The sequence below is a fragment of the Streptomyces sp. NPDC059010 genome (assembly GCF_042740355.1).
GTDB lineage: Bacteria > Actinomycetota > Actinomycetes > Streptomycetales > Streptomycetaceae > Streptomyces.
Map to the genome: position 1 here is coordinate 77,149 of NZ_JBHYJA010000018.1, position 55,704 is coordinate 132,852.

The window sequence follows — 55,704 nt, forward strand, 5'->3', positions numbered from 1 at the left end:
CCCGCCGGGAGCTCGTCCGTGTCCAGGAAGCGCAGCGCCTCCACCGCCGCGTCGCGGGGGGGGGCCCCCCGCGGCCCCGCGCCCGCGGCCCGCCCCGCCGGCCGCGCGCCTGCGCACCGACGCGAACAGGACCGCCGAACCGAGCGCCAGGGTGGCCGCGCCGCCCATCGCGAGATACGGCGTGTTGCCGTCCCCGCCGGTCTCCGCGAGGTTCTCGCTCGCACCGGCCGCCTTCGGCCGGTTGGCCGGTGCGGCGGGCTGAGCCTCAGCGGCCGCCGCGGCCGGCTCCGCCGACGTACTGGCGTCCTGGTCGCCATGGCCGTGGTGCTCGATCGTCGACTGGTCGGCACCGGCCTCGATCTGCTCCTCGGAGGGCGCGGAGGCGCTCGGGGCGGGCGCGGCCCCGCCGCCGGAGTGACCGGAGTCGCCGGCGCTGCCGGAGTCGCCTGTGTCGGAGCCGCCGCCGTTTCCGCCGCTGCCGCCGCCGAAGGTGACGTCCGAGCAGGAGTAGAAGGCCTCCGGGCTGTCCGAGCGCTGCCAGACCGCGTACAGCAGCTGCTTGCCCGAACGCTGGGGCAGGGTGCCGGAGAACGTGTAGAAGCCGCCCGAGGCCGCCGGGTCCGTGGCCGTCGCCACCGGGTTCGCCAGATCCAGGTCGTTCCAGGCCAGCGGCTTGGCGGGGTCGTAGCCCGGCTTGGTGACGTAGACCTTGAAGGTGCCCTTGTGCGGGGCGGTCACGCGGTACTTGAAGGTGTACGACCCGCTGCTCACACGCGTCGCCGGCCAGTCGGCGCGGGCCTGGTCGAGGCCCTTGAACTCCTCGCTGTTCGCGCTGCACAGCTTGCCGTCCGGGATGAGCTCCTGGTGCCGGCCGGCCGCGTCGCCGATGCGTATGCCGTTCCAGTCGTACAGGGCCTGCGCCCCGCCCGCCGAGACCGCCGCCTTGCACGCGTCGGACTTCGGGCTCTCCGGACCCTCCGCGTAGCACTGCGAGACCCGGCTCACCGGGTCGCCCATCGAACCGTGCGCCGCGGCGGGGGTGGTGGCGAGGGCGGTCAGGGCGAGCGGGGTCAGGCCGAGCGTGGCGACGGCGGCGGCCTTGCGGCGTGCGGGCATGGAAGATCTCCTCAGGGGGGTTCTGCGTTCTGATACGTGGGGTGAATCCCGTGGGGGCGATCAGAAGCTAGCCCGAGGAAACCGTGAAATCGCCTGCTGAAGGCGGGTGATGGCGATCTTTAGGGTCGCCTTAAGGGAGTGTTCGGACTGGGATCAGGTAGCTAGCGTTCATGTCATGACTAGCGAGGAGATCCGGCCCGCGACGGACGCCGACGTACCCGCGGTGAAGGACGTGACCGACGCGGCCTACACGCCCTACATCGAGCGCATCGGCCTGGTGCCCGTGCCCATGGAGGCGGACCACGCGGCGGACGTGGCCGCGGGGAAGGTGTTCGTGACGGGTGATCCGGTGATCGGCCTCGTGGTGATCGAGGCGTACGCGGACCACCTGTACCTCGACAGCATCGCCGTCCACCCCGACGCGCACGGCACGGGCGTGGGGCGACGGCTGCTGCACTTCGTGGACGCACGCGCGCGTGCGCTCGGCCTGCCCGAGGTCAGGCTTCTGACGAACGCGAAGATGTGGGAGAACCAGAAGATCTACCCGAAGTACGGCTATGAGGTCGTCGAACGTCGGGTGGACGGCCGGTACGACCGCATCCACTACCGCAAGCGGCTGACCTGACGCGTTTTCGTTGTCTGCGTTTTCGTTGTCCGGGGCCGGCAGGGCGTCTCAGCCGTCCGGCCACCAGGTGCGTGCGATGTCCTTGCGGACCTCCGCTCGTCCCGAGGGGCGCTCGTCGGCCTCCTCCCGGACCCGGCGGGCGTCCGTCTTCCTCTTCAGGGGCTTCTGCACGGTCACACGGCGCATGGCTGCCTCCTTCGGGGTCCACCGAGTTCCTCGTTCATATGGAGGTAGACCCTTTCGGGGAGAGTTGCTCATCGCCGCTGGTCCTGTCAGTGGCGGCTGTCACCATTCGACTGTCAGTGGCGGGTGTCACTCTTGGCCCATGACCGACATGACGAACGGTGAGCCCGCCCTCACAGGCGCGGACCTGGACTGGGACGCCGCCGCCCCCTCCTTCGACGACGAGCCGGACCACGGCCTGCGCGACCCCGACGTGCGCCAGGCCTGGGCCTCCCGGCTGCGCTCGTGGCTGCCCGGGCGCGCGTGTGACGTGCTGGACCTCGGCTGCGGCACCGGAAGCCTGTCGCTGCTCGCGGCCGAACAGGGACACCGGGTCACGGGCGTGGACCGGTCCCCGGCGATGGTGGACCTCGCCCGCGCCAAGCTCGCCGGGCGTGACGCGGCGTTCCTGGTCGGTGACGCGGCGGCGCCGCCGGTCGGAGAGGAGCGGTACGACGTCGTCCTCGTACGGCATGTCCTGTGGACGCTGCCCGACCCCGCGCGCGTGCTGCGGCACTGGGCGGGGCTGCTGCGACCCGGGGGACGGCTGGTGCTGGTCGAGGGCGTGTGGGGGACGGTCAGCCCCGTCGGCATACCGGCGGATCGGCTCACCGGCCTGCTCGCCCCGCTCGCCGCACACGTGCGCGTGGAGCGGCTGTCGGACGACGAGCTGCTCTGGGGGAAGGCCGTGGACGACGAGCGGTATGCCGTGGTGGCGGGAGTCTGACGACAGGGCCTGGGCCGGGGCGCTACGCGAGCAGGGACTCCAGGCCGCCCTCCGCGCCGGCGAACGCCTCCAGCTCGTCCAGGGCCGCCAACGCCGCGGCGGCGGCCTCGGGGTCCGACTCCGCCAGGCCGCTCTCGGCGAACTCGTCCTCGTCGAGACGGCGTACGTCCGTGCCGTCGGCGGACCGCCACAGGTCCAGGTCGAGGTCCTCGACGACCAGCTCGGCGCCGGACAGCGTGGCCGGGCGGGTGATGTCGCAGTACCAGCCCTTGAGGGCGCCCGCGCTGTCGCGGACCTCCTTCACGGCGTACCAGCGGTCGCGCCAGTAGTACTCGGTGAAGACATCGCCCGGCTCGAACCGCACGAAGCCGAAGTCACGGACCCCGGCGCCGGACCAGGGGGCCCGGACGGCGATACGGGTGCCGTCGTCGGCGACCAGCTCGGCCGCGTAACGGATCTTCGTACGGCCGCCCTTGACGAGGACCACGTCCAGCGGGCGCGGCCGCTCAGCCGAGTTCGCGGACATGGCGGACCTCCGTCGCGCAGATCTCGTAGCCGAACCACTTGTTGATCGCGAGCATGGGGGCGTTGCCGGTGTCGTTGCCCGTGAACGCCTCCGTGAGACCGGCGGCGCGTGCGCGGTGCAGGGAGTCGTTCTTGGCGAGTTTGGCCAGGCCGCGGCCGCGGAAGGCGCGGGCGGTGCCGGTCATGGCGTTGGTGTACCGGGTGCCGCCGTCCGTGCGGGCCAGGCTGAAGGCCGCGGGACGGCCGTCGACCACCGCGACGGAGGTCAGCTCATGGCTGAGGAGCGGATGGTTCCAGGTCTCCTCCAGCCAGGCCTCGTAGTCCGTGAACTCGTAGGTGACGTCGCTCGGTTCGTCCGACGCCGTCTCCGCGTCCAGTTCGAACAGCGGGCGCGGATCGTCCGCGAAGTCGGCTGCCGTGCGCAACTCGACGCCCGGGGGCGGGGTCTGGAGCGGGGGCAGCGTGCCGCCCGCCAGATCCAGCCGGAGGAAGTGCGCCGAGCGGCCCGCGCGGTAGCCGTGCCGCTCGGCGAAGGCGCGGTTGCCCGGTGCGTCGAGGATCCACGCGAACAGCCTGGTCGCTCCTTGCCCGGCGAGGTACTCCTCGGCGGTGCGGACCAGCAGCGTGCCGGCGCCGCGCCGGGTGCGCTCCGGGTGGACGTACACGTTGATGAAGCCCTGGCCGGGCTCCGGGCTGTCGTGGACGAGCCCGACCTGGGCGGTGCCGATCACCTCGCCGTCCTCCTCCGCGACGAGGGGCCGGTACCGGGCGTCGGGGTGGATGTGTGTGACGTCGTAGGCGAGGGCGTCCGGGGTCCCCACCATGAAGGGCAGCGCGAGGTGGCGGACATGGGAGAAGCCCTCGACGTCGGCGCGGACGTCGGGACGCAGGGGGCGCACGGTAATAGTCATCGCGGCGCACGCTACGGGGGAGATGCGCCACGGTGCCTCTCATTTTCCGCGGGGTACGGGACAATCGCCGCGTGACTTTGAAGATCCGCATCGACGACAGTGCCGCACCGTACGAGCAGGTACGGGCGCAGATCTCCGAGCAGGCGCGATCGGGGGTGCTGCCGGTGGGCTACCGGCTGCCGACCGTGCGGGGGCTGGCCGAGTCGCTGGGGCTGGCGGCCAACACGGTCGCCAAGGCGTACCGGGCGCTGGAGAGCGACGGGGTGATCGAGACGCGGGGCCGCAACGGCACGTTCGTCGCCGCGGCGGGCTCCGCGGCGGAACGGGAGCTGGCGTCGGCCGCGCAGGTGTACGCGGAGCGGGCCCGGCGGCTGGGTCAGGACGAGAAGGCGGCACTCGCCGCCGTCCGGGATGCCCTGCGGGCGGCTTACGGGGAGCGCTGAGTGAGGAGGGCGGAGCGGGAGGGCTGAGGTGAGGAGGGCTGAGCGGGAGCGCGGCGTTGCGGAACGACCGGCCCTAGGCGTGCGCCAGGCGCTTCGGGGTGCGAGTCGGTTGCAGGCCCACCGCCCTCGCCGCCCTGGCGAACGTCATCGCGTCCTCCACGGCCGCCCCCGTCGGATCGTTGTTGAAGTACGCGTACACGTCCTCGCCGGCGGACCACGTGTCGGCGATGCGGTGTGCCCAGGTGTCCAGGGCCTGGCGGCCGTAGTGCGGCCAGCGCTGGGCGCGGCCCTCGTGGAAGCGGACGTAGCCCCAGTCGGCGGTGCGCCACAGCGGGGTCACGGGGCGGGACCCGGCGTCGGCCCAGCACAGGGCGGCGCCCCGGGACTCCAGGACCCCGCGGATCTCCGACGTCCACCAGCTGTCGTGCCGGGGTTCGACCGCGACCCGTGTCGACGCCGGGAAACAGGCGAGGCAGGCGTCCAGCAGACCGGCATCCGCCCGCAGCGTCGGCGGAAGTTGCAGCAGGACCGGGCCCAGCCGGGCGCCCAGCCCCTCCGCGTGGGTCATCAGACGTGTCACCGGCTCCTCGGGATCCCGTAGCCGCTTGATATGGGTCAGGTAGCGGCTCGCCTTCACCGCGACCACGAAGTCACCCGGCACCCGGTCCCGCCACGCCTCGAAGTTCTCCCGCGTCGGCAGGCGGTAGAAGGCGTTGTTGATCTCGACCGTGGCGAAGTGCGCCGTGTACTCCTCAAGCCACAGCCGCAGGGGGACGTCCGGCGGGTACAACACCTCCCGCCAGTCCCGGTACTGCCACCCCGACGTGCCGACGAACAGGGTCATACGTCCATCAAAGCACTACAGATACAGCCCCGCGTCCGCCCCTTCCCGAGGCTCCGGCAGCGACGTCGGAGACGTCCCCCGCTTCAGCGCGTACAGCTCCGCCAGGGTCGCCCCCTCCCGGCCGACGCCCTCCTCGGTGCCCAGCCAGCCCACGGCCTCCCGGCGCGTCAGCGGCCCCACCTCGATACGGGCCAGACAGCGGCCGGGGCGGACGACGGCGGGGTGGAGGCGCTCCAGGTCCTCGTTGGTCGTCACCCCGACCAGGACGTTGCGGCCCTGGCCGAGCAGTCCGTCCGTCAGGTTGAGCAGCCGGGACAGCGCCTGTCCGGCCGTGTGCTTCGCCTCGCCGCGGATCAGTTCGTCGCAGTCCTCCAGGAGCAGCAGCCGCCAGCGGCCCTTGCCGGTCGAGTCCTCCTCGCCGATCGCGATGTCCATGAGATAGCCGACGTCGCTGAACAGGCGCTCCGGGTCCAGGACACAGTCCACCTGGCACCAGTCCCGCCAGGAGCGGGCCAGGGTGCGCAGCGCCGACGTCTTGCCGGTGCCGGGCGGGCCGTGCAGCAGGAGCAGACGGCCCGCGATGTCCTCCGGGGTCGTCTTCATCAGCCGGTCCATCGCGTCCGCGACCGGCGCGGTGTAGTTGTCCCGCACCTCGTCCCAGGTGCCCGCCGAGATCTGCCGGGTCGTACGGTGCGGGCCGCGCCTGGGGGAGACGTACCAGAAGCCCATGGTCACGTTCTCCGGCTGCGGCTCGGGCTCGTCCACCGCGCCGTCCGTCGCCTCGCCCAGCACTTGCGCCGCAAGCTCCTCGCTGGTCGCGGTCACCGTGACGTCGGCGCCGCGGTTCCAGCGGGAGATCAGCAGGGTCCAGCCGTCGCCCTCCGCCAGCGTCGCACTGCGGTCGTCGTCGCGGGCGGCGCGCAGCACCCGGGCGCCCGGCGGCAGCAGCGTCGCCCCGGACCGTACGCGGTCGATGTTCGCCGCGTGCGAGTACGGTTGCTCGCCCGTCGCGAAGCGGCCGAGGAACAGCGCGTCGACGACGTCGGACGGCGAGTCGCTGTCGTCGACGTTGAGCCGGATCGGCAGAGCGTCGTGTGGGTTCGCAGACATGCGGCCATGATCCGGCACGAAAGCGCCGTGTGCACCCGGTTTCCAGGTGACGACGCCCGGTGGTGGCAGTGCCGTGTGCTTCCGCCGCGCCCCTCCGTTCTGTTACCGGACCGTGTAGGACGAAAGCCGCCCGAGCCGCCGACGCCCCCGTTACCGTTGTCCTTGATGGGACGTCATGGGTGGAATTCGGGGCCACGGCGGTGGCGGCTCACCGCACTGCTCGGCGTGGGTGCGGCGGCTCTGGCGCTGGTCGTGACCCTCCTCAACACGCTTCCGGGGAACGGCGTGAACACCGACGGCACCTCACGGGACGGGGACCGGCCGCACGGCACCCCGAGCTCGACGCCGGACGCGAGGAATCCGGATGTGGGCTGGGGGTTCACACACACGCAGAACAGCGCGGACGAGGGCGCCCCGGCCGCGGTCGAGCGCGTCGAGGGACGCCTCGCGGACGCCGGCGGGATGCCGCAGATCCAGCACATCATGGGGTGGGGCGCCGACAACCCCGAGCCGGTCAGGGGGCGTTACGACTTCGAGGACTTGGACCGCCGTATCGACTTCATCCGCGCCTCCGGCAGCACCCCGGTCGTCACCCTGTGCTGCGCCCCCGACTGGATGAAGGGCGGCGAGGCCGGTGTCGACAACACCGACTGGAGCCAGGCCGCCCTGGAGACGGCACCCGACCCCGAGCACTTCGAGGACTTCGCCGCGCTCGCGGTGACCGTCGCCAAGCGCTACCCGGACGTACGGCACTTCATCGTCTGGAACGAGGCCAAGGGCTTCTGGAACGACGCCGAGGGCCGCTGGGACTACGAGGGCTACACCAAGCTGTACAACCTCGTCTACAAGGCGTTGAAGAAGGTCAACCCGGAGATCATGGTCGGCGGGCCGTACATCGTGATGGACAGCGTCGACCCGCGCGCGGAGGAGGCCTCGGCGGCGCTGAAGGGCCCCTGGGGCGCCCTGGACCGGCGCACCGTCGACGCCTTCGAGTACTGGAACGAGCACAAGGCCGGCGCCGACTTCGTCGTCGTGGACGGCTCCAGCTACACCCGTGACGACGAGCTCCTGCCCGACGAGTTCACGGCCACCGACAAGTTCACGGCCGTCAGCCGGTGGGTGCGCGAGCAGACCGGCGATCTGCCGCTGTGGTGGGCGGAGTACTACGTCGAGCCCGCCGACGGCAACGACGACCGCAAGGGCTGGTCCGAGACCCGCCGCGTCGCCGTCCAGGCCGCCGGGATGATGGCGCTGGCCAAGGGCGGCGCCTCCTCCGCCTTCTACTGGAACCCGGAGGAGGAGAAGGGCACCGAGTGCGCCGGCTGTCTGTGGACGCCGACCGACAGCGCGAGCGGCGGGAAGAAGCTGCCGATGTACGACCTGGTCTCCCGGTTCGGCAGGGAGTTCGGGCCTGGCACCCAGTACAAGGAGGTGCCCGTGGACAGTCCCGACGTCCGGGTCCTGGCCACGGACAAGGTGATCCTCGCGGTGAACACCCTGGACCGGCAGACCAGCACGAAGATCGACGGCGAGAAGGTCGTGCTGCAGGCGTACGAGGTGAAGTGGCTCAAGCGCTGAGCCACTTCACCTCCGCCGTCCCCACCTCCGCCGTCCCTTGCTTGACCGTCACTTGATCGTCAGGAACCGCTGCACCAGCGAGGCCAGCAGCACCGCCAGCAGCGGCAGCGAGAACCAGAAGCTGCTCTGCAGCCACCGCAGTTGCCGCACGCTGGGCGCTGTCGCCACCCGGACGATCTCGCGGGCCATCAGCAGCACGATCAGCGCGACGGCCGCGAACCCGCCGACCACCGACCACGGCGTCCAGGTCACCTGCGGCCCGATCGGACCGGGGTCGGCCTCGGGGATCCCACCGGCCGGCTGCTTCTTCAGCGCGTACATCGTCACGTCGGCGTTGACGAAGACCTTCTTCAGCTCCCGCCGCTCGTCGAGGTTCTCGATCAGCCGCGACTCCCAGGTCGCGGAGTAGCCCAGGTCCAGGCGGAGATAGGTGACCTGACCCCGGTTGATCATCAGATACGAGTTCGGGCCCGCGTCCTTCAGCGCCTTCACCAGGCCCGACACCAGCACCGGGTCGACCGGCGCCTGCGTCGGCACATACGCGACCTTCTCCATGTCCCGCGAGCCCCACGGCATCGCCGGTGTCACGTCGTTCACCGGATCGCTGCTCAGCCACAGCAGCCTGAGGCTCGGATCGTCGTGGGCGTACACGTACTCCATGGCGGCGACCTCGCCGGGCCGCACCCGCTCGAACGGCTCGTTGCCCCAACGGGCCACCAGGAACCCGCCCATCAGCACCAGGCCCGCCATGAGCGCGGCCAGCGGCGCCAGGCTCACCCGGTCCTTGTCGCGCTCCTTGGTGGTGACGCCGGTGCGCGGGAAGAAGGCGAGACCGGTGAGCAGGGCGGCGCCGGGCAGGGCGAACATGAAGACGCGCAGCGCCATCTCACCGCCGTACGACTGCATGCCGAAGCCCAGGAACGGTACGAAGGTGAGGACGAGCAGCGAGCGCTCCCGATAGTGGTGGAAGCGGCGGCGCCACCAGCCCCAGCAGGCGAAGGCCATCACCGAGCCGGCCAGCAGCACGCGCGCGTAGAGCACGAGTTTGTGGGTGGAGCTGCCGCCCTCGATACGGCCGGAGACCGACGACGACACATTGCCGCCCACGCCGCCGACCCCGCCGAAGAGTTCGTCGAAGTGCCCGGACCAGTACGGCTCGGCCATGAAGCCGATCCAGACCGTCACCATGACACCGAACAGGATGGGCAGGCCCCGCAGTTCGGACTTGCCGATCAGGACGAGCGCCGTCAGCACGCCCAGCATCACGAACGGCGTGAGCTGGTGGGCCGGGACGCTCGCCGCGAACAGCCCGGTCACGACCAGCAGCAGCACGCCCCGCTGCCGCCGGTCCGTCGGCTCGACCTCGACCTCGCCGGGCCGCCGCTTCGTCCAGATCACGTGCGGGGCGCGGAACCAGACCAGCAGGATCGCCGCGAAGACGAGGTACAGCAGATACGTGAAGCCCTGCGGGGAGAAGTAGTCCTGGCCGACCCAGCCGCTGAGCACGAACACCCAGATGCCGGTCCACTTGGCCCGCCAGCTCGCCCGCATATGGCGCACCAGCAGGAACATCGGCACCAGGTACAGCAGTTGCATGGTGAGCGGCCACCAGCGGATGACCTCGGTGAGGTCACCGAGCCCGCACGCCTTCGCGACGAACGCCGCCGCCGCGAAGAAGCCCGGCCAGCTCCAGCGCGCGTCCAGGTCGGGCACGGCCGACCCGGTGCGGTCGATGTAGTCCAGGAAGCCGAGGTGCTGCCAGGCCGTCGCGAACCGCGGCTCGGTCTCGATCAGCGCCGGCAGGGCGTGCAGCGAAACGACCGTCGCCAGCAGGGTGACCAGCAGCAACGCCCGGTGCTCGCGGCCCAGCCACAGCAGCGAGGCGAACGTCACCGCCAGCAGCGCGGCCCCGACCAGTGTCGGCAGCGGCAGCACCGAGATCAGTCCGAGCCCGCCCATCCCGTCCAGGTCGGCCTCGCCGAGCCGCAGCGCGGGCACCCAGTACAGCAGCAGCGCGGCGACCAGCAGACAGCCGAGGACCACCCCGAGACGGGTCGGCAGCAGCCGCTCGCGCCAGGTGGGCTCGGGTGCGGCGGGCTGTCGTACGGGCTCCTCGGGCAGGGGAGGCTCTCCCCGTACGGCGTTCTCCGGCTGTACGGCGGCCTCCTCCGGTACGGCGGCCTCCGCGCGCTCCTCCGCCGTGGCCTCCTCGCCCTTGCCCGCGTCGAACTCCGACTCGAACGGGGCGTCCACCTCGGCGGGCCCCATCGAGGCCTCCGCCCCCGGCGCGCGCTCTTCGACCGGCAGCCCGAGTTCGGGCCCCCGCGCCCAGGTCGGCCGGTGTTCCGGGCGGACCGACGGAGTGCCCGTGGGCGGCGTGCCCGGGCCCGGGCGGACATCGGGCCGGCGTTCCAGGTGGTCGAAGTCGACATGGACGCCCAGGGCGAGGGTGTCGGTGTCCAGCGCCCAGGCGGGCATGCGCTTGCGGGCCCCCTCGGGCACCTCGCGCGCCCCCAGGTCGGCGAGGTCACCGTCGGGGGCCGCGTCCTCGGGGACCTCGGCCGAGGTCGCCCGCACGGTCCGGTACAGCTTGGGCGCGGCGACCGCCACGATCACCGAGAGGGACGCGATCTCGGCGACACCGGCGCCGGTCAGGCCCATCCGGGGGAGCAGCAGCAGCGTCAGGCCCAGCACCAGGACGCACAGCACTCCCTGCAGCCACGCCAGTCCCGCCGTACGGCTCTGGGCGCGCAGCACCGCGAAGTACGTCTCCATGACGACCCGCAGCAGCGCGCCCACCGCGAACCAGCGCAGCAGCGGCGTCGCCGCGTCCGCGTAGCCCGAGCCGAAGACGCCCAGGATCCAGGGCGCCCCGAAGAACAGGATCGCGGCGACCGGCACCATGATCCGCGCCATGCGCCTCAGCGCCGCCCGGGTGTTGGCGGCCAGCCGCCCCGGGTCGTGCGAGCCCTCGACCGTGAGGGAGGCGCCCATGTTGATGGCGAGCAGATTGACGGTGCCGCCGATCGTGGCCGTGATGTAGAAGTACGCGTTGTCCTCGGAGGAGACCTGAGCGGCCACGATCACCGGGATGAGATAGACCACGGCGAGCGAGAACAGCGAGCCGGTGTAGTCGCCCGCCAGGAATCTCCCGACCTCCCGCAGGGACGGCGGGGCGGCGTGGTCCTCGGTCGCCGCCACATGGCGCGGCACCAGGCGCCGGAACACCAGCCAGCCCAGCGGCAGCACCGACACCGCGATCGCCGCGACCCACGACACGAACACACCGGCGGTGGGGATCGCCACCGCGAACGCCACCAGCAGCCCCAGCTTCACCGCGGAGAACACGGTATTGCCGACCGGCACCCACACCGCGCTGCGCAGCCCGGTCAGGACGCCGTCCTGGAGCGTGAGCAGGTTCCAGGCGATGACGGCCACGACGAAGAAGAGCCCGCCCGCCGCCCCGTTCAGGAACCGGTACGACGGCCCCCACAGGTCCAGCGTCAGCAGGAAGACGCCCGCGGCCAGCGCCACGATCACACAACTGCCCGCGTACGTCCGGAAGATGAGCCGGGCGCTGCTGCGTCCCGCCACCGGGATGAACCGGGCCAGCGCGCCCGTCAGCGTCACCGCGGTGAGCCCCGCGAGGAACTTCATCGCGGCGATCGCGGCGGAGCCCTGGCCGACCGCGGAATCGGAGTAGTAGCGGGCGGCGGCCAGCCAGAAGCCCAGCCCCAGCACGGCGGAGATGCCGGTGTTGATCATCAGGGCGTAGGCGTTGCGGAACAGCTGACTGCCCCCGGAGGGCCCGCCCATGCCGGGCAGGCGAAGCCGGCGCCCCGACCGCTCGGGCGCCGTCGCGTTCGTCGAGGCGGGCTCGGTCGTGGTCGTCGTGTCAGACACGGGAACGGCTGGCCTTCCGGCGGATCTGTCGGGCTCTGCGAACCACGGCGTACCCCTTGGTGAGGGCACGGTCGCGGGCGAAGGCGCGGGCAACGGCACGGCCCTCGACCAGCCGCCCGAACTCCTCGATACCGGTGGTGCGGCGCACGGTGAGCCGGGTGAGGGCGTACGGCCCCTGCCGGCGCCGCGCCAGGCCGTTGTTGACCGCCAGCGCCTGCGCGTACCCGGTCTCCCGCACCGCCTCGCGCACCCGGCGGCTGGAGTAGCCGTACGGATAGGCGAACGAGGCCGGGACGGTGCCCAGCAGGTCCGAGACGATCTCCTTGCACAGGATCAGCTCGGAGCGCAGCCGGGCGTCCGGGAGCTGGTCGAGCTGGGGGTGCGTGTGGCTGTGGCCGCCGATCTCGATGTCCGCCTCGGCGAGTTCGCGGACCTGGTCCCAGTCGAGCATGGTGTCCAGGCCGCCGCCCATGTCGTGCGGGCCCTTCAGCCAGCCCGTGGAGACGAACACCGTGGCCGCGAAGCCGTGCTTGGCGAGCACGGGCAGGGCGTGCCGGTGCACGCCCTCGTAGCCGTCGTCGAAGGTGATCAGCACCGGCCGCTCGGGCAGCGGCTTGCCGGAACGCCAGCGCGCCGCGAGATCGGCCGTCCTGACGGGCGTGAGGCCCAGATCGCCGATCAGCGCCATCTGTTCCGCGAACGCCTCCGGCGCCACCGAAAGCTCACGGGTGGCGTCGTTCGGCGAGGTGGAGACGGCGTGGTACATCAGGATCGGCACAGGCGCGTCGGTCATCTCGTTCCCCCCTCGATGCCCGGTTCCTCCTCGCTGCCCGTTTCCCCGGCGAGCCCCGCCACCGAGTACGTGGCGCCTCCCCGGCGCGCCCGGACACTCCCCACCACGTACCCACCGGCCGCCGTCAGCACCCCCGCGACGATCGCACCCGCCCGCCCCGCACCGCCCGGCCGGGCCAGTACGGCATCCCGGACGCCGCGCGCCACCCCGGCCGGCAGCACCCGGGTGGCGTACCTGCGCTCGGACTCAAGTCCCTTGTCGGCGCCCACACTTCGGGCCACCAGCGCCTTCGACAGGCCCTCGGCGTAGGTGCGGGTGCGGAAGTACCGGAAGTGCTCGCGCGCTCCCGGAACCCGGTGGTGGATCACCGCGCGGTCGTCGATCAGCAGGACCGCGTCGGGCCGGGCCCGGGTGAGCCGGATGCACAGCTCCGTCTCCTCGCAGCCCAGCGGCAGCCGGTCGCCGTCGCGGCCGATGCCGGTGGCGAAACCGCCCGCGAAGTCGAACGCGGTGCGCCGGAAGGAGGCGTTGCCGCCGAGGACGTTGCGCACCTCGACCAGCCCCTGCGGCAGGCCCCGGTAGGTGCAGCCGACGACCCAGTCGAACTCCTCCGGGAACCAGTCCGGCCGCCGCCCCGACGCCCAGATCGGCTCGGTACGCCCGCCGACGGCCATCACGCTCGGGTCGGCGTACCCGGCGGCGAAGTGCCTGAGCCAGTCCCGCTCGGCCACGGCGTCGTCGTCGAGGAACGCGATGACCTCGCCGTACGAGGCGGCGATGCCGGTGTTGCGGCCGGCGGACAGGCCGCGGGGGCCCGCGTTGGCCAGCACCCGCACATCGGTCGCGCCTTCCGCGGACTCCTTGTACTCCTTGGTCAGCCGGTCCAGGAGCGCCTCGTTGTGGTCGACGACCAGCAGCGTCTCCAGCGCCGGATACGCCTGCGCCCGCACCGAGGCGACCGCCGCGAGGATGTCCTCCCAGCGGTCCTCGGTGTACACGCAGATCACGACGGAGATGTCGGGACCGCTCAAGACGCCTCTCCCCGCACCGAGCTGAGCACCTGGGCGTGGTTCCGGCGGCGGCGCAGATCACGCCGGTTGGAGCGCTCCGTGAGGATCACCTTGAGCACCCGCAGTCCGTCCCGCACGGCGCGCAGATTGCTCGTGCCGTGGATGCGGAGGTACTCGTGGCTGGGTATCTCCTGCACCTTCAGGCCCGCCTTGACGACCCGGATGTTCATCAGGGTCTCCACCTCGAAGCCGGTGCAGTCGAGTTCGATCTTGTCCAGGCAGTGCCGCCAGAACGCGTTGTATCCGTAGCAGAGATCGGTGTAGCGGGCGCCGAACTTGCGGTTGACGGCCGTGCACAGCGCCCAGTTGCCCAGTTTGCGGATCGGCGTCATGTCGTCGGTGCCGCCGCCGTTGGCGAAACGGGACCCCTTGGCGAAGTCCGCGCCCGAGAGCAGCGCGGAGACGTACGACAGGATCTCGTTGCCGTCGGCCGAGCCGTCCGCGTCGACCATCACGATGATGTCGCCGGTGGCCGCCTCGAACCCGGTGGTCAGGGCATCCCCCTTGCCCTTGCCGCGCTGCCGCACGACCTTCACCTCGGGCCACAGCTCCCGGGCCACCGCCACGGTGTCGTCGGTGGAGTTGCCGTCCACCAGAACCACTTCGTGTATCCAGTCCGGCAGGGTCTTGAAGACGTACGGCAGGTTCTCCGCCTCGTTCATGGCCGGGATCACCACGCTCACCGGCGGCGCGATGGCCAGGTGCGTGGAGACAGGCCGGTACTTGCCGGCGGTGCTCGGACCTTGGTCCGCGACCGCCGGGCGCAGAACTGAGCTCATGAGTCTGGTCCCTCTCGTCCGGTGGACCGCCCGCCCCTGGGCGGCCCGGTTTTGTGTCCGGTTCGAAAGGGGGGTTCCTCACTCACGGCACGGCGGAGTGGATCTCCGCACGCGTGTGGTGAGCTGGCATTTCTGGCCGACCACCCGAAAAGCGGCAGCCGGTCGCGCGGCATGACCCGGTCGCAAGTGCGGACACCTTCACCGAGCACCCCCCTACCACGCCCCGCGTCGGGACCGTCGCGGTCCTTGAGCCCTCCCCTAGAGCCGCGGCCGACCGTCCGATGCGAGTGAGATATACGACGGTATTGACGATTGCGCCTGTATGGCAAGAGCTGGAACGAGCCCTCACGTTTTTGTTGGTTTGACCGGAGTTAGCTACGTCCGGAACGGATCTTCCCCATACGTTTGAGGAGCCGGTCCGCCGGTTCGAACAGCTCCGGCCGTGCCTGCACGGTGTTGCGCAGCGCCCGGACCGGGGCACGGCGTGCCCGATGCCCGAACGCGACCGGGTGACGCCTGGTCACCCACCCCTCCGACACCGTCAGCTCACGTGTCTTCAGGGAGTCCTTGTACTCCTTCTGGCCCCGGCCCAGGTCGAGATGGCCGATGCCGTCGGCGGCGGCCGCCTCGGCCATCCGCAGATGCAGCACCAGACCCGGCGAGTACTTCGAGAACGCCGGGTCGTACGCCGGGAACCAGCAGGCCAGCACCCGCTCGGTACGCAGCCCGAAGTGCCCGGCGATCGGCCTGCCGTCCGCGTACAGCACCGACAGGATCCCCGCGAACGGCTCGGAACGGGTGTGGAACAGCTGCTGCACCAGCCGGGTGATCCACTCGTGCGCGAACCGGTCGCTGCGCCCCGTCCTGCGGTACTGCGCGGACTTCCACGCCATGAGCGTGCGCAGGGCCGCCGGATCGCGCTCGTCGTGCACATAGCGCACCCCGTCGTGGTCCCGGCCCAGCTTGCGCTCCTTGGCCAGCGTGGTCCGGGTGAACTTCGGTGACTGCGCCCGGAGTTGGGCCAGATAGGCGTCGTAGCCCTGGTCGACGTCCATGACCGGGGACGGGTAGCTGCCGGAGGCCCCCGCCGCGAACGCCGTCTGTCCCTCCACCAGGTGGTCGAACTCCCACACGGCGAGCCCGCACGCCTTCAGCAGCTCCTGGGCGTCCCAGCCGAACCCGGGCCGGTGCACGACGCCCTGCGCGTCCGAGACGCCGAGGCCGATGGCCCGGCCGACACCGGCCGCCGTCCGCTGGAACGGGAAGAAGGCGGCCGGCTCGCCGCCCTCCCGGACGACCGCGATCCGCACCCCGCGCCGGCAGCGGCCGACGGCGAGCGCGAACTCGGGCGACAGGAAGGGGTTGGCGAGCTCGGGTGAGCCCTGCAGATGGGCCTTGGACTGCATCGATGTCCACGCCGCCCGGTCGGCGGAGCTGAGCTCCCCGGGGCGGTACACGCTGATGTCCACGTCAGGGAGTCCGCCTTCGCGTCGTACGGCCGCGCAGCCGCCGCACCAGAACCAGCAGGAGAATGAGAGCGCTGATCGCGGTCACCGCCACGATCCCGCCGCGTACCGACCACTGGTGCACGGCCAGCATGCCCTGGGTCACCAGCATGTTGACGACGACCGCGCCCGCAACCGCGGCGATGGCCCGACCGAAGGGTTCCAGCCCGCGCAGCGCCGCGGCGATCGCCGCCGCCGGTGCCGCGAGCAGGAAGAACAGAGTGAAGGGACCGCGCAGCGGCGAGTCCGAGTCGACGAGCGCGAGCACCGCGCCGATCGCCCCCACAGCCGTCGCGGCACCCGCGAGCAGCGGCGTCAGGTCCCTCCCCGGTCCTGGTCGCGCGCCCTCGGTGTCCTGAGACGAAGCTGTCTTGATGCGTATGGTCTGCATTGGCGACTTTGCCCCCCGAAGCGCCGGATGCCGGGTTTCAATGTGGCTCAGCGCCGCATCGGCCGTCAAGATGCGAAAGGCCCCTTGACATCTGTTCGTTTCACGCCCGCGCACAGCCGGTCCCCGCGGGCGCGTGGCCTGCGGGGACCGGTGGTTCAGATGGTGCGCGGGTGCGTCACGGCACGAGCTTCAGCAGCCGGTTCGGGGAACCGCTGCCGGGGCTGGTGACCACGTTTGCGGTGGCACCGGAGGTCAGCGCCGAGGCCACCGCGGCCGGGGTGGCCGAGGTGTGGCCCGCCAGATAGACGGCGGCGGCGCCCGCGACGTGCGGCGTCGCCATCGACGTACCGGAGATGGTGTTCGTCGCGGTGTCGCTGGTGTTCCAGCCGGCCGTGATCGAGGAGCCGGGCGCGAAGACGTCCAGGACCGAGCCGTAGTTCGAGTAGCTGGCCCGGGCGTCCGAGCTGGTGGTGGCGCCGACGGTGATCGCCTCACCGACCCGGGCCGGAGAGGACGAGGAGGCGTTGGTGTTGCTGTTGCCGGCCGCGATCGCGTAGGTCACGCCGCTGGCGATGGAGTTGCGGACGGCCGTGTCCAGCGAGGACGAGGCGCCGCCGCCGAGCGACATGTTGGCGACCGAGGGACCCGAGTGGTTGTCGGTCACCCAGTCGATGCCCGCGATCACGCCCGCGGTGGTGCCGGAGCCCGCGTTGTCGAGCACCCGCACCGCCACGATCTTCGCCTTCTTGGCGACGCCGTAGGTCGAGCCCGCGATGGTGGTGGCCACATGGGTGCCGTGGCCGTTTCCGTCGGAGGCGGTGGTGTCGCCGTCGACGGCGTCGTAGCCGTAGGTGGCCCGACCGCTGATCTGCTGGTGCGTGATGCGTACGCCGGTGTCGATGACGTACGCCGTCACACCGCTGCCCGCGCTGTCCGGGTAGGTGTAGGTGCCGGACAGCGGAAGGGCGGCCTGGTCGATGCGGTCCAGGCCCCAGGGGGCGTTGGACTGCGTGGTGTCGGCCAGGTGGACCTTCTGGTTCTGCTCGACGGAGGCCACCGCCGGGTCGGCCGCGAGTCTCTCGGCCTCGGCCGCGGAAAGGGTGGCGGAGTATCCGTTCAGCGCCTTGGTGAAGGTCTTCTTCACCGTGCCGCCGTACTCCTCGACGACGTCCCTGCCCGCGGCCGAGGCGGACTTGAGGCCCGCGCTCTTCTTGAGCGTGACGATGTAGCTGTCCTTGATCGCCGTGGGGGAGCCGGCGGCCAGGACCTTGCCCTCGGCCGGAGCGGCCTGGGCGGGGAGGGAGGTGAGCCCGCCCACGAGGGCGGCGGTCGCCAGGCCGGTCATCGCGGCGAACCGTATTTTCCTGCTACGCAGTTGTGCCATTACGAGGGAGTCCTCCTCTTGGCGGCGCGCGCCTGGGTGGGGCGCACGTCTGTGGGGGGTGCGCGCGTGATCGCGGGCACGGCCTCGGAACGTCGCGTTCCCGTTTCCAAAGCCGAGGTAAAGGATCTGTGGTCCTGCGGTGACCGACAAGGGAGTTGACGACCTGTCAACGGACCTGTCATGAACACGCAACAAATCACACAGCAAACCGACAGGAACCGACCCCGCAATGCCCGGAAAGGTCTTGGCATGGACACTTCCGGTCAACACGCGTAGTTGGTACGACGGTTATTGCAGTGATCCTGCTATAGGGAGGTTCCATGAGACGTTCCCGACTTTCCGTATACGTCGCCTCGCTCCTCCTCGCCGTCGGCACCGCCCTCACGGGGGCCGCGTCCGCACAGGCCGCCGACACCGCCGCCGCCGGCGGCTACGTGGCCCTCGGCGACTCGTACTCCTCCGGCCTCGGCGCCGGCAGCTACATCGCCTCAAGCGGCGACTGCTCGCGCAGCACCAGGGCCTACCCCTACCTGTGGGCCGCCGCGAACTCACCCTCGTCGTTCGACTTCACAGCGTGCTCGGGCGCTCGAACGGGTGATGTGACCGCCAGTCAGCTCGGCCCGCTCAGCGCCTCCACCGCCCTCGTGTCCATCACGATCGGCGGCAACGACGCGGGGTTCGCCGACATCATGCAGACCTGCGTCCTGCAGTCCGACAGCGCCTGCGTCTCCCGCATCAACACCGCCAAGGCGTTCGTCGACTCGACGCTCCCCGGCCGGCTCGACACCGTCTACTCGGCCATCCGCACCAAGGCCCCCTCCGCCCATGTGGTCGTGCTCGGCTACCCGCGCTTCTACAAGCTGGGTGCCTCCGGCTGCCTGGGCCTGTCCGAGACCAAGCGCAGGGCGCTCAACGAGGCCGCCGACCACATCGACGCGGCGACCGAGAAGCGCGCCCTGGACCACGGGTTCACCTTCGGCGACGTGCGACCCACCTTCACCGGGCACGAGATCTGCTCCGGCAGCTCGTGGATGCACGCCGTGAGCTGGCTCAACATCCCGGAGTCGTACCACCCGACGGCCGCGGGCCAGTCGGGTGGTTATCTGCCGGTGCTGAACAGCGCGGCCTGACCGCCCGCCGCTCTCCTACGAGCTGGGCGACCCGGTAGGCGTTGGTGAGACCCCGCCCGTCGGGGTCTCCGTCTCACAGGTCACCGAGAACGGCACCGAGTTCGACTTCGTCTCCACCGGGTCGCGCACCTCGACACTGATCTCGCTCTCGAAGGTCCCGCTCTCGTCGTACGTCGTCAGGAACACCCGGTCCTGCTTGGTGCGATCCCCGCCCTCCGGGAACGACAGGGTCTTCCAGCCCTGGTCCATGACGTCGCCGTCCCGGGACACCCAGCGATAGCTGACCTGCGCCGGCAGCCGCCCCACCGTGAACGTCGCCGTGAAGGCGGGCGCCTGGCCGCTCGACGGCGGACAGGCGCCGGAGTACTCGGTGTTGGCCCCCGCCAGCGACACCCGCACGGACTGCGGCGCCGGAGCGGTCGTAGGGCTGCCGCTCTTGCTCGGCGCCGGGCTCCCGGCTCCGCCCGCGGCGTTCTCGTCCTCGTCCTTGGTCCTGGTCGGCGAAGTCCCGCCACCCACCTGGCTGTTGGTGCTCTCACCGCCCGAGCCACGGTTCCCGTCGCCCCCACGGTTGAGAAGCGCATACGTCAGCCCCGCCACGGCCAGCGCCAGGACGGCGATGCCGGCGATCAGAGTGACGGCGGCGCGCCGGTCGCGGTCGGGGCGGACCGGAGCCGTGGTGGCGGCGGGGGTGACGGGCCGGGTCGGCGTGGGCGCCGGGACCGGGGCCGTCGGGGCGGTCCGCTCCGGCGCCGGGAACGCCGCCACCGTCGGGGTGTACGGGCTCGCCTGCACGGTGTCCGCGCGCGGCGTGCCTCCCGCGGCGACGATCCGCAGGTCCTGCTCGGCCCGCTCGGCCGACAGCCGCTCGGCCGGGTCCTTGCGCAGCAGCCCCTCGATGACCGGGGTGAGCGGACCGGCCCGGTGCGGCGGCGGCAACTCGTCGTCGACGATCGCGCGCAGAGTGCTCAGCGGGGTGTTCTGGCGGAACGGGGAGTTGCCCTCCACCGCCGCGTAGAGGAGCACCCCGAGGGACCACAGGTCGGACTCCGGGCCCGGCGTACGGCCCAGCGCCCGTTCCGGGGCCAGGAACTCCGGGGAGCCGATGACCTCACCGGTCATCGTCAGCGCCGAACTGCCCTCGACCATCGCGATCCCGAAGTCGGTGAGCACCACCCGGCCGTCGTTCGACATCAGCACATTGGCCGGCTTCACATCCCGGTGCAGCACCCCGGCGTCATGCGCGGCCCGCAGCGCCGCCAGCACCTCGGCACCGATGTGCCCGGCGCGCTGCGGGCTCAACGGGCCCTCGGCGTCCAGCAGTTCGGCCAGCGAGATACCGCGGACCAGCTCCATCACGATCCAGGGCCGACCGTCCTGTGCGGCCACGTCGTACACCGTGACGACATTGCGGTTGGCGACCCGCGCCGCCGCCCACGCCTCCCGCTCCAGCCGGGCGTACATCCGCTCGACCTCCGCCGCCGGCAACCCGTGCGGCGCGCGCACCTCCTTGACGGCCACCTCGCGGTACAGCACCTCGTCACGGGCCCGCCACACGGTGCCCATGCCGCCCTCGCCGAGCGGGGACAGGAGGCGGTAGCGGCCCGCGATCACACGTTCACTGCCGTGGTCTTCGGACACGGACGTCCCCCATTCGCATGCGTGCGAAATCTCCACTCCGTGCTATTTCTTCCCAAAAGTAGCTCAGCCGAGTACGGATGCCGCCCCCTGGAACACCAATCCGGCCCCGAGCAGGACGACGAGACACGCGGACGCCAGCGGGGCGGTCCTGCGCAGGAAGGTCGTGGCCGGGTGGGTGGTCCAGCGCGGACGCCTGTCCAGCACCCGGGTCACCCCCGAACCCAGCTTGACGACCGCGAAGCCCGCCGCCGTGAGGGTCAGGGCGAGCCCGACGCCGTACGCCACGACGAGCAGCAGCCCGAACCACGCCTTGCCGAGCGCCGCCGCGCCGACCAGCACGACGACCGCGGAGGGACTGGGCACGAGACCACCGGCGAAGCCGAGGAGGATCGTGCCGCGGAGGGTGGGGGCGGTGGGGTGGGTGTGCGTCAAGCCGCCGTGGGTGTGGGTGAGCAGGCCGTGCTTGTGGGTGTGGCCGTGCGTATGGCGATCGTGGTCATGGTCGTGGTCGTGCTGGTGGCTGTGGTCGTGGTGTGCGGGTGAGTGGGTGGTGGCCGTTGCGGGTGCGGTGGGTTCCGTCGCGGTGTGGGTGTGGGCGGCGACCAGGACCGGTTGGCGTTCGTGGGTGTGGTCGGCCTCGTGGGTGTGATCGTGGGGATGGGGGTGCGGGTGGTCGTCGTGAGCGTGTGAGTGCCCGTGCGGGGCGTCGTGATCGTGATCGTGATCGTGGTCGTGCGAGTGGTCGTGTCCGTGTCCGTGTCCGTGCCCGAGGCCGTGCTTGCGCATGTGCCAGGCCCGGCGTACGAGGTTGGCGCCCGCGGCGATCACCAGGGCACCGCTGGCGATGCCCAGCCAGGTGATCACCGAGGGCGCCGCCGCCGAGCCGGCCGTGACCAGGAGGCCCAGGGCGACCACGCCGAGCGTGTGGGTGACCGTCACCGAGGCGGCCAGCGGCATGACGTCCTTCATGCGTGCCCGGCCGCCGCGAGCCGTCGCGACCGCGGCCATGATGGTCTTGCCGTGGCCGGGGGCGAGCGCGTGCATCGCGCCCAGGAAGACCGAGATGACCAGGGCGAGCGCGGCGAAGCCGAGGGTGAGGTCCTGGCGCGAGACCAGGCTGTCGAGCGCGCGCGTCCAGCGGTCGGCGCCGCGCGGCAGGACGGAGGAGGCCGGGGTGTCCTGCTCGGACTCCGCGAGGGCGGGTCCGCCGGGGCGCACCCGCAGCGACGCGGACTTGGTGTCGGCGGGGGAGGAGAGCAACTCCTCCGGGTACTTGGTCAGTTCCCCGGAGACCGACTCCTTCGGTACGTCCGAGGCGGTGAGCGTCATACGGTCGCCCCGCGCCGTGACCTCCCGCCAGCCGGGGCCGGACTGGGCGCCCGCGCCGCGGAAGCCGACGGCGATGGCGTCGGTGGCGCCCTCGGGGAGCTGCGCCGCCATCCGGCACTCCACGCGCAGGGTGTCCAGACCCGCCTGACCGGGTCGCACGCGCGCGTGGCTGCCGTTCAGCTTCAGATCGACGGTACGGCCGTCCACCGTTACCTCGCTGCCCCGCGCCGCCTTCTCGCAGCGCTGCCGGGCCCACTCCGTCATGCCCGCCTTCTCGATGTCGGGCTCGGCCTGGGTGGCCGGGATCTCGGCGAGGTCCTCGACATGGTGGACGCGCAGTTCACCGGGGGCGGCGACGAGGCCGTCGTAGCGGTTGACGGTGAAGTTGCCGAGGGGGTGCGCGCTCGCGGGCGGGGAGGGGACCAGCGCGAGCGCGCAGGCCGCCGTGAGGACGGCCGCGGTGGAGGCGAACAGCCGACGGAGCGTCACTTGGCCGCCTCCAGGTCCTTCAGTGCGGTACGGGCTTCCCGGGCGCCCAGCGGCGAGAAGCCGGGGTTCAGCTTCAGCGCGGCACGCAGATGCTCGCGGGCGTCCTCGGCGTGGCCCGTGGCGCGCTCGATGACGCCCCGGTGGTAGAGGAACGCGGCGCTGCGGTAGCCGGTCGCGGTGGCCCTGCGCGCGTAGGACAGGGCCTCGTCGTCCTTGCCGTTGACGTGCAGAGCCCAGGCGAGGGCGTCCGCGGTGTGCACGGTCTCGCGGCGCTTCCACTCGGCGCGGGCGGCGCGCAGCGCGGAGGCCTTGTCGCCGTGGTCCGCGGCCGCGAGGGCGGTGTCGAGGTCGGCGTTGACGCCGTTGGCGCGGGCGAGGGCGGTCCAGGCGTCGACCAGGGCGTACTGGTCGTCGGCCTTGACCTTGTCGCCGGCCGCCTCGTACAGCTCGCCGAGTTCCACGAGCGGGCCGGGCAGCGGGTAGCGGGAGACGACGTCGCGCAGTCCGTTCAGGGCGCCGGTCCGGTCGCCGCTAGCGGCCTGGGCACGGGCGCGGCCCTCCAGGGCCGGGAGGTAGTTCTCGTCGGCGGCGAGGGCTCGGGCGTAGTGGGTGAGGGCCGCCTCGTAGTCGCCCTGGTTCCAGGCGAGTTGGCCGAGCTGGGTGGCGACGTAGGCGGTGTCGCCGGGCGCGACGGCGGAGGAGAGCGCCCGGTTCAGGACGCGCTCGGCCGTGCGGACGTCGCCGCGCAGCTCGTGCACGTAGGCGTACCGGGTGAAGACCGGGATGCCCGGGCGGCGGTCGTCGGCGGTGTCGGCGGCCTTGGACGCGTCGGCGTAGCGGCCGAGTTCGACCAGGGCGTCGACGCGGGAGCACAGGGCGCGTTCGCTGTACGGGTTCACCTTCAGTGCCTGGTCGGCGTACTTCAGGGCGTCCTCGAAGTCGTGCCGGGCGGCGGCCAGGGCGGCGCGGCCGGCGAGGGCCTGGTCGTTGTCGGCTCGCAGCGCCAGCGATCGCTTGAAGGCCTGGTCGGCCTGGGGGTAGCGGGAGGGGTCGCCCTTGGTGCGGGCCTGTTCGACGTAGGCCAGGCCCAGGGTGGCCCAGCTGCCGAAGTCCCTCGGCTGGTCGCGGAGGTGGGACTGGAGGGAGGCGATGCCGGAGTCGAGGTCACCACTGGCGAGGAGGCCCGGTGAGAGTGCGGCGCTCGCCGGGGCGACGCTCTGGCCCGCGTTGCCGCGTGCCGCGTCGAGGGCGATGGAGCCGGCGGTGAGGGCCACGGCCAGGAGGGTGACACAGCCGGCGAGGTGAAGGGCGCGTCGGCGGCGGCCGGCCGCGGCGGTTCGGCGTACGGCGGCGATGCGCTGGGCGGAGTCTTCCTCGCCCCCGCCGCCCCCATCCGTCCCGTCCTGAAGGGACTCCGCCCCTTCGACCCCGCTGGGGGCTGCCGCCCCCGGGCCCCCGCTTCGGCCCTTGAGGGGCCCCGTCCTCGATCGCCGGACGGGCTGAACGGCGGCCCTGACCCGCCGAAGGGCGGCGAGCCGCTCATCGGCCCCCGCGGCAGCGGCATCCGCACCGTTGGCCTTGCCGTTCTCCTCGTTCTCCGGTGCGCTGTCGTTCGTACGCGGGGTCATGCCCTCTCCTCGATCGGATGTGCGGGGGCGGTCGTCGGTGCGGCGGGTGGCGGCGCGGCCCGCGCCGTGGGGGATGAGTACATTGCGGGCCGCGCCAGCTGATGGGGCGAGGTGACCTCGCCCGTGGGATGGGCTAGTAAGCCCGGTCCCGCATCCGGCGCCACCACATCAGGGCCCCGCCGATCAGCAGGATGCCCAGGGCGCCGGCGCCCGCTGACCCGGCGATCAGGGTCATGTTGTCCGTGCCGCCGGAGGAACCGGCCGGCTGCAGCGCGTCGCCGAGCTGGCTGCGGACGTCGGTCCCGCCGTCCGTGCCCTTGGCGAGCGGGCCGCGCGAACCCTCGGTCGGCAGGGCGACGTACGGGAAGGCCTTCTCGAAGTCCTTGTCGTTCTTGTCGACCGCGTCACCGAGGTCGTTCTTGGCGCCGACGAGTTCACCCTCGACGACCTGGAGCGAGGCGTCGATCACGTCGTCGCTGAGGCGTCGGCCGTTCGGGAAGCCCTGGTTGTCACCGTCGAGGACACCGAGGCGCTTGGGTTCCGCGGTCGGCTTGATCGAGGTGTTCAGGCGCAGTTCCTCCGCCGGGCGCACGTGCGGCGGCTGGTTGAGGCCCTTGACGCCCTTCAGGAAGACGTCGACCAGGTCGTTGCGCGGCTCCTTGGGCGCCGGGATCTTGTAGATCCCCTCGATGAGCTTGGGCAGCTCGGGGTTGGTGACGTTCTTCAGGAACTGGGCGTCGTCCCAGGGCGCGGACGCGTTGAACTTGTCCTTGTCCTTCAGCGGGTTGACGACCTCGTTCACCAGGGGGCTGCCGAGGCGCGAGACCTGCTCGTAGTAGCCCTTGGCGTTCTGCCGCTGGGTCGTCGACCAGATACCGACGATCGGCTGGTCCGCCGACTCGGTGATCATGTGGGTCGGGACCTGGAGGGCTATGGAGTTGACGTTGTAGCCCTTGAGCGTGTCGTTGCCGACCTCGGAGAGGTTCCCGCCGTACAGCAGGTCGAAGACCCGCAGGTCCAGGAAGAACGGGTCGTCGGCCTGGCCGGCGAACGTCGTCGTACCGCCGTGCAGTTCGTGCACGGCCTGCTCGCGCAGCTTGGCGTAGTCCGGCATCGACGCCTTGCCGACGTTCGACGGAGCCACCGGAACATCGTTGGCGATCTTCGTCTTCGACACCAGCTTCTGGTCCTTGAGCTTGATCAGCTCGATGTCGTACGTCTGCGTGACGTTGAGGTCCTTGTCGTCGAGGCTCTCGACCGGACCCGTGTTGTACAGGAACGTCTTCTTGTTCTTGACGTGTGTGTCGAAGGTGAACCGGTACAGCAGCTCGCCCTGCGCGTCACCGTTGTTGTCGATGTGGAGGTCGTACTGCGCGTCCTCGGCGAACGGGAAGAAGTTCGGTCCGCCGGCCGGTTCCTCGAACGGGATCCAGTTCGCGACGATCGTCGTCGTGTCCGGCTTGTCCGGGCTGACGAACGCGTACACGTCCGTGTTGTCGTACTGCGGCGTCCCCGAGATCAGCGGGGCCTCCCGGTGGCTGGAGGCGGAGGCCGCCCCCGGTGCCAGCGCGGCGACGCCGGCGGCTGCGAGCCCCCCGGCGGCCAGCGCACCACATACGAGGGTCGCGAGGCCCTTGCGTCCCGCACCGCTCCTGGAAATAGGTGTCATGCCGTCCGTCCTCAGTGCCAACTTGCCTGACGAACACGATTCGGAGCGGTCGCCAGGGTGGATTGGTCGAATCTCAAGCGTTCTTACGGCTGAACTGAAAACTTGTTTCATCGGTGGACCACCCGCGTTTTCGGCCCGCTGATCCGTAACCCCATCCGGAGGTGGGTCGGTTGCGAATGCCTCGTGGGACTAGACGGCCGCGCTGCGGTCTGGCCGGAGGGGGAGACGAGTTGGAGGCGGACGAGCTGTTGGTGCTCGTGGCTGGCGGAGACCAGAAGGCGTTCGAGGAGTTGTACGGGCTGGTCTCCGGGCCGGTGTACGGGCTGGTGAGGCGTGTGGTGCGCGACATCGCGCAGTCGGAGGAGGTGACCCAGGAAGTGCTGCTCGAACTGTGGCGGTCGGCCGCGAGGTTCGACCCGGGCCGGGGAAGCGCCCTGTCCTGGGTCCTCACCCTCGCCCACCGCCGTGCCGTCGACCGGGTGCGCAGCGCCCGCGCGGCCGGCGAACGCGAGCAGCGCGAGGCGCTCCGCGCGAACCACCCGGCCTTCGACCATGTCGCCGAGGAGGTCGAGGCCGGCCTCGAACGCGAGTGGGTACGCCGCTGCCTGGACCGCCTGACCGCGCTTCAGCGCCAGTCCGTCACCCTCGCCTACTACGACGGCTACACCTACCGTGAAGTGGCCGAGCGGCTCTCCCTGCCGCTGGGCACGGTCAAGACCCGGATGCGCGACGGACTCACCCAGCTGCGCAAGTGCCTCGGAGGCGTCGCGTGAGCTTCATGGACCGACTGCTCCGCCGCGCGGACCTGCACTCCCTCGCCGCGCCCTACGCCCTCGACGCCCTGGAACCCGGCGAGCGGGTCCGCTTCGAGAAGCATCTGAGGGCCTGTGACAGCTGCGCCGCCGAGGTGCGCGCCCTGTCCGAGGACGCCGTCCGCCTCGCCTGGTCCACGGCCGCCCCGGCCCCCGCCGCCCTGCGCGACCGGGTCCTGGCCGCCGTACGGACGACCCCGCAGGAGTCCACCGGGCGGGAGCCGGCACACGCGCGTGCCACTCAGCTGCCGCCGCATGTGTGGGGCACCCAGCCGCCGCCGCGCACCCGTGCGCCCAGGACGCGCCTCCTGCTCGTGCCGTTCGCCACGGCCACGGCCGCCGCGGCCCTCGTCGTCGCCTCCCTCTTCGCCGTCCAGGCCAACCGGACGCAGGACGAGCTGGATGCCCAGCAGGCCCGGGCAAGTGAGATCGCTAACGTTCTCGGGGCGCCCGACGCCCGGGCGGCCGCCGACGAGGACGCGCAGGGCCGGACGATCGGAGTGGTCGCCTCCGCATCGGAGGGGCGTGCCGTCGTCACTCTGAGCGGATATGGCGAGTTGCCGAGCGGCCGGGTGCACCAGCTCTGGCAGATGCGCCCCGACGTGCAACCGCGCTCCCTGGGGCTTTTCGACGGCGACACGCCCTTGGTCGCGACCGGTCTCGACAAATCGGCGACGTCACTGGCTGTGACCGTCGAGCCTGACGGAGGCTCACCGCAACCCACCAGCCAGCCCGTTGTCCAACTCGCCCTGAAATCGGTTGGATTCGGAGAGTAATCAGAAACGGGTTGTCAACACCCTTATGGGGAAGGTGAATCCTGTGACCGCGATACACGAGTGCCCCACCGGGGCGATAGGGTTAACCTGCCCGGGCCGGGTGGACTCGTACGGGTGGGGAGTGACATGGATCAGATAACAGTGCGCAGCAGGGCCAGGGTCCCTGCGATCACCTGCGGGAGCAGCGCGACCAGTTCGCGCCTCGACCGCCATCTCTCGGTACTGGCGGGTCCCGCCGTGCCGCAGCGGGAGGCAGCCGAGGCGACTTCGCTGATGCGTGAGCTGACCACACGTGACAAGACGCACGAGCGCAGCGACCGCAGTACACGCGTCCGCCGCGTCTCGCTCTTCGCCCCGCTGCGTCGGCTCCGCCGTTCGCTGTTCGGCGGGCGCTGACTCCCACCGGCGCTCTCCGAACGACTTCCAGGCCCGCGCCCGGCAGATCACACCGTCTCCGGCGCCGTACCGCGCTGTCGTCCGCCGTCATCCCCACGGCACCCGGCGGCGCCTCGGAGTCCCATCCGGGCGCGGGTACGTCCCCCGATCTTCACCCACCCCGCTCATCGGCCCCGTTCCATCCGTAACCGCCTTGGCGCGTACGGATGTTGACGGGGCCGACTGCGTGAGCACCGCGATGAGTGCCGCTCTTCACCGCTCGCCGCGTGCGTACCGGCGTACGGCGAGCGGTGCGAACACCGCGAGCAGTACCGCGCACCACGCCAGCGAACCGGCGACGGGATGCGCGACCGGCCAGGCGGCCCCGTCCGGCACCGGAGCGTTGCCGAAGAGGTCCCGCAGGGCCGTGGTGACCGCGCTGATCGGGTTCCACTCGGCGAGCGTGCGCAGCCAGCCCGGCAGGCCCTCGGTCGGGATGTACGCGTTGGACAGCAGCGGCAGCATGAAGGTCGCGCCGCCCAGCTGACCGGCGGCCTCCTCGTTCCGGGTGAGCATCCCGAGGAAGATCCCGACCCACGTCGTCGCGAACCGGAACAGCAGCAACAGCCCCACGGCGCCCGCCGCTTCGAGCACGGACCCCTCCATGCGCCAGCCCACCGCGAGCCCGACCAGCAGGAACGGCACCGTCCCGGCGGCCGTCAGGACGAGGTCGGCGGCCGCCTGCCCGAGCGGAACGGCGGCCCGGCTCATCGGCAGCGTGCGGAAGCGGTCCATCACGCCCCGGTGGGTGTCCTGGGCGGCCTGGAACATCCCGGTCATGATGCCGTTGGCCGCCGTCGCCACCAGCAGCCCCGGCACCAGGAAGGAGCGGTACTGCTCGCCGGGCATCGCCAGCGCGCTGCCGAAGACGTAGCCGAAGAACAGCAGCATGGTGATCGGCATCGTCTGGGTCAGGACCAGCAGCCCCGGGTTGTTGCGGATCCGCCGCAGCTGACGGCCCAGCATCGCGCCGCCGTCGTAGGTCAGGGTGCTCATGCCGCACGCTCCTCTTCCTGGGATTCCCGGGCTTCCTGGGTGAGCCGCAGGAACACGTCGTCGAGAGTCGGTGGTTCGATCCGCGCGTCGAGCAACGGCACGCCCGCCGCGTCCAGTTCGCGCACCAGCCGGGGGAGGGTGAGCGTGGCGTCCCGGGTGACCGCGCCGACGGCGCGCCGCTCGTGGTCGAACGACGGCTCCGCGCCGGTGAGTTGATCCAGTACGGCGGCCGCCTTGACCATCACGTCGGCCTCGGTGACGACGACCTCGACATGCGCGCCGATGGTCGCCTTGAACTGGGCCGGTGAGCCCGTGTGCGCGACCCGTCCCCGGTCCATCAGGGCTATGTCGTCGGCGAGTTGGTCGGCCTCCTCCAGATACTGCGTGGTCAGCAGCACCGTCGTGCCGTCGGCGGTCAGCTCCCGGACGGCCTCCCAGATCCGGTTGCGGCTCGCAGGGTCGAGGCCGGTCGTGGGCTCGTCCAGGAAGAGCACGTCGGGGCGGCGTACGAGGCTCGCGGCGAGGTCGAGGCGGCGGCGCATCCCGCCCGAGTACGTGGACGCGTGGCGGTCGGCCGCCTCGGTCAGGCCGAAGCGGTCCAGGAGGTCGGCGGCCCGCTCGGCCGGGCCGCGCACCCGGTGCAGCCGGGCGAACAACTGGAGGTTCTGGCGGCCGGTGAGGTCGCCGTCGACCGAGGCGTACTGGCCGGTGACGCCGATGCTGCGGCGGACGGCCGCCGGGTCCCGCAGCAGGTCGTGCCCGGCGACCCGGGCCGAGCCTGCGTCCGGGCGCAGCAGCGTGGTGAGGAGGCGTACGGCCGTCGTCTTGCCCGCGCCGTTCGGGCCGAGGAGGCCGCAGACGGTGCCCTGCGCGACGGCCAGATCGAGTCCGCGCAGGGCGTGGACCTCTGCTCCTTTGGGGCCGAATCGCTTCTCCAGACCCTCACTAAGTACAGCGTACGTAGAAGTCATGGGTTGACCATAGCGCACTACGTACGCTGTACGTAACTAGGATGGTGGCCGAGGTGATGATCGATGGCGGGCCGAGCTGCCGTACCCGAAGTGATCTGGGCGCGTCCCGAGCGGACCGGACGCGGTCCCAGGCCCGCGTTCACGCGTGCGGACATCGCGGCCGCGGCGGTGCGCATCGCCGACGCCGGCGGGCTGGATGCCGTGACCATGCGCAATGTCGCGGCCGAGCTGGGCTGCGGGACGATGTCGCTGTACAACTACGTCCCCCGCAAGGAGGACCTGTACGAGTTGATGATCGACGCGGTGGGCGGCGAGCACGAGATCCAGGAGCCGTCGGGCGACTGGCGTGCCGACATGGTCCGCAACGCGCAGGAGACCCGCGCCATCATGCGCCGGCACACCTGGGTGCCACGGGTGATGTCAGGGGCGTACGGCTTCAGCCCCAACACCCTGCGGTACCTGGAGCACTGCCTGGCCTGTCTCGAACCGCTCGACGTCGCCTACAGCGTGAAGATGGACCTGGTCTCGCTGCTCAACGGCGTTGTGACGACGTACACCGCGAACGAGCTCGCCACCGCCGAGCGCACCCGTGCCATGCCCTGGACCGAGGACGAGGAGAACGCGGCGCGGATGGCCTACCTCGGCAGTCAGGTCGCCACCGGCCGGTATCCGCTGCTGGCCGCGGCCTTCATGGAGGGCGGTGAGCCGGTCGATATGGAGGTGGTGTTCCGCCGGACCCTCGACCGGATCCTGGACGCCTACGACCCCGACGCGCGCTAGATCAGCGCGAGTTGCCCCTCCGGGCCCTCCTCGTGCCCGTCCAGGACCGACGCCGGTCTGCGAGCCGACTCCGGGACGGGCAGGACTCCGGCCCTGTGGAGGTCGGTCGCGGTGATGGTCGACGTCAACTCCTGGTCGAGCGGCTGGACTTCCGCCAGCAGGGCCAGGACGGTGATCAGCTCCAGCAGCTCCGACGTCCACGCCTGCGGCCAGGTCGCCGGGCGGATCGCCGCCAGGGTGCCCGGCTCGGGCTCCGTGACGCGGGCCGCGAACCACTGCTCCAGCACCTTCACCCCGGCCACCTCGTAGTCCCAGGCCTGCGGCGGGACCGGTGAGATGCGGCCCTCGCCGAGCAGCAGGGCCTCCTCCTCGCGGTCGTACTCCAGCGTCGACGGGCGGGAGGGGAGCGGGGCGCGGACGTACGGGCGGCGGCCGCCGGGCAGCTTCGGGCGGTCGCCGTCGCGCCGCATCAGCCACAGGGTGCGCCGGCCCGACTCCACGCCGCGGGCCCAGAGTCCGGGGTCGCCGGTGAGGGGGACGGTGAGGTCCGGGCGGACGGCCGCCAGCGTCCAGGCGAGGACGTCCGGCGGCTCGACCGGTGCGCCGAGCCGGTCCCGGAGGTGCTCCAGGAGGCCCGGCGCCAGGTTGGGTTCGGTGCCGCCGGGGCGGCGGTACAGCGGGCGGACGCGGCCGGGGCGGAGCAGCGGGAGCAGCGAGGTCGCCAGCAGGCCGGACTCCGGGGTCTCCAGGACGAAGACCTGCTGCTCGTCCGCCACCCGCCACAGCTCGGGGCGGGCCGCGTCGATCAGGCGGTGGTCGGGGATCAGCCACTGCTCGTCGAAGGGCGCGTGCAGGACGCGCACCGGGTCCGGGCAGGGGCCCGAGGCGCGGAACAGTTTCGCCGTGTCGGTCGACTGGCCGGGGAGCTGTCCGACCGCCGAGTGCAGGGTGCGGGAGCGGGTCGGCTCCAGCAGGGCCTCCCGGTCCGGGCCCTCGGCCTTCACAAAAGCGTCCCAGCGGGCCTTCAGGGACGCCGCGTCGGGGCCCGTCGGCCACCCCCGGCCGAGCCGCGGCGGTGCGACGGACCACGGCATGAGGTCCGCCAGCGGCGGAGCGTCGTCGTGCGTCACGCTGGGCATCGTACGGCCTGGCTCGGACAGCGGGGTCAGGTGGCGTCCAGGGTCACCGTGAAGGAGAAGCGGTCCCCCCGGTAGTGGATGACCGCCGCGTCCAGCACCTGCCCCGCCATGTCGTACGTCACACCTGTGTAGTGCAGGATCGGGCTCAGCAAGGGGACTTGGAGCAGTTTCGCCGTCTCCGGGTCGGCCAGGCGGGCCTCCACCGTGTCCGTGATGCGGCTGATGTCCGCCCCGACGGCATCCCGCAGCACCTTGGTCATCGGCCAGCGGACCAGGTCGTCCAGGTCTATGCGCGCGGCCAGTTCGGGGCGGACGTAGTTGCGGGCGTGGTTGGTCGGCTCGCCCGTCTTCTCGTCGCTGCGCAGACGGTGATACGTCGCCACCTCGTCGACGTCCGGGAAGTACTCGGCGAGTTCGGGCGGCACCGGTGCCTTGCCGTGGTCCAGCAGTTCGGTCGCCATGCCGGACTGCTGGGCCACGATCGCGTCCACCGAGCCGAGCAGCCGCACGGGGGAGCCCCGGCGGGCGTCCGGCTCGATGAACGTGCCGCGTCTGCGATGCCGTGTGATCAGGCCCTCGTCCTCCAGCTCCTTCAGCGCCTGCCGCATGGTCAGCACGCTCACGCCGTAGTGCTCGGCCAGCTGCTCCTCGGTGGGCAGGCGCAGCGGGTCCTGCGGGCGGCGGCCCAGTATCGAGGCGCGCAGCGACTGCGACACCTGGTACCAGAGCGGCAGCTTGCGGTTCAGGACGATCGAGTCCGGGGCGAAGGAGGTCACGGGGCCATCCGTACCGGTCGGGGATCTTTACTGCAAGGGGCGGAAGTGGCGCTCCATGCCCTGCCAGACGTCGTCGTAGCGTCGCTGGAGGTGGTCGGCGCCGGCCGCCTGCGGGGTCAGGGTCACCGGCCAGCGGGTCTCGAACATGAACGCCAGACCGTCGTCGATCTTCTGCGGCTTCAGCTCGGCGGCGCTCGCCCTGTCGAACGTCTCCCGGTCCGGGCCGTGCGCCGACATCATGTTGTGCAGCGAACCGCCACCGGGCACGAAGCCCTCCGCCTTCGCGTCGTAGGCGCCCTCGACGAGGCCCATGTACTCGCTCATCACGTTCCGGTGGAAGTACGGCGGCCGGAAGGTGTCCTCGCCCACCAGCCAGCGCGGCGCGAACACCACGAAGTCGACGCCCGCCAGGCCCGGGGTGTCCGACGGGGACGTCAGCACCGTGAAGATCGACGGATCGGGGTGGTCGTAGGAGATGGTGCCGATCACATTGAAACGGCGCAGATCGTAGATGTAGGGCACATGGTTGCCGTGCCAGGCGACCACATCGAGGGGTGTGTGGTCGTAGGTGGCCGTCCAGAGGTTGCCGCAGAACTTGTTCACCACCTCCACCGGGCCCTCGGTGTCGTCGTACGCGGCCACCGGCGCCTTGAAGTCCCGGGCGTTCGCAAGGCCGTTGGCGCCGATCGGGCCGAGGTCGGGGAGGTGGAAGGGCGCACCATAGTTCTCGCACACATAGCCACGGGCGGAGGCATCCAGCAGCTCCACACGGAAGCGCACCCCACGTGGGATCAGCGCCACATGTGCCGGTTCCACATGCAGCAGCCCGAACTCCGTGTGGAGCAGCAGCCCGCCGCGCTCCGGGACGATCAGCAGCTCGCCGTCGGCGTCGCTGAAGACGCGGTCCATGGAGGAGTTGGCGTGGTACAGGTGCACGGCCATGCCGGTGCGCTGGGTCGCGTCGCCGTTGCCGCCGAGGGTCCACAGACCGGCGAGGAAGTCGGTGCCGGGTGCGGGCTCGGGCAGGGGGTTCCAGCGCAGACGGTTCGGGTCGGGCACGGACTCCGTGAAGGGGGCCGTGCGGATCGCACCGTTGTCCATGCGTGTGAAGGCGGGGTGCGCGGCCGACGGGCGGATGCGGTACAGCCAGGAGCGGCGGTTGTGCGCCCTCGGCTCGGTGAACGCCGACCCGCTCAGCTGCTCCGCGTACAGGCCCAGCGGTGCGCGCTGGGGTGAGTTGCGGCCCTCGGGGAGGGCGCCGGGCACCGCCTCCGAGCTGTGCTCATTGCCGAACCCGCAGAGGTAGGTCAGCCCTTCCGCGGTCTTCCGCCTGTCCCCGCTCATGATCGCTCCCTCGAAATCTGATTCCTATGGTTCACCGTAGGATTGCGTTTTCTCGGGCGCAAGAGCGGCGGAGCAGATTCGGCCGGTCCTCCTCAGGAGGTACGACAGGATCGGGACGCCAACCAGACTTCAGGGGGATTCGGCTGTCGGAGGGGTGTTCTAGTCTCCGGACATGTCGTGGACACGGAGCCTTCTCGCCGTGCTCGCGGTCTGTGTCCTGCTGCTGACCGGATCCGTGGGCTGCGCTTCCAGTGATGCGCGGGAACAGGGGCCGGGCGGTGTGTCCCCGGTCGGCAAGGTCCTCGACGACACCGACGGCGAGGGGCGGCACTACCGCGAGGTGGCCAAGGGTGGCGCCCCCGAGGTCGGCATAGAGGTGCAGCCGGATCCGGGCGGCGGTGGCGGCGGTGACGGCGGCTGGGACATACGGCTGACCCTGCGCGACTTCCGCTTCTCGCCCGCCGGCGCCGAGGCGAAGGCGACGGCCGGCCGCGGGCTCGCGTATCTGTACGTGGACGGCCGACTCGTGACCAGGCTCCGCATACCCGAGTACCGTCTGGCCCCCGGCCTGGTCCCGCGCGGCACCCACCAGGTCACCGTCCGGCTGTACGCCGACGACGGCACGGTGTGGGCGGTGGACGGCAAGCCCGTGGAGAACACGGCCGCGATCACGGCATCGGAGGAGGAGGCGACGACGGCACCGACCGCGACACCGACTGCGACACCGGCCGGGACCCCGTAGCCGGCCGTGACGCCGAGGCGACCCCGTCCCCCGCGGCACTGAGCGCGCCGGGTACCGGCTTCCGTACAGGGGGGCGAGGTTCACCGGACCGCGCCGGAAAGGCATCATGAAGACCGTGCCCCATCCCGCATCGCTACGCCGGGCGCCCGTGCAGCGGCGCAGCGCCGAACGGCTCACCCGAATCCTCGACGCGTGCGCCGACCTCCTCGACGAGGTCGGCTACGACGACCTGAGCACCCGGGCCGTGGCCCAGCGCGCCGGTGTCCCCATCGGCTCGGTCTACCGCTTCTTCGGCAACAAGCGCCAGATGGCCGACGCCCTCGCCCAGCGCAACCTGGAGCGCTACACCGCCCGCGTCACCGAGCGCCTCGCGGAGACCGGCGACGGAGGCTGGCGCTCGGCCATGGACGCCGTGCTCGACGAGTACCTCGCCATGAAGCGCACCGCGCCCGGCTTCTCCCTGGTCGACTTCGGCAACCAGATCCCGGTCGGCAACCGCGGCGAACCCAACCACCGGGTCGCCGACCGCCTCACCGAGCTGCTCTCCGGCTACCTCGACCGCGAGCCCGACGACGATCTGCGCCGCACCTTCCTGATCGCCGTCGAGACCGCCGACACCCTGGTCCACCTGGCCTTCCGGATGGCGCCGGAGGGCGACGAGCGGATCATCGAGGAGACCCGGGAGCTGCTGCGGGCGTATCTGGCGCGCGTGCTCGACTGACGTGGATGCCAGGCTGACGTGGACGGCTGACTGACGTGGACGCCCGACTGACGGGAAGCGAATTTCCGACCTCACCCCTCCGAGGCCTCCCCTCCGTGCATACCGGTCGGTATGCTCGGCGGTGAGTCCGTGCGTCATCGCCGCCGCCACCTCGGGAGGACCCGTGTCCCGCACCGCACTGCGTATCTGCCCCCTGTGCGAGGCCACCTGCGGCCTCACCCTCACCATCGAGGGAACCAAGGTCACCGGGGCCCGCGGCGACCGTGACGACGTGTTCAGCCAGGGGTTCATCTGCCCCAAGGGCGCCTCCTTCGGCGCCGTCGACGGCGACCCGGACCGGCTGCGCACCCCGCTGGTGCGCAAGGACGGCGAGCTGCGCGAGGCCACCTGGGAGGAGGCCTTCGACGCGGTCGCCGCCGGTATCCGCCCGGTCGTCGAGCGCTACGGGCCGAACTCGGTGGGTGTCGTGCTCGGCAACCCCAACGTGCACACCATGGCGGGCGGCCTCTACCCGCCGGTCCTGATCGCCGGCCTGCGCACCCGCAGCATCTTCTCCGCCTCCACGGTCGACCAGATGCCCAAACACGTCTCCAGCGGACTCCTCTTCGGCGACGCCAACGCGATCCCGGTACCCGACCTCGACCACACGGACCACCTGCTGCTGATCGGCGCCAACCCGCTGGAGTCCAACGGCAGTCTGTGCACCGCGCCCGACTTCCCGGGCAAGCTGAAGGCGCTCAAGGCCCGCGGCGGCACCCTCACCGTCATCGACCCGCGCCGCACCCGCACCGCCAAGCTCGCCGACCGGCACCTCCCGATCCGCCCCGGCACCGACGCGCTGCTGCTGGCGGCGATGGCGTACACCCTGTTCGAGGAAGACCTCGTGGACACGGGGGAGCTGACCCCGCACCTCCAGGGGATCGCCGAACTCCGGGACGCCGTACGGGACTTCACCCCCGAAGCCGTCGCCGGCGCCTGTGACATCGAGGCCGCCCTGATCCGTACCCTCGCCCGTGAGCTCGCCGCCGCGCCCACCGCCGCCGTCTACGCCCGCATCGGCAGCTGCACCGTCCCGCACGGCACCCTCGCCAGCTGGCTGGTCGACGTACTGAACATCCTGACCGGCAACCTCGACCGCCCCGGCGGCGCCCTCTTCCCGCAGGCCGCCACCGACAGGACGCCCCGCCCGGCGGGGCCCGGTCACGGCTTCGCGCTGGCGCGCTGGCACTCCCGGGTCAGCCGGCACCCCGAGGCCAAGGGCGAGATGCCGATCTCCGCGCTCGCCGAGGAGATCGACACCGCCACCGAGGAGGGCGAGCCGATCAGGGCCGTCATCGCCGTCGCCGCCAACCCCGTCCTGTCGGTGCCCGACGGCGACCGGCTCGACAAGGCGCTCGGCGCGCTCGACTTCATGGTCAGCGTCGACCCGTACCTCAACGAGACCTCGCGCCATGCCCATGTCGTGCTGCCGCCGCCCCCGCCCTCGCAGAGCCCGCACCACGACTTCGCCTTCAACACGCTCGCCGTACGCAACCAGGTCCGCTACAACCGGCCGGCCGTCCCGCTGGAGCCCGGCCGCATGCTTGAGACGGAGATCCTGGCCCGGCTGATCCTCGCCGCGACCGGGATGCACGGCGCCGATCCGTCGGCCGTCGACGACCTGGTCATCGGGCAGACCCTCGGCAAGGCGGTGAAGGAAGCCCACTCCCCGGTGCACGGCCGCGACCCCCAGGAGCTCGCCGCACAGCTCTTCGGCGACACCGGACCCGAGCGCCGGCTCGACATGATGCTGCGCCTCGGCCCCTACGGCGACGGCTTCGGCGTACGGCCGGACGGGCTGGGCCTGGAGAAGCTGCTGGCGCATCCGCACGGCATCGACCTCGGGCCGCTCAAGGCCCGGTTGCCGCAGCCGCTGAAGACCGTCAGCGGCAAGGTGGAGCTGCTGCCGCAGCCGATCGTCGACGATCTGCCGCGCCTGCGGCAGGCCCTGCACGAGCGCCCCGAGGGGCTCGTCCTCGTCGGCCGCCGCCATCTGCGCTCCAACAACAGCTGGATGCACAACGTCCCCGCCCTCACCGGCGGCACCAACCGCTGCACCCTGCACATCCACCCCGAGGACGCCGAACGGCTCGGAGTCACCGACGGGGCGCCCGTGCGGATCAAGGGCGCCGGGGGAGAGGTCACCGCCCCCGCGGAGGTCACCGACGGCGTGCGTCCGGGCGTGGTCAGCCTGCCGCACGGCTGGGGACACGACCGGCCCGGCACCCGGCTGAACCACGCGCTGAAGGAACCCGGCGTCAACGTCAACCAGCTCCTCGACGGCAGCCTGCTCGACCCGCTGTCGGGCAACGCGGTCCTCAACGGCATACCCGTAGAACTGGCCACCGCATCAGCGCTGTGAGCAGTGCAAAGCTGTGACCAGCAGTTTTGCGCTTATTGCTCGCACGTCAACGTCTTGTTAACGCCGCTTGACGGGACCTAACGTCAACGCACCGCCGGCCCTGGTGGGTCGTTCAAGGGCGAACGTTAGGTATCCACTCATGCTGACCATCCTTGGCTTCGCCATGATCGCGACCTTCCTGGTCCTGATCATGATGAAGAAGATGTCGCCGATCGCGGCGCTCGTGCTGATCCCGGCACTGTTCTGCGTCTTCGTCGGGAAGGGCGCCAAGCTCGGTGACTACGTCATCGACGGCGTCACCAGCCTCGCCCCCACCGCGGCGATGCTGATGTTCGCGATCGTCTACTTCGGTGTGATGATCGATGTCGGTCTCTTCGACCCGATCGTGCGCGGGATCCTGAAGTTCGCCAAGGCCGACCCGATGCGGATCGTCGTCGGCACGGCGATCCTCGCCGCGATCGTCTCGCTCGACGGCGACGGCTCGACCACCTTCATGATCACGGTCTCGGCGATGTACCCGCTGTACAAGCGCCTGAAGATGAGCCTGGTCGTGATGACCGGTGTCGCCGCCATGGCCAACGGCGTGATGAACACCCTGCCGTGGGGCGGCCCGACCGCCCGCGCCGCCACCGCGCTCAAGCTCGACGCCAGCGACATCTTCGTCCCGATGATCCCGGCCCTCCTGGTGGGCCTGGCCTTCGTCTTCGTCCTCTCGTACGTCCTCGGTCTGCGCGAGCGCAAGCGGCTCGGTGTGCTGACCCTGGACGAGGTCCTGGTCGACGAGAAGATCGAGGAGAAGGTCGAGGAGAAGGAGACCGAGACGGTTCTCGTGGGCGCCGGCTCCGGCTCCTCCGGCACAGGCAAGACGGCCACCGGCGGCGCCGGTTCCGGCTCGGGCACCGACGCGGACGGCGACGACGACCGCTTCCAGGCGCTCGACCCGAACCGGCCCACCCTGCGCCCCAAGCTCTACTGGTTCAACGCGCTGCTCACCATCACGCTGCTCACCGCCATGATCATGGAGTGGCTGCCGATCCCGGTGCTGTTCCTGCTCGGCGCCGCGCTCGTGCTCACCGTGAACTTCCCGCACATCCCGGACCAGAAGGCCCGGCTCGCCGCCCACGCCGACAACGTCCTCAACGTCTCCGGCATGGTCTTCGCCGCCGCTGTCTTCACCGGCGTACTGCAAGGCACCGGCATGGTCGACCACATGGCCAAGTGGATGGTGGACGTCATCCCCGAGGGCATGGGGCCGCACATGGCCCTGGTCACCGGCATCCTGAGCCTCCCGCTCACCTACTTCATGTCCAACGACGGCTTCTACTTCGGCGTCCTGCCGGTCCTCGCCGAGGCCGGTGCCGCGCACGGCGTCACCCCGCTGGAGATGGCCCGCGCCTCCCTGGTCGGCCAGCCGCTGCACATGTCGAGCCCGCTCGTCCCGGCCGTCTATGTCCTGGTCGGAATGGCCAAGGTGGAGTTCGGCGACCACACCCGGTTCGTCGTGAAGTGGGCCGCGCTCACATGCCTCGTGATCCTCGGGGCAGGGATGCTCTTCGGAATCATCTGACTTTTCCATGGAGGATCCGCACATGGCGCCCGGTGGGAACCGCGGCTGGCTGCTCCGCCTCGTCATCGCCTTCAGCTTCGCGCAGGGGGCGGTGTCGATGGCCCGGCCCGCCGTCTCCTACCGGGCGCTGGCGTTGGGCGCGGACGAGAGGGCGATCGGTGTGATCGCGGGCGTGTACGCGCTGCTCCCGCTGTTCGTCGCCGTCCCGTTGGGCCGCCGCACCGACCACGGCCGCTGTGCGCCGCTGCTGCCCGTCGGTGTCGTGCTGATCTCCGGCGGCTGTGCGATGAGCGGCCTCGCGAACTCCCTCTGGGCGATGGCCGTCTGGAGCGGGGTGATGGGCCTCGGCCATCTCTGCTTCGTCATCGGCGCCCAGTCGCTGGTCGCCCGCCAGTCCGCCCCGCACGAACAGGACCGCAACTTCGGCCACTTCACCATCGGCGCCTCCCTCGGCCAGCTGATCGGCCCGATCGCCGCGGGCGCGCTGATCGGCGGCCGGGACATGGCGGGCACCAGCGCCCTCGCCCTGGTGGCGGCGGGCGCGGGCGGCGCGGTCGCGCTCACCTCGTTGTGGCGGACAGAGAGCCGTACGACGGCCAAGTCCCGTGCGGAACAAGGGGATCGCGTCCCCGTCGGGCGCATACTGCGGGCCCGGGGCGTGCCCGCAGGCATCTTCATCAGCCTCGCCGTGCTCTCCGCCACCGACATCCTCACCGCCTACCTCCCGGTGGTCGGCGAGCACCGGGGCATCGCGCCGTCCGTGATCGGCCTGCTCCTGAGCCTGCGCGCGGCGGCCACCATCGCGTGCCGGCTGGTGCTGACGCCCCTGCTGCGGCTGCTCGGCCGCACCCTGCTGCTGACCGTGACCTGTCTGCTGGCGGCCCTGCTGTGCGCCGGGGTCGCGCTGCCGGTGCCGGTGTGGGCGCTGGCCGTGATGCTGGCGGTGCTGGGCTTCTGCCTCGGCGTCGGCCAGCCGCTGTCCATGACGACGGTCGTGCAGGCGGCCCCCGAGGGCGCCCGCTCCACCGCCCTCGCCCTGCGGCTGACCGGCAACCGCCTCGGCCAGGTCGCCGCGCCGGCGTCGGCGGGCCTGGTCGCCGGAATCGCCGGGGTGGCTGCGCCGTTCGTGATGCTGGCGGGCCTGCTGTTGCTGTCGGCGGGAGTGGCCGTGCGTACGCCGAAGCGGCCGGGAGGGCCCGGATCGGGTGCCTCAAAGCGGCCGAAGCGCCCGGGACTGCGCCGGACGAGCGAAATCTGACGACGCGCCGGGCGTCGGTACGGCGAGTCGCGTGCGCGTGACGGAGAGTCAGGCGAAAGAACGATTTGTATGAAAATCGTCTGAACCTGAGGAGCGCGTATGCCGACCCTGACACCCTCACGTTCCTTTCGCGCCCGCGCGGGCGCCACAGTCGTCCTCACGGCCCTCGCCGCGGCGGGCGCGTCATGGGTGACGGCCCCGACCGCGTGGGCCCAGGGGGAGAACGGCGACATCAGGATCCACCGCGAGGGCGTGCCCTACGGGGTGCCGAAGGACGACCCGGTGGTCTGCCGGTTCTACCTCGACGCCGTCAACTTCGACATCCTCGCCTCGATCACGTACACCATCTCGCCGCAGCCTCCGCTGCCCACGGGTGCCACCGTCACCGGCGCGATCCAGCTCGCCGGGGGCGCCGGGCACACCGACACGCTGGGGCTCGCCGAGGGGCAGTACAAGCTCACCTGGGTCGTGACGGGCATCCCTCCGAAGGAGAAGGTCTTCCGCGTCCGGTGCCATGACGACGACAGGCGGGAAGGGCGGGAAGGGCGGGACGGCGACGGGGGCCCGCCCGGGCGCATCGAGGACAACGACCGGGGCGAGGGAGGGTGGGGGCGTGGCGACGAGCACGGTCCGAGAGGCGGTGTGCACGCGGGCGGTGGCGGTCTCGTCGACACCGCGGCCGCCTACGCGCCGGTCGCGGGCGCGGCGGTGGTGGGCCTGACGGCCCTTGGCGGCGCCGTGTACTTCCGCAGGAACCGCCGGCAGACCGATGGTGCCGCGTAGGCGCAGACGCCGGCCCTGGTACCGGACCCGCGCCTACCGTCTCTCCAGAACGGCCGCGCTGACGGTCGTCCTGGCGATGGTGGTCGTCCGGTGCGAGGGACTCCGTGACGCGATCGCTCCGACCGGACCCGACGGCAGGCACTCCGTGCAGGCCGCCGGCCGGGCCCACCCCGCCGAGCCCCCTCGCCCGCTGCCGCGTTCCCGGCCGACGTCCGTGCGTATCCCGTCCCTGGGCATCGACGCCCCGATCATCGGCCTCGGGCTCACCGGGGAACAGGAGTTGGAGACACCGCCGGTCGACGATCCGAACCTCATCGGCTGGTACCGGGGCGGACCCACACCGGGTGAGCCCGGTGTCGCGATCGCGGTGGGCCACCGCGACACCACGACCGGCTCCGCCGTCTTCGCCGGACTCGCCTCGGTGAAGCGCGGCAAGCAGATCGAGGCGCGGCGCGAGGACGGCCGCAGCGCCGTCTACACCGTGGACCGGGTGAAGGTCTACGACAAGGCGACGTTCCCCGACAAGGAGGTCTACGGCCCGAGCCGGCGCCCGGAGCTGCGGGTGCTCACCTGCGGCGGCCTCTTCGACCGGCAGGCGGGATACACCAGCAACGTGGTGGTCTTCGCCCACCTGACCGCTACGAAGTGACAGACCCCTTCCCTCGGCCGGGCACATTCCGTTAGCTTCCGTGACTCAAGGCCCCGTACGACCCGCGCGGGGCCTTCGGACACACGGAGCAGCGGCGCTCCGGACAGCCCCCGGGGGCAGCAGTCATGACACGCGCCATCTCCCTGCACGACGTGAGCAAGTCCTACACGCGAGGCGTCCGCGTGGTGGACCGGCTCTCGCTGGACATCGAGCCCGGGGAATTCCTCGTCCTCCTCGGGCCCTCCGGCTGCGGCAAGTCCACCGTGCTCAGAATGATCGCCGGTCTGGAGGAGATCGACGAGGGCGAGCTGGTGCTGGACGGCGAGTACGGCAACGACCTGCTGCCCGCCGACCGGCGGATGGCGATGGTCTTCCAGAACTTCGCCCTCTACCCGAGCATGACCAGCCGCGACAACATCGGCTTCCCCCTGCGGATCGAGGAGCCCGGCGCGGACCCCCGCCCCCGGGTGGACGCCACCGCCCGCATGCTGGGCATCGAGGACCTCCTGGACCGGTTCCCCGCCCAGCTCTCCGGCGGCGAACGCCAGCGCGTCGCCATGGGCCGGGCCATCGCCCGCCACCCCACCGCGTTCCTGATGGACGAGCCGCTCTCCAACCTCGACGCCAAGCTCCGCAACCACCTGCGCGCCGAGATCTCCGGCCTCACCCGGAAGCTGGGCGTCACCACGGTCTACGTCACCCACGACCAGGCCGAGGCGATGTCCCTCGGCGACCGGGTCGCCATTCTGCGCGGCGGCGTCCTGCAGCAGGTCGGCACCCCGCGCTCGGTGTACGCCCTGCCCCGCAACGTCTTCGTCGCCGCCTTCATCGGCACTCCCCGCATCAACCTGCTGCGCGGCGTCGTCCGCGCCCCGCTCGACGGCGCGATGACCATCAGCCTCGGCAAGCAGTACCTCCGACTCCCCGAACCCCTGTCCCTGGACCACCAGTTGCTCCGGGTCCAGCAGGGCCGCGAGGTCATCGTGGGCCTGCGCTCGGAAGCGGTCCGGATCGCCGAGCCGGCCTCCGCACGCCCCGGCGAGGTGCACATCACGGGCCTGGTCGAGCATGTGGAGTTCCAGGGCCACGAGGTCCTCGTCCACTTCAACACCGGCTCCCGCCCCGCCGTCGTACCGGACCTGGAGGCCCCGCGCCCCGTCCCCCCGGTCCGGCGCCGCCGCCGGGAGACCGGCACGGTGCTGGAACGCCTCCGCAACCGCGCGGGCGCCCTGCGGGCCGGCCCCGTGGTGACCCTGGACCACCCGGCCGACGCGACCCCCGACCCGGCCCCGCCCGAGGGCCGCCTCCCCGGCGACCTCATCGTGCGCACCACGCCCGACTTCGAACTCCGGCACGGCATGCAGGTGCCTCTCCTCGTGGACCTGGCCCACCTCTTCGTCTTCGACCAGCACGGCGACCGAATCTGCCCGGCTCCGGCGCGGCTGCCGGACCTGGAGGAGTGAACTACGCCGCGGGTGGCTAGTCATGGGGCATGAATGTCCACTTCACCCGAACTCGGGCTGTCCTCGCGGCCGTTGGCCTCATGCTGACCGTCGCCGCGCCGACCGCCTACGCCTCCCTCGACACCGACGCCGCATCGGTACGGCAGCGGGGAGAGCCGTACGTCGAGACGCAGCTCTTCTTCGGTACCGCGCGGCCCGACGGCGGGCCTGCTGTCACTGACGCGCAGTTCATGGCCTTCGTCGACAAGGAGGTCACCCCGGACTTTCCGGACGGGCTCACGATCCAGACCGGGCGCGGGCAGTGGCGGGACGTGAGCGGCACGATCGAGAAGGAGCGGTCGTACGAGCTGATCCTGCTGTACCCGCAGACGCAGGCGAAGAGCAGTGATCGCAAGATCGAGGAGATCCGTCGGGACTACGAGAAGGCGTTCGGTCAGGAGTCGGTAGGGAGGGTGGACGACCGGGCTCGGGTCGACTTCTGATGTCATGGAGCGTCTGGCGCATAAAAACTAACACCGCTAGTTTATGAGTCGGACGACGTGGCAGCCCGCTCGGGAGGAAGTGCAATGAAGGCACACGACGGCATGTACATCGACGGCGCGTGGCGCCCCGCCGCGGGCGGCGACGTGATCGAGGTGGTGAACCCGGTCGACGAGCAGGTCGTCGGCCGGGTCCCGGCCGGCACCGCCGCCGACGTCGACACCGCCGTACGGGCCGCCCGAGCCGCCCTCCCGGGCTGGGCCGCGACGCCGCCCGCCGAGCGGGCCGCGCGGCTCGCCGCCCTGCGCGACATCCTCGACGCCCGCAAGGACGAGATCGCCGAGACGGTCACCGCCGAGCTCGGCTCGCCGCTGAAGTTCTCGCAGGCGGTCCACGCGGGCGTGCCGATCGCCGTCGCGGGCTCGTACGCCGAGCTCGCGGCGACGTACGCCTTCGAGGAGAAGGTCGGCAACTCGACCGTGCACCACGAGCCCGTCGGTGTGGTCGGCGCCATCACGCCCTGGAACTACCCGCTGCACCAGATCGTCGCCAAGGCCGCCCCGGCGCTGGCCGCCGGCTGCACGGTGGTACTGAAGCCCGCCGAGGACACCCCGCTGGTCGCCCAGCTGTTCGCCGAGGCGGTGCACGAGGCCGGTGTCCCCGCGGGCGTCTTCAACCTGGTCACCGGCCTCGGCCCGGTCGCGGGACAGGCGCTCGCCGAGCACCCCGGCGTCGACCTGGTCTCCTTCACCGGCTCCACGGCCGTCGGCCGCGGGATCGCCGCGGTGGCCGGGGCCGCCATCAAGAAGGTCGCCCTGGAACTCGGCGGCAAGTCCGCCAACGTCATCCTGCCCAGCGCCGACCTGGCCAAGGCCGTCAACGTCGGCGTCGCCAACGTCATGTCCAACTCCGGCCAGACGTGCAGCGCCTGGACGCGGATGCTGGTGCACCGGGACCAGTACGACGAGGCCGTCGAGCTGGCCGCGGCCGCCGCCGAGAAGTACGGCGAGCGCATCGGCCCGGTGGTCAACGCCAAGCAGCAGGCGCGGGTGCGCGGCTATATCGAGCAAGGTGTCGCCGAGGGGGCACGGCTGGTCGCGGGCGGCACGGAAGCGCCGTACGAGAAGGGCTGCTTCGTCAGCCCGACCGTCTTCGCCGATGTGACGCCCGAGATGACCATCGCGCAGGAGGAGATCTTCGGCCCCGTCCTGTCGATCCTGAAGTACGAGGACGAGGCGGACGCCCTGCGCATCGCCAACGGCACGGTCTACGGCCTCGCGGGCGCCGTCTGGGCGGGGGAGGAGGCGGAGGCGGTGGCCTTCGCGCGCCGGATGGACACCGGGCAGGTCGACATCAACGGCGGCCGCTTCAACCCGCTGGCCCCCTTCGGCGGGTACAAGCAGTCGGGCGTCGGACGCGAACTCGGCGCGCACGGCCTGTCCGAGTACCTCCAGACCAAGTCCCTCCAGTTCTGAGCCCGTTCAAGGGAGCGCCTGCCATGGCCGTCCGTGCCGCCGTCCTGCCCGCCGTCGGTGCCCCGCTGGAGGTCACCGAGATCGAACTGCCCGACCCGGGCCCCGGTCAGGTCCGGGTCCGTCTCGCCGCCGCCGGGGTGTGTCACTCCGACCTGTCGCTGTCCAACGGCACGATGCGCGTCCCCGTGCCCGCCGTCCTCGGCCATGAGGGCGCCGGCACGGTCGTCGCCGTCGGCGAGGGCGTCACCCATGTCGCGCCCGGCGCCGAGGTGGTGCTCAACTGGGCGCCGTCCTGCGGCGGTTGCCATGCCTGCGGGCTCGGCGAGGTCTGGCTGTGCGCCAACGCGCTCAACGGCGCCGCCGACGTCTACGCCCGCACCGCGGACGGCACCGAGCTGCACCCCGGTCTGAACGTCGCCGCGTTCGCCGAGGAGACCGTCGTCTCGGCCGACTGCGTCCTGCCCCTCCCGGACGGCATCCCGCTCACCGACGCCGCCCTGCTGGGCTGCGCCGTCCTCACCGGCTACGGCGCCGTGCACCACTCGGCGCGGGTCCGCCAGGGGGAGACGGTCGCGGTGTTCGGCGTCGGCGGCGTGGGGCTGGCCGCCCTCCAGTCGGCCCGGATCGCGGGCGCGGCGAAGATCGTCGCGGTCGACGTCTCCCCCGAGAAGGAGGAACTGGCACGCGCGGCGGGCGCCACCGACTACGTGATCGCCTCCGAGAACACGGCCCGCGAGATCCGCGGCCTCACCGGCAAGCAGGGCGTGGACGTCGCCGTCGAGTGCGTGGGCCGCGCGACCACGATCCGCACCGCCTGGGACTCCACCCGCCGCGGCGGCCGCACCACGGTCGTCGGCATCGGCGGCAAGGACCAGCAGGTCACCTTCAACGCCCTGGAGATCTTCCACTGGGGCCGCACCCTCTCCGGCTGCGTCTACGGCAACTCCGACCCGGCGCGGGACGTGCCGGTCCTGGCCGAGCATGTGCGGGCGGGCCGCCTGGACCTGAGCGCGCTGGTGACGGAACGGATCGCGCTGGACGGCATCCCGGCGGCCTTCGAGAACATGCTGGCGGGCAAGGGCGGCAGGGCACTGGTCGTGTTCTAGGGTCCGTCCGCCGTGCGCCCCGGTCTCCTCGCGAGACCGGGGCCTCAGGCATGCCCCGATCCATGCCCGGATCCCGTTGTCCGTGCCATGTGCAGGTAAAACTCCTGCTGCGCGACCCGTTGACGGGCATACCGTCCGGTCAGTACGTTCCCCGGAACCCGTTCCACCCCCCCCGTTCTGTCCCCGTTCCGTCCCCGCACCCACCGGAGTGTGCACGCATGGACACGGCACCTTCCCCCGAGCCGCTCACCACCACCGCCCCCGCCGCCGGCAACCGCCGCCGAGTCGCCACCGCCGCGGCCCTCGCCTCGGCCGTGGAGTGGTACGACTACTTCGTCTTCGGTATCGCCGCAGCCCTCGTGCTGGGCGACCTGTACTTCCCGGCCGGCAACCCCACCGCCGGAGTGCTCGCCTCCTTCGCCACCTTCGCCGTCGGCTTCCTCGCCCGCCCCATCGGCGGCATCGTCGCCGGGCAGCTCGGCGACAAGCGCGGCCGCAAGCCGATGCTGGTTCTCGCGCTCACCCTCATGGGCCTGGCCACCACCGGCATCGGCCTGCTCCCGACGTACGCCACGATCGGCGTCGCCGCCCCGATCCTGCTGGTCGTCTTCCGTGTGCTGCAGGGCATCGCCGTCGGCGCCCAGTGGGGCGGCGCGATGCTGATGGCCACCGAGTACGCCCCCGAGGGCAAGCGCGGCATCTACGGCAGCTTCGTCCAGCTCGGTGTTCCCATCGGCGTGGTCACCGCGAACACGGTGTTCCTGCTGGCGGGAGCGTTCACGACGGACGCGGAGTTCGCGGCCTGGGCCTGGCGCGTGCCGTTCCTCGTCGGACTGCTGGTCCTCGTGCTCGCCTGGTACATCCACACGCGCGTCGAGGAGACCCCTGAATTCCGGGAGGCGGAGAAGAAGCTGGCCGAGCAGGAGAAGGCCGAGCAGTCCTCACCGCTGCGCACGATCCTCAAGGACCACCTCGGCACGGTCCTCCTCGCCGGCGGCTCCTTCGCCGTGAACACCGCGACCTTCTACATCATCATCACCGGCGTGCTCGACTACACGACCCGCGAGCTCGGCATGAAGAAGAGCGCCGTCCTCATGGTCTCGCTGTGCATCAGCCTCACCCAGCTGGTGCTGATCCCGGCCGCCGCCGCGCTCTCCGACAAGATCGGCCGCATCCGTGTCTACGCGATCGGCGCGGCCGGCATCGCCCTGTGGGCCGTACCGCTGTTCCTGCTGATCGACACCGGTTCGCTGCTCTGGCTCGCGGTCGGCACCTTCGTCGCCAGCTGCTTCCTCAGCATCATGTACGGCCCCCAGGCGGCTCTGTTCGCCGAGCTGTTCACGCCGGAGATGCGCTACACCGGTGCCTCTCTCGGCTACCAGATCGCGGCCGTGCTCGGCGGCGGTCTCGCCCCGTTCATCATGGTGCTGCTGCTGGAGGCCACGGGCACCTCGATGGCGGTCTCCGGCTACATCATCGGCCTGTCGGTGATCGCCCTGCTGTCCATCAAGGTCCTCGCGGACAGGGCGCGTTCGCGCTGATTCACGCTGTTTCGCGGGTCTGCTCGGGTTGCGGCGCTGCTGCCACGACCCGGGCGGACCGGGCCCGGGACCGCGACACGGCGACCCCCGCGAGACACAGCGCCCCGCCCGCCAGCGTGAGCAGCCCCGGCACCTCGCCCAGCGCCAGCCAGGACATCAGCACGACCAGCGCGGGCACCGCGTAGGTGGTCGCGCCCATCCGGCTGGCCGTCGTACGGGCCAGGGCGTACGCCCAGGTCGTGAAGGCGAGCGCCAGCGAGAAGACGCCCAGATAGACCAGGTTGAGGGTCGCGGAGAGGGAGGCGTCGGCCGCGTCGCCGATGAGCTGCCCGCTGAAGGGCAGGCAGCCGACCGCGCCGACCAGACACCCGTACGTCGTCACCTGGAGCGGGCTCGCATGACCCAGCGCCGGCTTCTGGGCCACCACGCCGCCGGCGTATCCGACCGCGGCGAGCAGGCACAGCACCACGCCGAGCACCGAGGACCCGCCCTCGCCCGACATCGACAGCCCCACGGTGACCGCACCGGCGAACGACACCGCCATGCCCGCCAGCAGCCGCGGCGGCATCGGGTCACCGAGCAGCCGGGCGCCCAGCAGCGCGATGAGGATGGGCCCGATGTTCACGACGAGAGCCGCCGTACCGGCGTCCACCTGCTGCTCGCCCCAGTTCAGCACGACGCTGTAGAAGCCGAACCACAACAGGCCCGATATCGCGATCCCGGGCCACGCCGCCCGAGGCGGCGGCCCCTCCCGACGGACCAGGCAGATCAGTCCCAGCACCACGGCACCCACGAGCAGCCTCCCCAGCGCGAGCGCGCCGGGTGAGTACTCGGCCCCGGCACTGCGGATGGAGACGAAGGCGGAGGCCCACAGCACGACGGTGACGGTGGCCGCGCCGGTGGCGAGCAGGTCGGGACGGCGGGCAGGGGAGGCGTTCATCATGCTCCAGAGACTAGGAAGGCAACGGTTCGAAAGCTCGCGGATTTCGGACGCGGGACTGCTCGCTTGAGGGCTTGAGGGCTTGAGGGCTTGAGGGTTTCAGGGCTTCGGTGCACAGGGGCCGGGCATCAGTGCAGCGTGGCCGCATCGATGCCCAACAGCTCGGACAGGGCGTCCTCGCCCGACGCCGTCACCTTCACGGCCCGCTCGGACCCGATCCGCACGCACCACCCCGCGTCCAGCGCATGCCGGCACAGGGCCGCCCCGGCGACACCGGCGAGATGCGGCCGGCGCTCGGTCCAGTCGAGGCAGGCGCGGGCCAGCGGGCGGCGGCCGGTGCGGTCGAGCCGGATCCCGGCGGAGTCGAACCAGCCGAGCCCCGCGTCCGTCAGCGCGAACCCGGTGTCCTGGACCAGCAGTCCCCGTTCCGTCAGCGCGTCGGTGACCGCGATGCCGAGCCGCCCGGCGAGATGGTCGTAGCAGGTGCGCCCGCGAGCCATCGCCGACCCGGCGCTGGACTCCCGCAGGTTCCGGGGCCGCCGCGTCGCCCTCGGCGTCACCTGCGCGGCCAGGTCCTCCACCAGCTGGGCGACCCGGGCGTCGGCCAGCCGCACATACCGGTGCCGCCCCTGTCGCTCCTCGGTGAGCAGCCCGCCCGCGACCAGCTTGCCCAGGTGCTCGCTCAGCGTGGACGCGGCGACCCCGGCATGCCGTGCCAGCTCCCCGGCGGTCCACGCCCGCCCGTCGAGCAGCGCCAGCAGACAGGCGGCCCGCGTCTCGTCGGCGATCAGCGCGGCGAGCCGGGCGAGGTGCGGCGCCTGGGAGTCCTTGGTGGCCATGCGCTCCAGAATGCGCCACGAACACTTCGGCGCCCACCGAAAGGTGAGGGAAGCCGAGCGCAGGAAACGACGGTTCGCCAGCCCCCCAAGGGGCGCGGGGAACTGCGCGACAAGCCACGACGCAGCCGCACACACAAGACAACCCCTCGCGGCACGCCCCCACCCCGCCCCCACCAGCGGAGCTACACGTCGCGTCCGACCTGCTCGTACTGCCGTGCCAACCCGTCGAGCAGCGCGGCGAGGCCCGTCTCGAAGGCCCGCTCGTCGATCTTCTCCTGCTGGTCGGCGAGAAGGTGGGCCTGCCCGAGGTGCGGATAGTCGGCGGGGTCGTACGCGCTCGCGTCGTCCACGAACCCCCCGGCGAACGAACCGAGCGCCGAGCCCATGATGAAATACCGCATCAGCGCGCCGATGGACGTGGCCTGCGCCGGCGGCCAGCCCGCCTCGACCATCGCGCCGTAGACGGCGTCGGCGAGCCGCAGTGCCGCCGGGCGGCGGCCGGGGCCGCGGGCGAGTACCGGGACGATGTTCGGGTGGTCCCGCAGGGCGGCCCGGTAGGAGACGGCCCAGTCGTGCAGGGCGGTACGCCAGTTCCGGCCGTCCTCGAACATCGACAGATCGACCTGGGCGCTGACCGAGTCGGCGACCGCCTCCAGGATCTCGTCCATCGTGCGGAAATGGTTGTAGAGGGACGGCCCGCTCACCCCGAGTTCGCCGGCGAGGCGGCGCGTGGAGACGGCCGACAGACCCTCCGCGTCCACGAGTTCGCGAGCCGTCTCGACGATCCGGTCGTAGTTCAGGAGGGGCTTGCGCGGTCGGGCCATGGCGCACATAGTAGAGCTGCCGAACACAAACTAGCAGTGCTAATTTAAATGTACGGCTTTCAATGTATGGCTTTCGAAGCACGGCCGTCGAAGTGCGTTCTCGAAGTCCGTTCTCAGTGGGGTGACTCGGCATGAACCTGGAGCTCAGCGAGGAACAGACCGCCGTCCGGCGGCTGGCCCGGGACTTCGTGGAGCGGGAAATCGCCCCGAACGTCATCGCGTGGGACCGGGCCGAGGAAGTGGACCGTTCGATCGTGAAGAAGCTCGGAGAGGTCGGCTTCCTGGGCCTGACGATCGACGAGGAGTACGGCGGCTCGGGCGGCGATCACCTGGCGTACTGCCTGGTCACGGAGGAGCTGGGCAGGGGTGACTCCTCGGTGCGCGGCATCGTGTCGGTCTCCCTGGGGCTGGTGGCCAAGACCATCTCCGCCTGGGGGAGCGAGGAGCAGAAGCAGCGCTGGCTGCCGGGGCTCACCGCGGGCGAACTGGTCGGCTGCTTCGGCCTCACCGAGCCGGGCACCGGCTCCGACGCGGGCAATCTCACCACCCGCGCGGTCCGGGACGGCGACGACGACTACGTCATCAACGGCACCAAGATGTTCATCACGAACGGCACTTGGGCCGACGTCGTCCTGCTCTTCGCCCGCTCCACGGACGCGCCCGGCCACAAGGGCGTCTCCGCCTTCCTGGTCCCCACCAGCACTCCCGGCCTGACCCGCCGCACCATCCATGGCAAGCTCGGCCTGCGCGGCCAGGCCACCGCCGAGCTGGTCCTTCAGGACGTACGGGTGCCCGCGGCGGCCATGCTGGGGGAGGAGGGCAAGGGCTTCTCGGTCGCGATGTCGGCCCTGGCCAAGGGGCGGATGTCGGTCGCCGCGGGATGCGTCGGCATAGCCCAGGCCGCCCTGGACGCGGCCGTCCGCTACGCCGGTGAGCGTGAGCAGTTCGGCACCCCGATCGCGGGTCATCAGCTGGTCCAGGAGCTGATCAGCGACATCGCCGTCGACGTGGACGCGGCCCGCCTGCTGACCTGGCGGGTCGCCGACCTCATCGACCGAGGGCAGCCCTTCGCCGTCGAGTCCTCCAAGGCCAAGCTCTTCGCCTCCGAGGCCGCCGTCCGCGCCGCCAACAACGCCCTTCAGGTCTTCGGCGGTTACGGCTACATCGACGAGTACCCGGCGGGCAAGCTGCTGCGCGACGCCCGCGTGATGACCCTCTATGAGGGCACCAGCCAGATCCAGAAGCTGCTCATCGGACGGGCGCTGACGGGGGTTTCGGCGTTCTGAACGGCCCTTCGGCCCTTCGGCTCCAGGGCCCTAGAGCTCTTGGGCTGGTGGCACTCGTGCAGGGCTTTCCCGATCATGGTGGGATGGTTGCCTTCTATCACGTGTGCTTCGCCGTGGCGGATCTCGAACAGGCGATGCGTGACTTTCAGCGCTCCGCCGGGGTCGAGTGGTGCGAACCCAGGTCCGACCGGCTCGGCGAGTGGGACTACCGGATCGTCTTCACCGCCGGTGGACCACCGTTCATCGAGCTCATCGAGGGGGTTCCCGGCAGCCCCTGGCATGCGGCGGAGGGGGCCAGGTTCGACCACCTCGGCTTCTGGACGAGTGATGTGCGGGAGGGGTCCCGCCGTTTGGAACGCGAGGGTTTCCCCCTGGATTTCTCCGGTTGTCCCCATGGCCGTCCGTTCGTGTACCACCGCGTGGACAGCATCGGCGCGCGCATAGAACTCGTCGATGTCAGCCGCCAAGCCGCCTTCCTGGACGGGTGGTATCCGGAAGGGCCGCCGATGCCGGCCATCGACGAGGTTCCCGAAAGCCGACGCCCGGGCGGCCGGTCGGGCTGAGTACGTGTCTGAGTACTTGGGCGGATGTGGCCGGTGCCACAACCGTCGACCCTGTTCCCCATGAGTGACACACCGGTCAAACAGCAGAGTACGGCGGCGTTCTACGGGCAGTCCGTCGCCTCCTTCGCCGTCGCCATGGCCGCCACCGGCATCGGTATCTACCAGCTGAACGCGAACGCCTGGGTGCGCGGGTTCCTCGCGATCGCCGTCCTCTACCTGGTGACCTCGGCGTTCACCCTCGCCAAGGTCATCCGGGACCGCCAGGAGGCCGGACAGATCGTGAGCCGCGTGGACCAGGCGCGGCTGGAGAAGCTCCTCGCGGAACACGACCCCTTCGAGAAGGTCTGACCGACGCCACCTCCGGCCGGGCTCACTAAGCGCTCGCTCAGTTTCGGCGGTATGGTGGGGGTTCTGTCTGCGAGAGGGGCGAGTGAGCGATGAGTACGGCGGAGGAGACGGCCGGCGGCGAGACGTCGGCGTGGGGTGAGGTCACTCCCGACGCGGCCCGGCGGCTGCTGGTCGCCGCCGTGGAGGCCTTCGCCGAGCGCGGCTACCACGCCACGACGACCCGTGACATCGCGGGCCGCGCCGGTATGAGCCCGGCCGCGCTCTACATCCACTACAAGACCAAGGAAGAGCTCCTCCACCGCATCAGCAGGATCGGCCACGAGAAGGCCCTCGACATCCTGCGGAAGGCGGCCCGCCGCGAGGGCACCCCGGCCGAGCGGCTCGCCGACGCCGTGAGTTCCTTCGTCCGCTGGCACGCCGGGGGACGCACCACCGCGCGCGTCGTGCAGTACGAGCTCGACTCCCTCGGCCCGGACGCCCGCGACGAGATCCTCGCGCTGCGCCGGCAGTGCGACGCCGAGGTGCGCGGGATCATCGAGGACGGCGTGGCGGCCGGTGACTTCGATGTGCTGGACGTGAAGGGCACGACCCTCGCGGTGCTGTCGCTCTGCATCGACGTGGCCCGCTGGTTCAACGTCGACGGCCCATGGACGCCGGACGAGGTCGGCGCGCTGTACGCCGACCTCGTGCTGCGGATGGTGGGGGCGAAGTAGCCCGCCGCCCGGCTCGGGCCGCCCGGCTCAGAGGTAGTAGCGGGCCACCGACTCGGCGACGCACACCGGCTTGTCGCCGCCCTCGCGCTCCACGGAGAAGGCGACGGTGACCTGGATACCGCCCGTCACGTCCTCGACGCCGGTGATGGCGGCGGTGGCGCGCAGCCGGGAGCCGACCGGGACCGGGGCGGGGAAACGCACCTTGTTCGTCCCGTAGTTGACGCCCATCTTGACGCCTTCGACCGCGATGAGCTGAGGTCCGAAGAGCGGAAGCAGCGACAGGGTGAGGTAGCCGTGGGCGATCGTGGTGCCGAAGGGCCCGGCGGCGGCCTTCTCGGGGTCGACGTGGATCCACTGGTGGTCACCGGTGGCCTCCGCGAACAGGTCGATCCGCTTCTGGTCGACCTCCACCCAGTCCGTGTACCCCAGCTGCTCGCCCACCGCCGCCTTCAGGTCGTCGGCGGAGGTGAAGATCCTCGGCTCTGCCATGTCCAGGCCTCTCGCGTCGCGTATCGCACATCAGCATGTCTAAGCGACTGCTTAGCATGCTAGCTCTGCAAGCCGCTGTCAACGGACCCGGGCGGAGACACGGTAGGTAGGTTTGAAGCGTGCCCCAGATCCCCGAGAAGATCCACGAACTCACGGTCGGCCAGCTGTCCGCCCGCAGCGGTGCCGCGGTGTCGGCCCTGCACTTCTACGAGTCCAAGGGTTTGATCAGCAGCCGCCGCACCTCCGGAAACCAGCGCCGCTACACCCGTGACACCCTCCGCCGGGTCGCCTTCGTCCGGGCCGCGCAGCGCGTCGGCATCCCCCTGGCCACGATCCGCGAGGCCCTCGCCGAGCTCCCCGAGGAACGCACCCCCACCCACGAGGACTGGGCACGTCTGTCGGAGGCGTGGCGTTCGGAACTCGACGAACGCATCAAGCAGCTCAACCGCCTCCGCGACCACTTGACCGACTGCATCGGCTGCGGCTGTCTGTCCCTGGACACCTGCGTCCTGTCCAACCCGGACGATGTCTTCGGCGAACGGCTCACGGGGTCGCGGCTGATGGCGGAACCAGGGGGAGGACGGCAGAAGGGCAGCGCAGGCTGACCCGCCGCGCGGCCCAGCCTGCGCCCCCTGTCACTCGTACTCGGTCCCGCCCTTCCGCGTCAGATAGGCCGGGCTCACCGCCTTCGCGATCGCCCGCCCGCCGGTCACCGTGCTGTACCGCTCGACGGCCGGCCGTATCACCACGCCCTCCCGCAGATGCAGCTCCCGCCCGGACACCGTCTCGCGTCCGCTCGCGACCTCCAGCACCCGCTCGATGTCGAAGGCACCCTCGAACAGCCGCGGTACCAGAGGAAGTTCGCCCTCCAGGACCTCCGCCGGGTCCAGCCACACCACCCGGCCGTCGATCTCGGCGGACACGTCGAACGCGGCGTACCCCAGGGTCTCCCGCCGTCCGTCGGCCCCGTACGTCAGGTCCTGCACCCCCGCGCCGTACACCTCACCGAAGACGCCCACCCGTCGGGCCCCGGTCCGCTCGGCCACCCGGGCCGCGGCCTCGGCGACGCCATGCCCCCGCACCGCCCGCCAGTACAGGTTCCGCGGGTCGTCCTTCAGCGCCAGCGACCTCGACCCGAAGCCCTTGGAGGACACGTACACCCGCTCCTCGTCGGCGACATACGTCAGCAGGCACGCCGACCCGTGCAGCTTCTCGGTCAGCACCACCGGCTCGCCCGGCGTGAAGATGTCCGGATACCGCTGGATGTTCTCGATGTCGACCCACGGCAGCAGCTCCGGCGCCGACTCCACCTCACCGGACATCGTGGGCGGGATCGGCGGCACCCACTTGGTGATGCCGAGCAGTCCCGCGAAGTCGGTCCCGTCCGCCGCAGCCCGTGTCAGATCGACGTCGGCCAGCGACGTCGGCCGGCACACGATGCCCTGCGACAGCTCACCGCGCAGCCGCACCGCCTTCACGCGGTCGGCCTTGCTCCCCGCCAGCCGCCCCGTCAGCCCCAGCTCCTCGATCAGCCCGGCCGGCAGCACGGACTGCTCGGGGATGTACACGGCGGCCTCACCGGTGCGGTACGCGCCCTTGGCGACGACGGCCCGGTACAGGCCCACCTGGGCCAGTTCGAGGGCGTCGGCGTTCGGATGCTCGTGGACGGTCAGCA

The 55,704-nt window shown here is 71.4% G+C and carries 52 protein-coding genes and 1 pseudogene (1 of these 53 only partly in view); 26 read left to right on the forward strand and 27 right to left on the reverse strand.

Annotated features, from left to right (window positions below; genetic code table 11):
• Positions 1-78: 78 nt before the first annotated feature.
• Positions 79-1,116: pseudogene (locus ACFWYS_RS21050) on the reverse strand (lytic polysaccharide monooxygenase); the annotation flags it as partial.
• Between the two features lie 175 nt (positions 1,117-1,291).
• Here ACFWYS_RS21050 and ACFWYS_RS21055 point away from each other — a divergent pair.
• Positions 1,292-1,741 carry a GNAT family N-acetyltransferase gene (locus ACFWYS_RS21055; RefSeq protein ID WP_384770886.1) on the forward strand — a complete coding sequence of 150 codons (450 nt, stop codon included), beginning with the start codon at positions 1,292-1,294 and terminating at the stop codon, positions 1,739-1,741.
• Positions 1,742-1,789: 48 nt separating this feature from the next.
• Here ACFWYS_RS21055 and ACFWYS_RS21060 read toward each other — a convergent pair whose 3' ends face one another.
• Positions 1,790-1,927 (reverse strand): hypothetical protein, encoded by a 138-nt coding sequence (locus tag ACFWYS_RS21060; RefSeq protein ID WP_384770889.1) that lies wholly within the window; start codon positions 1,925-1,927, stop codon positions 1,790-1,792.
• A gap of 148 nt (positions 1,928-2,075) precedes the next feature.
• Here ACFWYS_RS21060 and ACFWYS_RS21065 point away from each other — a divergent pair, with 148 nt between their 5' ends.
• On the forward strand, positions 2,076-2,690 hold the full coding sequence (locus ACFWYS_RS21065) for a class I SAM-dependent methyltransferase (RefSeq protein WP_384771213.1): 615 nt from the start codon (positions 2,076-2,078) through the stop codon (positions 2,688-2,690).
• A 22-nt stretch (positions 2,691-2,712) separates the two neighbouring features.
• On the opposite strand, the gene ACFWYS_RS21070 is transcribed toward ACFWYS_RS21065, so the two are convergent.
• Complete coding sequence (locus ACFWYS_RS21070; RefSeq protein WP_384770892.1) at positions 2,713-3,216, reverse strand: DUF402 domain-containing protein; 504 nt, start codon at positions 3,214-3,216, stop codon at positions 2,713-2,715.
• The gene (locus tag ACFWYS_RS21075; RefSeq protein ID WP_384770894.1) at positions 3,197-4,126 is read right to left on the reverse strand and encodes a GNAT family N-acetyltransferase; all 930 of its coding nucleotides are present in this window, start codon (positions 4,124-4,126) and stop codon (positions 3,197-3,199) included. The genes ACFWYS_RS21070 and ACFWYS_RS21075 overlap by 20 nt, the downstream gene beginning before the upstream one ends.
• Before the next feature lie 71 nt (positions 4,127-4,197).
• On the opposite strand from ACFWYS_RS21075, the gene ACFWYS_RS21080 reads away from it, so the two are divergent.
• A complete protein-coding gene (locus tag ACFWYS_RS21080) occupies positions 4,198-4,569 on the forward strand; it encodes a GntR family transcriptional regulator (RefSeq protein ID WP_384770897.1) in 372 nt (123 codons plus the stop codon).
• Between the two features lie 73 nt (positions 4,570-4,642).
• On the opposite strand, the gene ACFWYS_RS21085 is transcribed toward ACFWYS_RS21080, so the two are convergent.
• A complete protein-coding gene (locus ACFWYS_RS21085) occupies positions 4,643-5,413 on the reverse strand; it encodes a DUF72 domain-containing protein (protein ID WP_384770900.1) in 771 nt (256 codons plus the stop codon).
• A 15-nt stretch (positions 5,414-5,428) separates the two neighbouring features.
• Positions 5,429-6,523, reverse strand: coding sequence for a DUF5925 domain-containing protein (locus ACFWYS_RS21090; RefSeq protein WP_384770903.1), 1,095 nt, complete (start codon positions 6,521-6,523; stop codon positions 5,429-5,431).
• Between the two features lie 165 nt (positions 6,524-6,688).
• Between ACFWYS_RS21090 and ACFWYS_RS21095 the strand changes: the two genes are divergently transcribed.
• Entirely contained in the window at positions 6,689-8,101 is a 1,413-nt protein-coding gene (locus tag ACFWYS_RS21095; RefSeq protein ID WP_384770905.1) for a xylan 1,4-beta-xylosidase, read from the forward strand.
• A gap of 48 nt (positions 8,102-8,149) precedes the next feature.
• Here the strand turns inward: ACFWYS_RS21095 and ACFWYS_RS21100 are convergent, their stop codons facing one another.
• The 7 genes from ACFWYS_RS21100 to ACFWYS_RS21130 form a co-directional block, all read right to left on the reverse strand.
• Positions 8,150-12,004, reverse strand: coding sequence for a lipopolysaccharide biosynthesis protein (locus ACFWYS_RS21100; RefSeq protein ID WP_384770908.1), 3,855 nt, complete (start codon positions 12,002-12,004; stop codon positions 8,150-8,152).
• Positions 11,997-12,797: a polysaccharide deacetylase family protein gene (locus ACFWYS_RS21105; protein WP_384770911.1), complete on the reverse strand. Its 801-nt coding sequence runs from the start codon at positions 12,795-12,797 to the stop codon at positions 11,997-11,999. Before ACFWYS_RS21105 ends, ACFWYS_RS21100 begins: the two co-directional genes overlap by 8 nt.
• Entirely contained in the window at positions 12,794-13,828 is a 1,035-nt protein-coding gene (locus ACFWYS_RS21110) for a glycosyltransferase family 2 protein (RefSeq protein ID WP_384770914.1), read from the reverse strand. The genes ACFWYS_RS21105 and ACFWYS_RS21110 overlap by 4 nt, the downstream gene beginning before the upstream one ends.
• Positions 13,825-14,646, reverse strand: coding sequence for a glycosyltransferase family 2 protein (locus tag ACFWYS_RS21115; RefSeq protein WP_384770917.1), 822 nt, complete (start codon positions 14,644-14,646; stop codon positions 13,825-13,827). Before ACFWYS_RS21115 ends, ACFWYS_RS21110 begins: the two co-directional genes overlap by 4 nt.
• 371 nt (positions 14,647-15,017) lie before the next feature.
• Positions 15,018-16,115, reverse strand: a complete 1,098-nt coding sequence (locus tag ACFWYS_RS21120; protein WP_384770920.1) for a GNAT family N-acetyltransferase — start codon at positions 16,113-16,115, stop codon at positions 15,018-15,020.
• Between the two features lies 1 nt (position 16,116).
• Positions 16,117-16,542 (reverse strand): hypothetical protein, encoded by a 426-nt coding sequence (locus tag ACFWYS_RS21125; protein WP_384770923.1) that lies wholly within the window; start codon positions 16,540-16,542, stop codon positions 16,117-16,119.
• 175 nt (positions 16,543-16,717) lie between these two features.
• Positions 16,718-17,926 carry a S8 family peptidase gene (locus ACFWYS_RS21130; RefSeq protein WP_384770926.1) on the reverse strand — a complete coding sequence of 403 codons (1,209 nt, stop codon included), beginning with the start codon at positions 17,924-17,926 and terminating at the stop codon, positions 16,718-16,720.
• Between the two features lie 320 nt (positions 17,927-18,246).
• On the opposite strand from ACFWYS_RS21130, the gene ACFWYS_RS21135 reads away from it, so the two are divergent.
• Positions 18,247-19,056 (forward strand): SGNH/GDSL hydrolase family protein, encoded by an 810-nt coding sequence (locus tag ACFWYS_RS21135; protein WP_384770929.1) that lies wholly within the window; start codon positions 18,247-18,249, stop codon positions 19,054-19,056.
• Positions 19,057-19,071: 15 nt separating this feature from the next.
• Here ACFWYS_RS21135 and ACFWYS_RS21140 read toward each other — a convergent pair whose 3' ends face one another.
• The 4 genes from ACFWYS_RS21140 to ACFWYS_RS21155 all read right to left on the reverse strand — a co-directional run bounded on the left by ACFWYS_RS21140 (position 19,072) and on the right by ACFWYS_RS21155 (position 25,812).
• Positions 19,072-20,697: a serine/threonine-protein kinase gene (locus ACFWYS_RS21140; protein WP_384770932.1), complete on the reverse strand. Its 1,626-nt coding sequence runs from the start codon at positions 20,695-20,697 to the stop codon at positions 19,072-19,074.
• 63 nt (positions 20,698-20,760) lie between these two features.
• Positions 20,761-22,515 carry a nickel transporter gene (locus ACFWYS_RS21145; RefSeq protein WP_384770935.1) on the reverse strand — a complete coding sequence of 585 codons (1,755 nt, stop codon included), beginning with the start codon at positions 22,513-22,515 and terminating at the stop codon, positions 20,761-20,763.
• Positions 22,512-24,143, reverse strand: coding sequence for a tetratricopeptide repeat protein (locus ACFWYS_RS21150; protein ID WP_384770938.1), 1,632 nt, complete (start codon positions 24,141-24,143; stop codon positions 22,512-22,514). Before ACFWYS_RS21150 ends, ACFWYS_RS21145 begins: the two co-directional genes overlap by 4 nt.
• A 133-nt stretch (positions 24,144-24,276) precedes the next feature.
• A complete protein-coding gene (locus ACFWYS_RS21155; RefSeq protein WP_384770940.1) occupies positions 24,277-25,812 on the reverse strand; it encodes a DUF4331 domain-containing protein in 1,536 nt (511 codons plus the stop codon).
• 230 nt (positions 25,813-26,042) lie between these two features.
• Here ACFWYS_RS21155 and ACFWYS_RS21160 point away from each other — a divergent pair, with 230 nt between their 5' ends.
• The 3 genes from ACFWYS_RS21160 to ACFWYS_RS21170 all read left to right on the forward strand — a co-directional run bounded on the left by ACFWYS_RS21160 (position 26,043) and on the right by ACFWYS_RS21170 (position 27,796).
• Positions 26,043-26,585: a sigma-70 family RNA polymerase sigma factor gene (locus ACFWYS_RS21160; RefSeq protein ID WP_384771216.1), complete on the forward strand. Its 543-nt coding sequence runs from the start codon at positions 26,043-26,045 to the stop codon at positions 26,583-26,585.
• Between the two features lie 5 nt (positions 26,586-26,590).
• Positions 26,591-27,400: an anti-sigma factor domain-containing protein gene (locus ACFWYS_RS21165; RefSeq protein ID WP_384770943.1), complete on the forward strand. Its 810-nt coding sequence runs from the start codon at positions 26,591-26,593 to the stop codon at positions 27,398-27,400.
• Between the two features lie 126 nt (positions 27,401-27,526).
• Positions 27,527-27,796, forward strand: coding sequence for a hypothetical protein (locus ACFWYS_RS21170; protein ID WP_384770946.1), 270 nt, complete (start codon positions 27,527-27,529; stop codon positions 27,794-27,796).
• A 252-nt stretch (positions 27,797-28,048) separates the two neighbouring features.
• On the opposite strand, the gene ACFWYS_RS21175 is transcribed toward ACFWYS_RS21170, so the two are convergent.
• Entirely contained in the window at positions 28,049-28,831 is a 783-nt protein-coding gene (locus ACFWYS_RS21175) for an ABC transporter permease (protein ID WP_384770949.1), read from the reverse strand.
• Entirely contained in the window at positions 28,828-29,802 is a 975-nt protein-coding gene (locus tag ACFWYS_RS21180; RefSeq protein ID WP_384770952.1) for an ATP-binding cassette domain-containing protein, read from the reverse strand. The genes ACFWYS_RS21175 and ACFWYS_RS21180 overlap by 4 nt, the downstream gene beginning before the upstream one ends.
• A gap of 63 nt (positions 29,803-29,865) precedes the next feature.
• Between ACFWYS_RS21180 and ACFWYS_RS21185 the strand changes: the two genes are divergently transcribed.
• A complete protein-coding gene (locus ACFWYS_RS21185; RefSeq protein ID WP_384770955.1) occupies positions 29,866-30,582 on the forward strand; it encodes a TetR/AcrR family transcriptional regulator C-terminal domain-containing protein in 717 nt (238 codons plus the stop codon).
• Here ACFWYS_RS21185 and ACFWYS_RS21190 read toward each other — a convergent pair.
• Genes ACFWYS_RS21190 through hmgA form a run of 3 tightly spaced genes read right to left on the reverse strand, consistent with a single transcriptional unit; the run spans position 30,579 to position 33,841 of the window.
• Positions 30,579-31,721 (reverse strand): type ISP restriction/modification enzyme, encoded by a 1,143-nt coding sequence (locus tag ACFWYS_RS21190; protein ID WP_384770958.1) that lies wholly within the window; start codon positions 31,719-31,721, stop codon positions 30,579-30,581. The two genes, ACFWYS_RS21185 and ACFWYS_RS21190, sit on opposite strands and share 4 nt — an antisense overlap.
• Before the next feature lie 26 nt (positions 31,722-31,747).
• Entirely contained in the window at positions 31,748-32,497 is a 750-nt protein-coding gene (locus tag ACFWYS_RS21195) for a GntR family transcriptional regulator (protein WP_384770961.1), read from the reverse strand.
• Between the two features lie 27 nt (positions 32,498-32,524).
• Positions 32,525-33,841, reverse strand: a complete 1,317-nt coding sequence (gene hmgA, locus ACFWYS_RS21200; protein ID WP_384770964.1) for a homogentisate 1,2-dioxygenase — start codon at positions 33,839-33,841, stop codon at positions 32,525-32,527.
• 172 nt (positions 33,842-34,013) lie between these two features.
• Between hmgA and ACFWYS_RS21205 the strand changes: the two genes are divergently transcribed.
• From ACFWYS_RS21205 to ACFWYS_RS21260, 12 genes are all read left to right on the forward strand, one after another.
• Entirely contained in the window at positions 34,014-34,583 is a 570-nt protein-coding gene (locus ACFWYS_RS21205; protein ID WP_384770966.1) for a hypothetical protein, read from the forward strand.
• A gap of 106 nt (positions 34,584-34,689) precedes the next feature.
• Positions 34,690-35,304, forward strand: coding sequence for a TetR family transcriptional regulator (locus tag ACFWYS_RS21210; protein WP_384770968.1), 615 nt, complete (start codon positions 34,690-34,692; stop codon positions 35,302-35,304).
• A 163-nt stretch (positions 35,305-35,467) separates the two neighbouring features.
• Positions 35,468-37,705, forward strand: a complete 2,238-nt coding sequence (locus tag ACFWYS_RS21215) for a molybdopterin oxidoreductase family protein (RefSeq protein ID WP_384770970.1) — start codon at positions 35,468-35,470, stop codon at positions 37,703-37,705.
• 103 nt (positions 37,706-37,808) lie between these two features.
• Positions 37,809-39,272, forward strand: coding sequence for a CitMHS family transporter (locus ACFWYS_RS21220; protein WP_384770973.1), 1,464 nt, complete (start codon positions 37,809-37,811; stop codon positions 39,270-39,272).
• 22 nt (positions 39,273-39,294) lie between these two features.
• A complete protein-coding gene (locus ACFWYS_RS21225) occupies positions 39,295-40,530 on the forward strand; it encodes an MFS transporter (RefSeq protein WP_384770976.1) in 1,236 nt (411 codons plus the stop codon).
• A 99-nt stretch (positions 40,531-40,629) separates the two neighbouring features.
• Complete coding sequence (locus ACFWYS_RS21230) at positions 40,630-41,313, forward strand: hypothetical protein (protein ID WP_384770979.1); 684 nt, start codon at positions 40,630-40,632, stop codon at positions 41,311-41,313.
• A complete protein-coding gene (locus ACFWYS_RS21235; RefSeq protein ID WP_384770981.1) occupies positions 41,300-41,962 on the forward strand; it encodes a class F sortase in 663 nt (220 codons plus the stop codon). The genes ACFWYS_RS21230 and ACFWYS_RS21235 overlap by 14 nt, the downstream gene beginning before the upstream one ends.
• Positions 41,963-42,087: 125 nt before the next feature.
• Entirely contained in the window at positions 42,088-43,425 is a 1,338-nt protein-coding gene (locus ACFWYS_RS21240) for an ABC transporter ATP-binding protein (RefSeq protein ID WP_384770984.1), read from the forward strand.
• 29 nt (positions 43,426-43,454) lie between these two features.
• Positions 43,455-43,907: a DUF3574 domain-containing protein gene (locus tag ACFWYS_RS21245; RefSeq protein ID WP_384770987.1), complete on the forward strand. Its 453-nt coding sequence runs from the start codon at positions 43,455-43,457 to the stop codon at positions 43,905-43,907.
• An 84-nt stretch (positions 43,908-43,991) separates the two neighbouring features.
• A complete protein-coding gene (locus ACFWYS_RS21250) occupies positions 43,992-45,380 on the forward strand; it encodes an aldehyde dehydrogenase family protein (protein ID WP_384770989.1) in 1,389 nt (462 codons plus the stop codon).
• A 23-nt stretch (positions 45,381-45,403) separates the two neighbouring features.
• Positions 45,404-46,486: a Zn-dependent alcohol dehydrogenase gene (locus ACFWYS_RS21255; RefSeq protein WP_384770992.1), complete on the forward strand. Its 1,083-nt coding sequence runs from the start codon at positions 45,404-45,406 to the stop codon at positions 46,484-46,486.
• Positions 46,487-46,704: 218 nt separating this feature from the next.
• Positions 46,705-48,027 carry an MFS transporter gene (locus tag ACFWYS_RS21260; protein WP_384770995.1) on the forward strand — a complete coding sequence of 441 codons (1,323 nt, stop codon included), beginning with the start codon at positions 46,705-46,707 and terminating at the stop codon, positions 48,025-48,027.
• Position 48,028: 1 nt separating this feature from the next.
• Here the strand turns inward: ACFWYS_RS21260 and ACFWYS_RS21265 are convergent, their stop codons facing one another.
• From ACFWYS_RS21265 to ACFWYS_RS21275, 3 genes are all read right to left on the reverse strand, one after another.
• Positions 48,029-48,967: a DMT family transporter gene (locus ACFWYS_RS21265; RefSeq protein WP_384771219.1), complete on the reverse strand. Its 939-nt coding sequence runs from the start codon at positions 48,965-48,967 to the stop codon at positions 48,029-48,031.
• A gap of 128 nt (positions 48,968-49,095) precedes the next feature.
• Positions 49,096-49,806: an ArsR/SmtB family transcription factor gene (locus ACFWYS_RS21270; protein ID WP_384770997.1), complete on the reverse strand. Its 711-nt coding sequence runs from the start codon at positions 49,804-49,806 to the stop codon at positions 49,096-49,098.
• Between the two features lie 182 nt (positions 49,807-49,988).
• Positions 49,989-50,630 carry a TetR/AcrR family transcriptional regulator gene (locus tag ACFWYS_RS21275; protein ID WP_384770999.1) on the reverse strand — a complete coding sequence of 214 codons (642 nt, stop codon included), beginning with the start codon at positions 50,628-50,630 and terminating at the stop codon, positions 49,989-49,991.
• 131 nt (positions 50,631-50,761) lie between these two features.
• Between ACFWYS_RS21275 and ACFWYS_RS21280 the strand changes: the two genes are divergently transcribed.
• From ACFWYS_RS21280 to ACFWYS_RS21295, 4 genes are all read left to right on the forward strand, one after another.
• Positions 50,762-51,916, forward strand: a complete 1,155-nt coding sequence (locus ACFWYS_RS21280) for an acyl-CoA dehydrogenase family protein (protein ID WP_384771002.1) — start codon at positions 50,762-50,764, stop codon at positions 51,914-51,916.
• Positions 51,917-51,963: 47 nt separating this feature from the next.
• Complete coding sequence (locus tag ACFWYS_RS21285) at positions 51,964-52,479, forward strand: VOC family protein (protein WP_384771005.1); 516 nt, start codon at positions 51,964-51,966, stop codon at positions 52,477-52,479.
• A 60-nt stretch (positions 52,480-52,539) separates the two neighbouring features.
• Positions 52,540-52,827: a YiaA/YiaB family inner membrane protein gene (locus tag ACFWYS_RS21290; protein ID WP_384771008.1), complete on the forward strand. Its 288-nt coding sequence runs from the start codon at positions 52,540-52,542 to the stop codon at positions 52,825-52,827.
• An 89-nt stretch (positions 52,828-52,916) separates the two neighbouring features.
• Positions 52,917-53,540 carry a TetR/AcrR family transcriptional regulator gene (locus ACFWYS_RS21295; protein WP_384771011.1) on the forward strand — a complete coding sequence of 208 codons (624 nt, stop codon included), beginning with the start codon at positions 52,917-52,919 and terminating at the stop codon, positions 53,538-53,540.
• Positions 53,541-53,567: 27 nt separating this feature from the next.
• Here ACFWYS_RS21295 and ACFWYS_RS21300 read toward each other — a convergent pair whose 3' ends face one another.
• On the reverse strand, positions 53,568-54,029 hold the full coding sequence (locus tag ACFWYS_RS21300; RefSeq protein WP_384771014.1) for a MaoC family dehydratase: 462 nt from the start codon (positions 54,027-54,029) through the stop codon (positions 53,568-53,570).
• Between the two features lie 119 nt (positions 54,030-54,148).
• On the opposite strand from ACFWYS_RS21300, the gene soxR reads away from it, so the two are divergent.
• Positions 54,149-54,634 carry a redox-sensitive transcriptional activator SoxR gene (gene soxR, locus ACFWYS_RS21305; RefSeq protein ID WP_384771017.1) on the forward strand — a complete coding sequence of 162 codons (486 nt, stop codon included), beginning with the start codon at positions 54,149-54,151 and terminating at the stop codon, positions 54,632-54,634.
• A gap of 30 nt (positions 54,635-54,664) precedes the next feature.
• On the opposite strand, the gene ACFWYS_RS21310 is transcribed toward soxR, so the two are convergent.
• On the reverse strand, positions 54,665-55,704 hold the 3' portion of the coding sequence (locus ACFWYS_RS21310; protein WP_384771018.1) for an RNA ligase (ATP). The gene runs 28 nt beyond the window's last position; the window shows 1,040 of its 1,068 coding nt (coding positions 29-1,068); its start codon lies off the right edge, out of view; it ends in the stop codon at positions 54,665-54,667.

Bases quoted from the DNA above. Each gene is read 5' to 3' on its own strand.
- ACFWYS_RS21055 (WP_384770886.1), top strand. From the start codon at position 1,292: ATGACTAGCGAGGAGATCCGGCCCGCGACGGACGCCGACGTACCCGCG.
- ACFWYS_RS21060 (WP_384770889.1), bottom strand. From the start codon at position 1,927: ATGCGCCGTGTGACCGTGCAGAAGCCCCTGAAGAGGAAGACGGACGCC.
- ACFWYS_RS21065 (WP_384771213.1), top strand. From the start codon at position 2,076: ATGACGAACGGTGAGCCCGCCCTCACAGGCGCGGACCTGGACTGGGAC.
- ACFWYS_RS21070 (WP_384770892.1), bottom strand. From the start codon at position 3,216: ATGTCCGCGAACTCGGCTGAGCGGCCGCGCCCGCTGGACGTGGTCCTC.
- ACFWYS_RS21075 (WP_384770894.1), bottom strand. From the start codon at position 4,126: ATGACTATTACCGTGCGCCCCCTGCGTCCCGACGTCCGCGCCGACGTC.
- ACFWYS_RS21085 (WP_384770900.1), bottom strand. From the start codon at position 5,413: ATGACCCTGTTCGTCGGCACGTCGGGGTGGCAGTACCGGGACTGGCGG.
- ACFWYS_RS21090 (WP_384770903.1), bottom strand. From the start codon at position 6,523: ATGTCTGCGAACCCACACGACGCTCTGCCGATCCGGCTCAACGTCGAC.
- ACFWYS_RS21095 (WP_384770905.1), top strand. From the start codon at position 6,689: ATGGGACGTCATGGGTGGAATTCGGGGCCACGGCGGTGGCGGCTCACC.
- ACFWYS_RS21105 (WP_384770911.1), bottom strand. From the start codon at position 12,797: ATGACCGACGCGCCTGTGCCGATCCTGATGTACCACGCCGTCTCCACC.
- ACFWYS_RS21115 (WP_384770917.1), bottom strand. From the start codon at position 14,646: ATGAGCTCAGTTCTGCGCCCGGCGGTCGCGGACCAAGGTCCGAGCACC.
- ACFWYS_RS21125 (WP_384770923.1), bottom strand. From the start codon at position 16,542: ATGCAGACCATACGCATCAAGACAGCTTCGTCTCAGGACACCGAGGGC.
- ACFWYS_RS21130 (WP_384770926.1), bottom strand. From the start codon at position 17,926: ATGGCACAACTGCGTAGCAGGAAAATACGGTTCGCCGCGATGACCGGC.
- ACFWYS_RS21135 (WP_384770929.1), top strand. From the start codon at position 18,247: ATGAGACGTTCCCGACTTTCCGTATACGTCGCCTCGCTCCTCCTCGCC.
- ACFWYS_RS21150 (WP_384770938.1), bottom strand. From the start codon at position 24,143: ATGACCCCGCGTACGAACGACAGCGCACCGGAGAACGAGGAGAACGGC.
- ACFWYS_RS21155 (WP_384770940.1), bottom strand. From the start codon at position 25,812: ATGACACCTATTTCCAGGAGCGGTGCGGGACGCAAGGGCCTCGCGACC.
- ACFWYS_RS21165 (WP_384770943.1), top strand. From the start codon at position 26,591: ATGGACCGACTGCTCCGCCGCGCGGACCTGCACTCCCTCGCCGCGCCC.
- ACFWYS_RS21170 (WP_384770946.1), top strand. From the start codon at position 27,527: ATGGATCAGATAACAGTGCGCAGCAGGGCCAGGGTCCCTGCGATCACC.
- ACFWYS_RS21175 (WP_384770949.1), bottom strand. From the start codon at position 28,831: ATGAGCACCCTGACCTACGACGGCGGCGCGATGCTGGGCCGTCAGCTG.
- ACFWYS_RS21180 (WP_384770952.1), bottom strand. From the start codon at position 29,802: ATGACTTCTACGTACGCTGTACTTAGTGAGGGTCTGGAGAAGCGATTC.
- ACFWYS_RS21185 (WP_384770955.1), top strand. From the start codon at position 29,866: ATGGCGGGCCGAGCTGCCGTACCCGAAGTGATCTGGGCGCGTCCCGAG.
- ACFWYS_RS21190 (WP_384770958.1), bottom strand. From the start codon at position 31,721: ATGCCCAGCGTGACGCACGACGACGCTCCGCCGCTGGCGGACCTCATG.
- hmgA (WP_384770964.1), bottom strand. From the start codon at position 33,841: ATGAGCGGGGACAGGCGGAAGACCGCGGAAGGGCTGACCTACCTCTGC.
- ACFWYS_RS21205 (WP_384770966.1), top strand. From the start codon at position 34,014: ATGTCGTGGACACGGAGCCTTCTCGCCGTGCTCGCGGTCTGTGTCCTG.
- ACFWYS_RS21210 (WP_384770968.1), top strand. From the start codon at position 34,690: ATGAAGACCGTGCCCCATCCCGCATCGCTACGCCGGGCGCCCGTGCAG.
- ACFWYS_RS21225 (WP_384770976.1), top strand. From the start codon at position 39,295: ATGGCGCCCGGTGGGAACCGCGGCTGGCTGCTCCGCCTCGTCATCGCC.
- ACFWYS_RS21230 (WP_384770979.1), top strand. From the start codon at position 40,630: ATGCCGACCCTGACACCCTCACGTTCCTTTCGCGCCCGCGCGGGCGCC.
- ACFWYS_RS21235 (WP_384770981.1), top strand. From the start codon at position 41,300: ATGGTGCCGCGTAGGCGCAGACGCCGGCCCTGGTACCGGACCCGCGCC.
- ACFWYS_RS21240 (WP_384770984.1), top strand. From the start codon at position 42,088: ATGACACGCGCCATCTCCCTGCACGACGTGAGCAAGTCCTACACGCGA.
- ACFWYS_RS21245 (WP_384770987.1), top strand. From the start codon at position 43,455: ATGAATGTCCACTTCACCCGAACTCGGGCTGTCCTCGCGGCCGTTGGC.
- ACFWYS_RS21250 (WP_384770989.1), top strand. From the start codon at position 43,992: ATGAAGGCACACGACGGCATGTACATCGACGGCGCGTGGCGCCCCGCC.
- ACFWYS_RS21255 (WP_384770992.1), top strand. From the start codon at position 45,404: ATGGCCGTCCGTGCCGCCGTCCTGCCCGCCGTCGGTGCCCCGCTGGAG.
- ACFWYS_RS21260 (WP_384770995.1), top strand. From the start codon at position 46,705: ATGGACACGGCACCTTCCCCCGAGCCGCTCACCACCACCGCCCCCGCC.
- ACFWYS_RS21265 (WP_384771219.1), bottom strand. From the start codon at position 48,967: ATGAACGCCTCCCCTGCCCGCCGTCCCGACCTGCTCGCCACCGGCGCG.
- ACFWYS_RS21270 (WP_384770997.1), bottom strand. From the start codon at position 49,806: ATGGCCACCAAGGACTCCCAGGCGCCGCACCTCGCCCGGCTCGCCGCG.
- ACFWYS_RS21275 (WP_384770999.1), bottom strand. From the start codon at position 50,630: ATGGCCCGACCGCGCAAGCCCCTCCTGAACTACGACCGGATCGTCGAG.
- ACFWYS_RS21280 (WP_384771002.1), top strand. From the start codon at position 50,762: ATGAACCTGGAGCTCAGCGAGGAACAGACCGCCGTCCGGCGGCTGGCC.
- ACFWYS_RS21290 (WP_384771008.1), top strand. From the start codon at position 52,540: ATGAGTGACACACCGGTCAAACAGCAGAGTACGGCGGCGTTCTACGGG.
- ACFWYS_RS21295 (WP_384771011.1), top strand. From the start codon at position 52,917: ATGAGTACGGCGGAGGAGACGGCCGGCGGCGAGACGTCGGCGTGGGGT.
- ACFWYS_RS21300 (WP_384771014.1), bottom strand. From the start codon at position 54,029: ATGGCAGAGCCGAGGATCTTCACCTCCGCCGACGACCTGAAGGCGGCG.